A 55,505-nucleotide genomic window follows, 5' to 3' on the forward strand; every position below is an offset into this window, starting at 1 on the left:
GTTCACAGGGTGTCCTCCCGCAGAGGCAGGGACGCGAACGCGGCCCCACCCTCTCCCTCACCCGCGACGCGGGGCGCGGTTCCCGTCGCTTTTCTGTGCCGGTGCGCCGCTCCGCAGCGGCGACCTGCTCGCTGAGCCGCGCGAGGCGCCGCGCGGGCGCGCGAGAGCCGGGACCGCACGGTCCCGACGGGCACGCCGAGCGCCTCGGCGGCCTCCGCGTAGTCGAGCCCGGCCCAGACGCAGAGCAGCAGAACCCTCCCGCTCGGGCCGCCGCAACCGGTCGAGCGCCACATTGACGGCCGCGAGCCGCCGGGCGTCGTCGATCCGCCCCGCCGTCTCCTCCGCGAAGTCGGCGACGGGCTCAGGCGCCGACCGCTGGGCGAGGAATGTGCTCAGCCGTCTGCGTCCGCGCCGTATCCCGAGCGCCTTGTGTGTCGCGATGGTGAGCAGCCAGGGGCGCAACGAACCGCCCTCGGGCTCGACTTTTCCGCGGGCTCGCCACGCGGCGAGGAACGCCTCCGACAGCACTTCCTCAGCCGCCGCCCAGTCGCCCGTCAGCCGCAGCGCGTGCTGGTAGACCCCGCGCGCGTGCTGCTCGTAGAGCGCGGAGAAAGCTCCCCGGTCGCCTGCTCTTATCAGGGCCCGCTCGGAGCCCACGTCGTCGTCTTCGGTACGCCTCACACTTCATCCCTCACCGCGAGACCCCCACGGTTCCTGTGCCGCGCGTCACATCCGGGGAACACAGGCGCGGGCGGGCGTCACCGCCCATTCTCTGAGCGACCGGAGTACACCCGGCGCGGGGCCCCGCCCACACGCGCCACCGCCTCAGCCGCAGTGGCGAGCCCGCATGCGGGCCTTGACTTGGAGCGCTCTCCAAGTGGTGAAGTCATGCCCTCACCACGCCACTTGGAGGAACTCGTGAGCACGACAACCGAGAAGCCGGTCACCCTGATCACCGGGGGAAGTACGGGTATCGGTGCCGCGACGGCCCGACGGCTCCTGGACGCCGGGCACCGCGTCGCCCTCACCGGCCGCGACGAGGGACGCCTGGAGCAGCGCGTCACCGAGCTCGACGCCTCCGAGGACCTGTTGGCCCGTGTCGCCGACGCGGGCGACTGGGAGCAGACGCGGTCGACCGTCGAGGAGACGGTGAACAGGTTCGGCCGTCTCGACGCGGTCGTGGCCAACGCGGGATTCGCCAGTCCCGGCACCGTCGCAGACGGCGACCCGGCCGTCTGGCGCGAGATGGTGCTGACCAACGTCCTGGGCCCCGCACTGCTCATCCGCGCGGCGCTGCCCGCGCTCAAGGAGAGCCGTGGGCGCATCGTTCTGGTGGGCAGCGTGGCCGGACACGTCCACACACCCGGCAACCTCTACGGCGCCACCAAGTGGGCCGTCACAGGCCTGGCGGAGAACACTCGCCGGCTGGTCACCGCCGACGGAGTGGGGGTCACCCTGGTGGGCCCTGGGCGTGTCGAGACGCCGTTCTGGGCAGCGGCGGGCGGTGCCCCCGACAGCCCGCTGCTGAGCGCGGACGCCCTCGCGGACGCCCTCGTCTGGGCGCTGCGGCAGCCTGCGGGAGTCGACGTGAACACGTTGACAGTGCGGCCGATTGGACAGCCCGTGTGAGGCCGGGCCGGCCGCACGCCAGGGGGACTGTCGGTGGTGGGTGGCAGCATCTGGCTCATGACGGACACCACGACGTGCGCCTGGCGGCCTTTCCTCCTGCGGTGGAGCGGCGAGTGGGCGGACTGCCTGCCGGCCGACGAGACGAGGAGCGGGGAGGAGGAAGCCGCCCGGCATGCACGCTGGTTGGGCTTCCCACCCGCGCCAGAACATCGGATCGCCGCCATGGAGGAACGGCTCGGGAAACGGATGCCACCGTCGTACCGGGAGTTCCTCAAGGTCAGTGACGGGTGGCGGCACGCGGGCGGTTTCGTGTCGCTGCTGGCGGGGACCGCCGACGCGCGTTGGCACAACAACGAGTCGGAGCTCGCCGACGATTTCGAGGGATTTCCGGACGAGGACGCGGGCCCCCAGGAGCGCTGGGCGGCGGGAATCTGGCGGCGCGGGCTGCAACTCGACGTCAAATCCGACATCACCTACGTCTTCCTGGACCCCGAGGACGTCGATGAGAACGGTGAGTGGGCCGTCTACACGTGGGCGAGCTGGCGGGCCGCGCCACCGGACCGGTACGCGAACTTCTCGGCTTTCATGCGGGACATGCACCGGGAGTTCCACAGCCTGCACGCGAAAGCCCGCCACGGGGAGCCCCCGTTCGTCAACGACACGACGCGGAAGCTGGACGCGCAGCTGGAGGAGGCCCGGCTGGAGGCGCTGCGCGGTGGCTGGGAACGAGCCGGAGAGGCGCTGGACGAGGCGAAGGCGTACGGCAGACCGCGAGCCGCCGGGCTGCGCGACCAGATACGCCGGCTGCTCGGCGAGACCTACCTGGTGTCTTTCGAGCACCTGGTGACGGATCCGCGGTACGCGCCCGAACTGCTGCCACCGCTGCTCGCGGAGCATGCGGCGCACTCCTACCGCGACGATTCCACGCTGAAGTTCTCCTTGCGTGGCGCGGACGAGGACGTGACGTCACTGGCTTACACGACGCTGGAGCAGGTGAGGGACGGCACGTACCGGTACGCGCCGGGCGGAGCGTTCGGCGAGGCGGTCGAGCGGGCGCGGGAGCTGGCGCGCTGGGGAGACACGGACGGAGCCTGGCAGACGCTGAGGAACGCTCTGCCCCTGTGGGAGCCGCTCGGGCCTGACCATCTGGCGCCGCTCGCATGGGTGGCGGACCCCCTCCTCGCGCCGTTGCTGACACCCGAGCGGGGCCGGGAGCTGCTGTCCACTCCACGGGGTGGGCAGACGGGAGTGCCACCGAGGCCGACGGCCGGTCTCGACCCCGGCAACCTGGCGTGGCTCGCGGACCCGGGCCCGGGCAACGGCCCTGCGTCCTACCGGTTCGTCCTGGTCGAGGGCGCGGGGCCCGAGGAGCTGCCCGGACGCCTCGCGGACGGAGACGGTGGGGGGACCGGCGGCGGGGGCGGGGACGGCGCTGTGCTGAGCGAACCCATGACGTGGTGGGAGGCGCGCAGCAAGTCCCTGCGCGGCAAGAGGGAGTTCTCTTCCTACGACGACCGGCCTGTGATGGCGATCGGCCGGGCCGGCAACGGCTGGAGCTTCGCCTTCGACGCTGACCCCGCCCCGTTCGACCGGCGGCGGTTCTCCTCCCCCGCCGCGACCGCGAGCACGGGCACCCGCGCGGTGGTGGTGTGGAGCGGCCTGCGGGCGGACCACGAGAGAGCGCTCTTCCACCTTTCGGTGGCGCAGGACGGTGCCGAGCAGTACGCGTTCACCTGCGAGGGCGGAGAGATCCGGCGAAGCGGGCGGATACCACCCGCGTTGGACCCGGCGCGGTTCTTCGGTGACGCGGAGGACGGCGCCGAGACGGAGCGATCGCTGCTGGAGGCGGTGGCCGAGGAGTTCAGCGTTTCGCTGCCACGTCATGCGCTCGCCAACGGGCGACTGCACACATGCACCACCCGTTCCTGGACGCGACCGCCTGAAGAGGGAGAGACGTACACGGTGATCCGCGTGGGCCTGGGCACCGCGCCCCTCGCGGTCGGCGAGTGGAGCGCAGACGACGGGCGGAATGACGGGTAGGCACCGGCCGGAACGGAGCGCATCCGGGAGAACAGGCGTTCTTCGAGGCTACTGACGTCACCACCTGCCGGAGTTGGCGCCTGCGCATGCCCGGCCCGCGCGGGTCACGCGGGGTCCTCCACGGTGGGGCGGGGGTCACCGTCGTCGCGGGTGGACGGGGTCGAGGTACCGAGGAGGGCCTGCCGTGGCGGCTGTTCGCGCGCGTGGTGAGCCGCGGCATGCTGGAGGAGGGCGGCGTGCAGGGCGACCCGGTCGTCGAAGGGGCGCGAGCCGCGGGTGGAGGTCTGCTCCTGGTCGGCGCCGCGTCCGGCGACCACCAGCACGTCGCCGGGTCGGGCGGCGGACACGGCCAGGGAGAAGGCGTGTCGCCGGTCGGGTTCGACGTGGACCTCGGCCTGGCCGCTGCGTCGGGCCCCGTTCGCGACAGCGGTACGCAGCATGGCGGGGTCCTCACCGTGGGCGCTCTCGTCGGTGACGATCAGCAGATCGGCGTCCCGGGCGGCGGTGTCGCCGAGCGCGGCCCGCTTCGCCGGGTCGCGCTCGCCCGTCGCGCCCAGCACCACGATCACCCGGCCGCTGGTGAGCGAGCGGAGGAAGGGCAGGAGCCGGTGCTGCCCGCCGGTGTTGTGGGCGAAGTCCACGAACGCCAGGAATCCCTGTCCGACGTCGACGCGCTCCAGCCGCCCGGGAATCGACGCGAGGTGCTCCATGCCCCGCAGCGCCGCTGTCACGTCGGCACCGCCGGCCGCCAGCGCCGCGGCGGCGGCCACCATGTTGTCGGCTTGGTGCGGGCCGAGCAGCAGGAGCCGTACCTCCCGGTCGACGCCGGGTCCGCGCAGGCGGAAGCGGGTGCCGCCGACATCGGCGTGGATGTCGCAGGCGCTCCAGTCGGCCGGTTCAGGTCCCGACGTGAACGTGGTGAGGGGGCAGCGCGTCTCGGCGGCCAAGCGGCGCCCATGAGCGTCGCCGATGTTGACCACGGCGTGTGCACAGCGGTCCGGCGTGAAGAGGGAGGCCTTGGCTGCGTAGTAGTGCTCGAGATCGCCGTGCAGGTCGAGGTGGTCGGGGCTGAGGTTGGTGAAGACGGCGACGCGGAAGCGGGTGCCGTTCACCCGGCTGAGCGCCAGGGCGTGGCTGGAGACCTCCAGCACCGCGTCGGTGCCGCCTTCCTGCCGGGTTCCGGCGAGCAGCCGCTGGATGACCGGTGCCTCGGCCGTGGTGCGCACGGCGGGTCGGCGGGCTCGGCCCGGCACGCGCGTCTCCAAGCTGCCGGCCAGCCCTACGCGGCGACCGGCGGCCTCCAGTCCCGCGGCGAGCAGGTGCGCGGTGCTCGTCTTGCCGTTGGTCCCGGTGACGCCGTACACGGACAGGGCTCGGGACGGATCGCCGTACAGCCGGGAGGCGAGGAAGCCGAGCGCCCGGCGGGGTTGGTCGACGACCAGGGTGGGCAGGCAGCCCACGGTGCGGTCGCTGAGCAGGGCGACGGCGCCGGCCGCAGCGGCTTCTTCGGCGTGGTCGGCGCCGTGCCTGAGCGTGCCGGGCAGCCCGGCGAACAGGTCGCCGGGCTCCACGTCGCCGCTGTCCAGCGTGACCCCGTGCACACCTGTCCGGCCGCTTGCGGGCGGACCGATCAGCCGGGCCTCGGGGGCGAGAGCGCGCAACGCGTGCAGGATTGCGTCCAGCGACATGGGCACCGCACCAGGGCGGTCCGCACGGCGGGAGGTACTGGTCATCGCCCACCTCCACACTCCGGGACGAGCCGAGGGAGTCAAGGTCCGGTGGCCGGGGCCAGGACGCCGCCACCTCGAGCTGCCCGTCCGGTCTCGACGGGATGGCGGATGGCGAGCCACCGCGGCCATCCGCGCTCGCGTCCTCATCGGAACACCTGCGCACGCGGGCTGCCACGCGGCCGGGGCCGAACGAGTGCGCTGCCCGCGCGCACCCGCTCGGGGGCCGCACCAGCCCCTGATGGACGCCTCGAAGACCCTGCGCCACACCTCTCGCGTCTCTCCCCCACCCCGACGGGATCCCGTCTTCCAATACAGCGTGCTAGCACGCCGTGCTAGCGTTGCCGCCAGGGCACTAGCACAGCGTGCTAGTGCTGGATTCGGTCGAGAGCCGGGGAGGCTGCGACGTGTTCGGGAAAGGGCGGCGGCGTGCGGCGCGGCGCGTACAGCCGGGAGACGGGCGGCCACTCCAGCGCTTCAGGTGGTGGCACCTGCCGGGCCGCGCGCTGTTCCACCTTCCGCTGGCGCAGGACGACGGGCGCCGCACGGTGTACGCGATCGACGTCCGGCACTGGCAGAACCAGAGCTCGGGCAACGTCAAGGCCCGTCTCTACCTCGACGGCAGGCTCCACGCCGAGTCCAGGATCCCCGCCGCCTTCCCCGTGCCGAGCGGCACGATCGAGGTGGCGATGAGCGGGTTCGGGATCAAGCGCTGCCACTATGTGACCGCTGCGGGCGTGGAACGGCAACTCACCCCGCACCCCGCCTCCGCCGAGGGCCGCCGCGCCCGTCTCGACCGCGACCATCCGGCGCTGAGCCGCTGGATCGGCCTCTGCTCGCTGATCCTGCTGCTGATCGGCGCCGCCCTGCTCGTCCTGCAGATCGCCGAACCGCTCTGTGGGATACCTGCGATCGCCTCACGCCTCGGGAGCTTCGAGTCGCCCGTTCGCCTGCCGCTGTGGCTCAACATCGCCCTCGGGGCGGGGGCGGCGCTGGGCAGCATGGAGCGTGCGCTCCGACTGCGCTACAACTGGCTGCTCACCTCCATGGCGACCAGTGAAGGCCTTGTCACGGTGACAAGGTCAAACCACGGTGCCGAGCCCGCTGAACGAGCGGGGGGCGGCGACGCTCACACCGCGACCGGTGCCTTGATGGCCGGGTGGTGCCGGTAGTCGAGCACCGCCACGTCGTCGTAGGCGTAGGTGAAGAGCGAGTCGGCTTCGCGCAGACGCAAGCGGGGAAAGGCGAACGGGGTGCGCGAGAGCTGTTCGGTGACCTGCTCGAGGTGGTTGGCGTAGATGTGGCAGTCACCGCCGGTCCAGATGAAGTCGCCCGGCTCCAGGCCGGTCTGCTGCGCCACCATGTGCGTGAGCAGGGCGTAGCTCGCGATGTTGAACGGAACACCGAGGAACAGGTCAGCGCTGCGCTGGTACAGCTGGCAGGAGAGCTTCCCGTCGGCGACGTGGAACTGGAAGAAGGCGTGGCACGGTGCGAGTGCCATCTCGGGCAGATCCGCGACGTTCCACGCGGAGACGATCATCCGGCGCGAGTCCGGATCGCGGCGCAGCGTGTCCAGGACCTCGCTGATCTGGTCGACGTGCCGGCCATCGGGCGTGGGCCAGGAGCGCCACTGCGCGCCGTAGACCGGTCCGAGGTCACCGTTCTCGTCGGCCCACTCGTCCCAGATGGTGACGCCTGCCTCGCGCAGCCAGCCGACGTTCGAGTCGCCGCGCAGGAACCACAGCAGTTCGTACACGAGGGACTTGAGGTGCACCTTTTTGGTGGTGACCAGCGGGAATCCCTGCGTGAGGTCGTAGCGCAGTTGGTGCCCGAAGACGCTGCGGGTTCCGGTGCCCGTCCGGTCCGCCTTGGCCGCTCCGGTCGTGAGTGTCCGCCGCAACAGGTCTTCGTACTGGGTGTCCGCCACAGCCGTCGAGTCTACTGACCGGCCCGGGGCCGGGGCGTCGCCGTCCCCTCTGGGCGGCGACGGCACGCTACGAACCGGCACGTTCGGCATCGGGGGCGTCTCGGCGGCTCAGGACGCTCGGCCACCAGGCGGCGGGCCCGATGTCCCGGACGAGGGCGGGCACGAGGAGGGAGCGGACAACGAGGGTGTCGAGCAGGACGCCGAAGGCCACGATGAAGGCGATCTGCGTCATGAAGGCCAAGGGGATCACCCCCAGCGCGGCGAAGGTCGCCGCCAGGACCACTCCGGCAGAGGTGATGACTCCTCCGGTGGCGGTCAGTCCGCGCAGCACGCCCTGCCGTGTCCCGAGACTCTGTGCCTCTTCCCTGACGCGGGAGATGAGGAAGATGTTGTAGTCGACTCCGAGTGCGACGAGGAAGACGAAGCCGTACAGCGGTACGGACGCGTCGGTTCCCGTGAACCCGAGCAGGTGCTGGAAGACCAGCGCCGAGACCCCGAGGGTGGCGACGTAGCTGAGGGCCACGGTGGCCACCAGCAGCAGCGGCATGAGCAGGGAGCGCAGCAGACCGGTCAGGATGACGAGAATGATCGCCAGTACGACGGGCACGATGAGCGCGCGGTCGTTCTCGGCGGTCTGCTGGGTGTCGGCCTGCTGTGCGGTGTAACCACCGACGAGGGCGTCGGCGTCGGGTACGTCGTGCAGGGCCGTCCGCAGTCGGCCGACGGCCTGCTTGGCCTCGTCGCTGTCGGCCGCGTCCTTGAGGGTGACGTCGAGGCGGACTCGGCCGTCCACGACCAGAGGCTGCCCCTGCCCCGGGCGACCGGAGCGCGTCACCGGGGCTGCGGACGCGACGCCCGGGGTGCGGGAGGCCGCACGCCGCGACGCCGGGAGCGCTTCACGGTCGACGATGACGACGGCGGGGTTGCCGGAGCCACCGGGGAAGTGCTCGTTCAGCGTCTGCTGCGCCGCTACGGAGGACGCGTCACCCACGAAGGTCTCCTTTAACGGCACGCCCTGCGCGTTCAGGGTCGGCGCGAAGCCGCAGCAGACCAGCAGCACGGCCGCGGTGACGGTCCACAGCGTGCGAGGAGAGCTCTCGACCAGCGCGGCCACCCGCGCCCACACGCCACGCCCGCGCGCCCTTTGTGCGGCGGTCTTCGGTCTGGCCGGCCAGTAGGCGGCGCGCCCCAGCAGCAGCAGTGCGGCGGGGAGGAAGGTCAGCGCGCTCACGAGCGCGCACGCGATGCCGATGGCACCCACGGGCCCGAGGGCGCGGTTGTTCGTCAGGTCGCTCAGCAGCAGAGCGACCAGTCCCGCGACCACGGTGGCCGCGCTGGCCACCACCGGGCCGAACGACTGGCGCACGGCGGCGCGCATCGCGGCCGCGCGCTCCCCCTGGGCGGCCAGTTCCTCGCGGAAGCGCGCGGTGAGCAGCAGCGCGTAGTCGGTGGCGGCGCCGATCACCAGGATCGAGAGGATGCCCTGCACCTGGCCGTCGACCCGGACGACGTCGTGCCGGGCCAGGCCGTAGACGATCGCGCAGGCCAGAGCGAGCGCGAACACCGCTGAGACGATGATGACCAGGGGCAGCAACACGCTGCGGTAGACCAGCACCAGAATGAGCAGTACGGCGGCCAGTGCCACGGCCAGCAGCAGGCCGTCGATACCGGCGAAGGCGTCCGAGAGGTCGGCCTGGCTGGCGGCCGGGCCCGCGATCTGCGCGGTCAGCCCCGGCACGTCCTGTGCGGTCCGCTCGATGCGGTCCAGCACGTCGGGCAGTTGGTCACCCAGGCCGGGCCGGAGCTGGAGGACGCCCTGGAGCGCTCGACCGTCCTCGGAGGGGAGGGCGGGCGAGGGCTTGCCGACGACGCCGGTGCCCCGGCTGAGCTGGGCCAGCGCCCGGGTGGCCGCCTGTTCGTGCCGGTGCGACACCCGGTTGCCGTCGTCCTTGGCGGTCCACACGACGATCGCCGGAAGGGTCTCGTCCTGGTCGAACTTCTGCTGTGCGTCGATGACCTTGGTGGACTCGGCGCTGCGAGGCAGGAACGCGGCCTGGTCGTTGGTCGCCACCTCGCTCAGCTTGCCGGCGTACGGGCCCAGGGCGCCTCCGATGCCCAGCCAGGCGACCAGCAGGACGGCCGGCACGAGCCGGCGGACCCAACGGGTGGAGGTGACCATGCGTGCTCCCCTGCGGTTACTTCACTGAGTGACTATCTCAATTTTTGAAGTACAGCTCAGCCTAGGTGGTCCGCGACGCGTGACGGACACCGGTCCGCCGTTGGCCACCTGGTCAGGGGTTGTGCACGGGAAGAGCCTGCAGCTCAGAGCTGAGCAAGGTCAGAAAGCGCAGGGCCGCGCGCTGCTCGTCCTCGCTCAGCTGGGCGCGGGCGCGGTCCGTGGCCCGGGCCAGGGGCCCGAAGTGGGCGCGGGCCGCCGCTCGGGCGTTCTCCTCGTAATACAGGTGGACGACGCGCCGGTCGGCCGCGTCCCGGCAGCGGCGTACGTGACCGGCACGCTCCAGCCGGTCAAGACACGCGGTCACGGCTCCCGACGTCAGCCCGAGATGCTCCCTGAGCCGTCCGGGAGTCATGGGCGGATCGGCGTCGAGGATCGCGGCGAGTGCGGCGGCGTCGGTGCCGTGCAGTCCCTGCGCGTGAGCGAAGTCGTGCACCAGCCGTGTGAACTCGCCGTTCAGCCGGCGCAGGGCCACGGCGAACGACTGGAGGCCGGGCCCCGAGCCCGCGTCGGTGGAGTCCTCGTGCGACGGGACAGACGGCTGACTTCCGCTCATCTGTCCAGCCTATAAAGCCCGGCACCGGCTCCGCTCCGGGTCATCGACGGCCGGCGGGCGCCCCGGACGCGCCAGGACCGGCGCGGCGTGCGCCGACGATCCCTTCGACGATCCTCAGCAGGCGGTCCCCCGCCTGGTCGATGCTTCCGTTCTGCGTGCTGACCTGGGCGCCTTCGAGTACGAAGGTGATCTCGGCTGCCGCCTGCTCGGGGTCGGCCAGCCCGGCCGCGGTGCACATGCCGACCAGCCTGCGGGTCTGCCGGGCCTTGTGCTCCTCGATCACCTGCCGTGCGGGATGGGAGCGGTCGGGCAGTTCGGCGAGGGAGTTGATGAAGGGGCAGCCGCGGTGCGAGAGCCGCGGAAGCCCCTCGGCGATGAAGCGGGCCAGGCCCAGGATCTGCTCTCCGGGTGCGTCGGGATGTTCGGCCTCGACCCGGTCGAAGGCCGCCTGGTAGTCGGCGGCGACGATGCGCAGCCACTCGGCGACCAGGGCGTCCTTGGTGTCGAAGTGCCGGTAGATCGCCGTCTTGGTCGTCTCGGCTCTCTCGGCGATCGCCTGGACCCCCACCCGCCGGATCCCCTCGCTGTGGAAGAGCTCTTCCGCCGCGTCGAGGATGCGCTCACGAGGCGGCAGTTTCGCGACCCTGTTCGGCCTGCCGGCGGTCGTTGCCATGGCTGCTCCGTGACGCTCGGTCGGGTTCCTCTCCTGGCCACTACGGTACCAGGGCGTTCCGAACGGTACCGCTCGGTATCGTACGGTGCTCATCGGTATCGTTCCGACCGCAGGGAGAGACAAGTGAGAGTTTCCGAGTACGTGACCTTCGACGCGGTGGGGCTCGCGGAGTTGGTGGCTCGCGGTGAGGTGACCGCCGCCGAACTGGAGGCAGCCGCACACGAGGCCGCCCGGAGGGCCGATCCGCTGATCAACGCCGTCGTGGAGATGTGGCCGGCCGACGACGCGCCTCGCCCCGGCGGCACACCGCTGGCCGGAGTCCCCTTCCTGATCAAGGACATCGGAGTCTCCATGGCCGGGAAGCGCACGGAGTTGGGCAGCCGACTCGCGGCAGGCAACGTCGCGGAGGCCGACTCCTTCCTGATGGCGCGCTTCCGGCGCGCCGGTCTCGTGACGCTCGGGCGTACCGCGACCCCGGAGTTGGCCTACAGCATCACGACGGAACCCGTGCTGCACGGTCCGACGCGCAACCCGTGGGATCCGCGGCGCAGCGCGGGCGGATCCAGCGGAGGCGCGGGCGCGGCGGTCGCTGCCGGCGTGGTCCCGCTGGCACACGCCACCGACGCCGCGGGGTCGCTGCGCATACCCGCCGCGTACAACGGCCTCTTCGGGCTGAAGCCCACCCGCGGCCGGGTGTCCATGGGCCCGGGCGCCGACGAGGTCTTCAACGGCCTGGCCGCACACGGAAGCGTCAGCCGCACAGTGCGGGACAGCGCCGCCCTGCTCGACCTGATCCGCGGACCCGAGCCGGGCGACCCCTACTTCGCCCAGCAGCCGTCACGGCCGTACGCCGAAGAAGTCACCCGCCCCCCGGGCTCGCTGCGCATCGGCGTCCTCCCCCGAGCGTGGGGCGGACGCCGCGCCACCGCCCCCGTGGCCGACGCCCTTACGCGCACCGTGGCCCTGCTCGAAGACCTCGGCCACCGGGTGGCGGAGGCCGAGGTCGGGCTGGGCGCGGACTGGGGAGAGTTCGTGCTGGCCAGCGCCCGTTTGATGACGGCGAACCTCGCGGCGGATGTCGACGCCCTGGCTGCCGCCTTCGACCGGCCCGTCGACGCCTCGACGCTCGAACCGGCGACCCTCGCGGGACACCGCTACGGACAGCGCGTCACCGGTGTCCAGTTCGTCGCGGCTCTCGCGGTCCGCAACCGGGTCGCGCGGAGCCTGGCTCGGCACTTCGCCGCTTACGACGTCCTGCTCACACCGGCCGTGCCGGAGCTTCCCCCGCCCCTGGGCAGCTACGCGGAGGGCGGGGACGCGCTGGACGGCCACGGCTGGATCGACCGCCTCACCGACCGCTCACCCTTCAGCATGCCGTTCAACGTCGCGGGCACGCCCGCCATGTCCGTGCCCGTGACCTCCGACGAACGCACGGGGCTTCCGATCGGCATGCAGTTCGCCGCCGGCTACGGCCGCGAAGACCGCCTCTTCCGGCTGGCCGGGCAACTCGAACAGGCAAGCCCATGGCTCGGCCGCACGCCCGTCGTGTGGGCGGGGCAACACCCGCGCAGCTGAGGAGAGGCCGACGGGCGAACGGGACGGGAACCGCGGCGGCTTGCGTCGCGGCCCCCGAATCCGCGAGGACAGCGTCCCTCACGCGGGGCGGCGGGTGGCCTCCCAGGCCGCCTCGATCATCCGGAAGATCTCGTCCACCGCGGCGTCCGGATCGGCGGCTTCGCGGGCCAGCGCGTAGGCGTCGATCACGAACCGCGCGATGGTGCGGCAGACCGTCGCGGTCCGTGTCAGGTCGGGCGCGGCGGCGATGGCGGCGGCCAGCGACTCCGCGTGGCGCAGCCGCATCGACTCCTCGTACTCCCGCAGAGCCCGCGACTCCTCGATCATGTGCCAGACCGGGGCGGCGCCCTCCGCCGTGCAGTGACGCACCAGGGCCAGGACCTCGCGGCGCAGCGCCGGGATGAGCGGCTCGTGCGGCGCCCGGTCGGTGACCGCCTGCGTGAGGCGCTGCTCGAAGCCCTCGTCCTGCGCGAACACCAGGGCCTCTTTCGAGGCGAAGTGGGAGAAGAGCGTGGTGACGGCCACGTCGGCCTCGGCGGCGACGTCGCGGATACCGACCGCGTCGTATCCGCGGTCCAGGAAGAGCCGCAGGGCGACATCGGCGATCTTCTTGCGGGTCGCCGCCTTCTTGCGCTCGCGTCGTCCGGTCGGCACGGTCATGCACTCACGCTAGCAGGTACGAACCCGTACTCGTTCCAAAAAGCTAACCGTTAGTGCTACGGTCTCGCCATGAAGAAAGTGAGCTTCGCCGAATTCGGCGGCCCCGACGTGCTGCGACTCATCGACAGCGAAGAGCCCCACGCGGGCCCTGGCCGGATACGCATTGCCGTGCGGGCGGCAGGCGTGAACCCCGTCGACTGGAGGGTCCGCGAAGGGCAGGTCCTCAACGCTCATCCGACCGAACTGCCGGCCGGAGTCGGACTGGACGCGTCCGGGGTGGTGGACGAGGTCGGCGAGGGCGTCGAGGGGATCGAGGTCGGAGACCACGTCTTCGGCGAGGGTTCGAGTACCTACGCCGAGTTCGCCGTCCTGTCGGCCTGGGCCCGGATGCCCGAGGGGCTGACGTTCGAGGAAGCGGCCGGATACCCCTCCGTGACGGAGACGGCTCTGCGCGTCATCCGCGAGGTCGGCGTGCGGCCCGGGCAGACGCTGCTGGTCAGCGGCGCGTCCGGAGGTGTCGGATCCGCGGTGCTCCAGGTCGCCCGCGACCGCGGCATCACGGTGATCGGCACGGCCGGTGTCGCGAACCAGGACTACCTGCGCGGCCTGGGCGCCCTCGCCACGACGTACGGCGAGGGCTGGGTCGAGCGGGTGCGGGAACTCGGCCGGGTCGACGCGGCTCTCGATCTGGCGGGCTCCGGCGTGATCCGCGAACTCGTCGACCTGACCGGGGATCCGCACAAGGTGCTCACCATCGCCGATCTGGCCGCGCCGGAGCTCGGCGTCCGCTTCTCAGGCGTGGCCGGGAGCGTGCCGGACGCGCTCGCCGAGGCCGCCGACCTGATTGCGCGGGGGAAGCTCCACATCCCGGTCGAGAAGTCGTACACGCTCGCCGAGGCCGCGGCGGCGCACACCGACAGCCAGGCCGGCCACACGCGCGGACGCCGGGTCGTGCTCGTCTGAGCCGACTTCCGGTCCGGCACGCCGCCTTCCTATTCCGGCGCGGCGGTGACTGCCCGTGTGGCGACCGCCGACGCCGGTGACTTCCGAGCCTGGGCGGCGCCTTCGGCGGCGGTGGACGTGCTCGTGCTCCCCCGCCGCCGGGGCGGCCTGCGACGGGGAAGGCCACGGAGGACGCCCGGGGCCCGGCGGGAAAAACCGCACACGAGCCGATCCCGGTTTGCGCAGCGAGCATATGCTGCTGCTCATGACGCAAGACGACGACATCGGCCTGGAGAGCCTCGTCCGCAAGCGGATCCGTGCGCTGCGCGTCGCGCAGGGCTGGTCCCTGGAAGAGCTGGCCCGCCGCGCCAACCTCAGCCAGTCCTCGCTGAGCCGCATCGAGAACGGCCGGCGCCGGCTCGCACTGGACCAGCTCGTGACCCTCGCCCGCGCTCTGGACACCACGCTCGACCAGCTCGTCGAGACCGCCGCCGACGACGTCGTCACCAGCCCGATGATCGACAGCGCACACGACCGGATGCGCTGGTCCGTCAAGAGCGACCCCGGCATGAGTGTCCTGCTCCAGCGCATGACCGACCCGCCGCCCGACGACCCCTCGCGTATGCGCGCCCACCCCGGCCACGAGTGGATGGTCGTGCTGTCCGGCACCGCGATCCTCATGCTCGGCCACCACCGCTTCCGCGTCGAAACCCACCAGGCTGCCGAGTTCCCCACGATGATGCCGCACGCGATCGGCGCCGCCGAGAGCGGACCGTGCGAGATCCTCGGCATCTTCGACCGCGACGCCCGCCGCGGCCACCAACCGGACGGCGGCGGCGGCGACACCGGCAGCCACGCGTGAGAGCGCGAGCCGCGGGCGACGGCCCACACCCCTGAGGGGTGGCCTCTTGCCCGACAGGCAGCACACACGGTCTTCGCCTTGCCATATACGCAAGAGAGTCTGCCCCAGACGCATGACCGGCCTACTGTGGCGGTATGACTTCCCAGCACCCGCACACCCCTCACCACGGCGCCCAGCACGGCCCGCACCAGGAACACGAGTCCGACGACCAGGCCGAACTCCTCGATCTGGACGCCGAGGTTCTCGCCGAACACACGGCCTCCATCACCGCATGGCTCCCGCTGAAGACGAGCCCGTCCCGGATCGTGGATCTGGGCTGCGGCACGGGGGCGGGCACCTTCGCCCTGCTCGACCGCTTCCCCGAGGCACACGTCACCGCCGTCGACACATCCGCCGCCCACCTCGAGCAGCTGCGCGACAAAGCGTGCGCACGCGGCGTGGAGGAGCGCGTGCGCACCGTCCAGGCAGATCTCGACGACTCCGACTGGCCCGACCTCGGCTCACCCGACCTGGTGTGGGCGTCCGCCTCGATGCACCACATGGCCCACCCCGACCGTGCCCTGAGCAACGTCCACGGCATGCTCACGCCCGGCGGTCTGTTCGCCGTCGTCGAGCTCGCCGGATTTCCCCGCTTCCTGCCCGAGGACGCCCCCGAGGACCGGCCAGGTCTGGAAGAGCGGTGCCACACCGCGAGCGACCGCTTCCACACCGAGCATGTGCCCCACCGCGGCGCCGACTGGGGGCCGATGCTGACCGCCGCCGGATTCACGGTCGAGGGCGAACGCACCGTGTCCGTGCACGTCGAGGGCGCCCGCAGCGAAGCGGTCGGCCGGTACGCGCTCGGCAGTCTGCAACGCATGCGCGGCACCGCCGCCGAGTCGCTCTCCAGCGAGGACCTCGCCGCACTCGACCGACTCCTCGACCCCGAGAGCCCGCACAGCATCGTGCACCGCGACGACCTCGCAGTACGCACCGAACGCGCCGTCTGGGCCGCGCGCCGCGCCTGAACCCGTGCCGCCGGCCCCTGCGCGGGTGCACACTCGTGCCATGACGCGGATGCGGGCGTTCCGGGACGCGGTCGGTGACTGGGCGCGTGGCGGACCCGGCGGGCCGGCAAGTGACGGGGCTGTGCGGCTCGGTGTGCGTACGGCGGTGTTGCTGGAAGGGCTGAGCGATCTCGCGGCCGTCGAGACACTGGCCGCACGGCAGGGCCGGGACCTGTCCGCCGAGGGCGTGTGCGTCGTGCCGATGGGCGGGGCGATGAGTGTCGGCCGCTACGCCGAGCTGCTCGGGCCGCCCGGTCTCGGCCTACGCCTGGCGGGACTGTGCGACGAGCGCGAGCGGGGCTTCTTCGACCGCGGCTTCGCGCGGGCGCGGGCACCGCACGGGGACGTCTTCGTGTGCGCGGCGGATCTGGAGGACGAGCTCATCCGCGCGGTGGGAACGGCGCGGGTCGAGGAGATCGTCCGGGACGAGGACGACCTCAGGGCCTGGCAGACCTTCCTGCACCAACCCGCGCACCGCGACCGCCCCCGGGAGCAGCAGTTGCGGCGGTTCCTCGGCACCAGGAAGGGCCGCAAGATCCGCTACGGCCACCTCCTCGTCGAGGCGCTCGGCCCGGAGCAGGTACCCGCTCCCCTGCGCGGCCTGCTCGACAGTCTGTAGACCCGCCCGAAGAGCGCTGCCGTGACCGCGCGAGCAGTCACGGCAGCGCTCGTCGTCAGGCGACGAGTGAGTCCGTGGTGCCTGTGTGCCAGTCGGTTCCGGCGGCGATGGCGGCTCGCCACCGGCGGAGTGCCTTCGGGGGCATGCCCACGGCGAGCGCTCCGGTGAGAGTGCGACCGGTCCGGTAGAGGACAAGGAAGCGGCCGTCGGCCGGATCGCCCTCCACCACCCGCGCCTCGTCGTGGCCGCGCAGGTGGCCGTAGGCCTGGATCTTCCTGCCGTGCTGGTCCGACCAGAAGTACGGGATCGGGACGAACGGCGTCGCCTGCTCGGGGCGCAGCAGGTTGCGTGCCGCGGCCATGCCCTGTTCGGCGGCGTTGGTGCGGTGCTCGACGCGCACGGAGGTGTCGAACAGCTGGTGATGCCAGCGGGCCACGTCACCTGCCGCGTACACCCCGGGGGCGGCGGCGTTGTACGCGTCGCACACCACCCCGTCGGACAGCCGCAGTCCGCTCCCCCGCAGCCATGCGGTGTTGGGTTCGGACCCGACGGCGACGAGCACGTCGTCGGCCGGGAGCAGTGTCCCGTCCGTCAGGCGGACCCCGGTGACCCGGCCGGTCCCGGCAGCGATGCCGGCCACCTGCGTACCCAGACGCAGGCCGACCCCGTGGTTCCGGTGCAACCGGGCCAGATGGGCGCCGACTTGGTGCCCGACGGCGTGTGCGAGGGGGACGGCAGCGGGTTCGACGAGGGTCACGTCCACATCGAGGGAGCGGGCGGCCGAGGCGACCTCCGCGCCGAGGAACCCGGCGCCGACCACGACCAACCGCCGCCCTGCGGCCAGCCGTTGCCGCAGGGCGAGGGCGTCCCGTAGGTCGCGGAGCACGTGCACGCCCGGAGTGCCGCACCACGGCAGCCGCCGCGGGCTGACCCCTGTGGCGATGATCAGCGCGTCGTAGCGGAGGTCCGTGCCGTCGGCCAGGGTGACCGTCCGGGCAGTGGGCGAGAGAGCGGCCGCGGCCGTGCCCAGCCGCAGGTCGATGTCGAGGGCTTTGAGGTCCTCCGCGGTGCGCAGTGCCGTGCGTTCAGCGGGCCAGATTCCGGTCAGCACCTGTTTGGACAGCGGCGGCCGGTCGTAGGGGAGGTGCCGCTCCTGGCCGACGAGGGTGACCGTGCCGGCGAAGCCCTCTCGGCGCAGGGTCTCGGCGGCGGACAGACCGGCCGCCGAGGCCCCTGCTATGACGACGCGTCGCAGCGGCGGCGAGGGCGTCACTTCTCCACCAGGCTGATGACGGCGGCCGGGCAGAGCGCCGCCGCTTCCCGCACGTCGTCGTGCAGGCCGGTGTCCGGACGGTCGTTCAAGGTCACGACGATGCCGTCGTCGTCCTGGTCGAAGACGTCGGGGGCCGCCAGGACGCACTGCCCGGACGCGACGCACTTGGGCTGATCGACTTCCACGCGCATGGGTTTCTCGCTTCTTTCGTCGAGGCCGGCGAAGGGTTACCAGGTGACGGGGAGCTTGTAGACGCCGTAGACGAGGCCGTCGTGCTTGAACTCGAGCTGTTCGAACGGGGTGTCCAGCGCCAGGGTGGGGATGCGGCGGTACAGCGTGCTGTAGACCACCTGGAGCTCGACGCGGGCAAGCGGTTGGCCGAGGCACTGGTGCACGCCGTAGCCGAAGGCGACGTGGCGGCGGGCGTCCCGGCCGAGGTCGAGCCGGTCGGGCCCGGGAAAGGCGTCCGGGTCCCGGTTGGCGATGTCGTTGGCGAAGATGAGGCCTTCACCGGCGCGGATGGTCTCGCCACCGATCTCGATGTCCTCCAGCGCCACCCGGCGGCGCCCGGAGTGGGTGATGTTCAGGTAGCGGAGGAGTTCCTCGACCGCGCCCGCGACGGCCTTCGGGTCCTCGGTCTCCCGTAGCCCGGCGAGTTGGTCCGGATTCCGCAGTAGCGCGACGGTGCCCAGAGCGATCATGTTCGCGGTGGTCTCGTGGCCCGCGGCGAGCAGGAGGTTGCCCATGCGGGCTGCTTCGCGCCGCGTCATTTCGCCGGTGGCGACGCGCTCGGTGGCCAGGGTGGACAAGAGGTCGTCGGCGGGGTGGGCGAGCTTGTCACCGAGGAGGTCGTCCATGTAGTCGACGAGCGCCGTGTTCGCCGCCGCCACCTCCTCGGGGCTGGAGGTGCGGCGGACGATGACCCTGGTGTTGCGCTGGAAGAAGTCGTGCTTCTCGTACGGCACGCCGAGCAGCGCGCAGATGACGAGGCTGGGGACGGGCAGCGCGAACGCCTCGACGAGGTCGACCGGCCGGGGGCCCGCGAGCATGGCGTCGATCAGATCGTCGACGATCTTTTGGATGGACGGCCGCAGGGCCTCCATCTTCCTGATGGCGAAGGGGGACGTGACCATCCGGCGCAGCCGGGCGTGCTCCGGATCGTCCATGCTCAAGAAGGTCTGGGTGGCGGGGTCGCTGCCCTGCATCGAGGCGGACCTGTGCGGATAGCCGTCGCGGGTGGAGTCGGCGCTGACCCGTGGGTCGTTCAGCAGTGTGCGCAGGTCTTCGTGACGAGTGATCAGCCACGGCTGCGTGCCGTCCCAGATCCGCACGCGGGAGACGGGTCGGTCGGCGTGTGGGGGGCGAAGGGCCGGCGGCGGGTCGAAGGGGCACCCGGCCGCCCTGGGTGAAGGATATCCGGGCAGTCCGGCTGCGGTGTCCGCCACTGTCTCCGTCATGCATGCCTCCACGGCAGAGGAATCGCGTCCCTCCTTTGCTAACACCGTTAGGTGCCTCGGGCAACCACTTGGCTCGAAGTGATCGCCGGCGTGCATGTCATCTGGTCAGCGCCAAGTCGAGGAGGTCGTCGGCCATTTCCTCCAGCGCCTGCCGGTCCACCTGGAAGGGCGTGGACATGGCCATCGCCACCACACCGTGCAGGGAGAACCACAGCAACTTGGCCACCCTCCTGTCGCCGGACTCCTCGGCCGCCCCGGGCCGGCAGGCCGCGACGGCGTCGTGCCACGCCTCGGCCACCAACCACAGCGGGTGAGAGGCCAACTCCTCGCGGGGAACCTCGATCCGCTCGATGCCGAACATCAGCCGGTAGAACTTCGGATTGTCGAGAGCCAACGCGCAGTACCGCCGGGTCATGGCACGCAGCCCCGCCCGCGGTCCGTCGACGGCCCCGCGCTCCCTGGCCGCACGCAGGTCGCCGACCAGCCGTTCGTACGCCCGGCGCGTGAGCGTGGACACCAGTTCCGCGCGGTCCTCGAAGTGCAGATAGATACTGGGAGCCGAGATCCCGACCTCACGGGCGACCGCGCGGAGGGAGAGGTCGCCTTCCCGGCCGGACTCCGCCAACAGCCGCGCGGCCGCCGCGAGGATCTCCTCACGCAGCGCGCCGCCCTCCCCCCACCGGCTCGGCGTGCGGCGCTTGAATCCGTCAGTCACCTCGTCCCCTCCCGACCGTGGAAAGCACCACTCATTGTGGCCTGAACCCATCGATCCGCTGCGTCGGCGATCCAGCATCACCGGCCCGCCGGGTGGCGGGAGCAGGGGTGCGGCGATGGGGTCCGGGAGTGACTCAGGGGCCCGGGGGCGATCCGCCCATCCGTAGGATGATCAGCACAATGGGTTCCTCGCCCGTCCGATCGGCCACTGTCACCCCGTACGACCCGAAAGGCGCAGCACCACGATGGAGCGCGACACCGCCGTACTCGACGACCCGGTGGGTGCCTCGCTCCGCGGTCACCACGCGCACCTCGCACGCCGTCTCGGCCGGGCTGTCTGCTTCCTGCCCGATGTCGCGACCTTCTCCTCTGTGGGTGCCGACCCGGGACCCCGGCAGTGGGCGGAGCTGGCCAGGCTGCTGGGTCGAGGACAGCTCGCCGACCTGTTCAGCTGCCCGGCGACGCCGCCGCGCGACTGGGACCCCGTCTTCGTCCTGGAAGGCCGCCAGATGGTGTGGTCCGGCAGCGACCGCTTCGCCCCGCCATGTACGGACGCCGCGACAGTGGTCGAACTGGGGGCGGGGAGCGTGCCCGAGATGCTCGATCTCGTCGACCGGACGAGCCCAGGCCCTTTTCTCCCGCGCACGCACGAACTCGGCACCTACCTCGGCGTCCGCGAGAGAGGCACCCTGATGGCGATGGCGGGCGAACGACTGCGGCCACCGGGTTGGGCCGAGATCAGCGCGGTGTGCACTGCTCCCGAAGCGCGCGGACGAGGATACGCGGCCCGCCTGCTGGGTGCGCTCGTGGCGCGTATCACGGCCCGTGGTGAAACGCCCTTCCTGCACGCGGCCGAGGGGAACACCGGCGCGATCGCCCTCTACGAGAAGCTCGGCTTCCAGCTCAGGAGACAGGTGACCTTTCGGGGCTTCCGCACGCCGTGACCGCGTCGTCCGACGGTGACCTCGGCGCGTACCGGGCCGCGCACGCCGAACAGCGGGCAGCGGGCAGCGGGCAGCGGGCAGCGGGCAGCGGGCAGCGGGCAGCGGCACGAGCCTGCGCCGGGCGCCGGGGTGCCGCCCGGCCGGCACGGTGTGGTGGCGCGCGAGAGGGTGTTAATCCGTGCGTCTCCCGCGCGCCCCGCGGCTCGGGGCCGGGGCAGGGGCGATGCTGCGGCTATGACTGACCTTCTCGCGGGTGTGCTCTCCGAGTGCGCCCATGCCCCCTACCTGCGCGCCGTCACACGCGCCTTCGGGGCCCGTGCCGGCGCGACCAGCCTGGAGCCGCCCACACCCGACGCCTCGGCTCTGCTGGAGATCTCGGTGGAGTGCGACGGCCGGTGGGCACTGTTCTGGGGCCAGGACGACGGCTGGTGGTACGACACCGTGGACCCGGACGGTGAGCTGAGCGGCCGTCGCCGTCACCTGGTCGCCGACGCGCTGGTGCCCGCACCCGACACTGTCCTCCGGGCCGCCGAGCTTCTCGACGAGAGAGCCGGGGAGCTGCCCCTGCGAGCAGCCGAGACCGCTGTAGGAGACGACGTCCGACTCGCCCCGCCACAGGCGCGAGCCGTCGCACACGGCGACCTGACCGAGCCGGTCGCGCGCCGTCTGGCGGTCTACGCGGAAGGCGAGGAAGCCGGGGAAGTACCGGTCCAGCCGGCGCCGTGAACCCCGCCCGAAGGGGGTCTGGCCGCGCGGCGGCCCGACCCCCTTCGTCGTGCCGCTGCCGCTCGTGTGGCGAACGGAGCGGTCCTCACCAAGCGGCGCACCCCGCGAGGCTCCTCACACAGCGGCCAACCCGGCGACGAGTTGTTCGGCCTGTGCGATCTCTTCCGTCAGGGGGTGATCCTCGGCGACCATCGGCAGGGACGCCGCAGCGATGCGGAACGCCTCCGCCACCGGGGCGTGCGGCAGTTCCTCGGACCTGAGCCGCAGCGCCCTTACGGCGGCCAGCAGTTCGCACGCGAGCACGGTGCGGTAGGCGCCGATCGCGGCGGAGGTGCTGCGCGCCGCCTGGGTGGAGAAGCTGGCGTGGTCTTCCAGGCCGCGGGAGATGACGGCCGTCCCCAGGGTGACCGGTGCGGCCGCGTGCCGCAACTGGCTGAGGGCGTCGTGGGCGACGTATTCGAGGATCATGATGCCGGAGCTGCCGGACGGCCCGGCGGCGAGGAACGGGGACAGCCCCGTCAGCTCCGGTTCGACCAGGTCGCCGAGGCGAGCGGCCGACAGCTCCGCGACGTGGTGGAGCGCGGCCCTCAGGTGGTCGAGTGACAGCGCGAGGTAGGCCGTGGAGAAGTGTCCGTGGTGGTAGGCGTTCTCCGTCTCGATGTCGATGAAGGGGTTCTCCGCTGCCGCGTTGAGGTCGGTGCTCAGCACGCTCTCCAGGGAGTCGACGGCGTCCAGCGCCGGCCCCTGCACCTGGGGGAACGCGCGCAGCCCGAAGGGGTCCTGCAGCCTGCGGCCGGGGCGGGGCTCCTCGTCGCCCCAGAGGATGCGGCGCATCTCGGCGGCGCTGCGCACGGACCCCGGGTGCGGGCGCTGCGCGTGGACGCGTGCGCTGAACGCTTCGGGTGAGCCGCCGAGCGCGCAGTAGGACAGCCCCGCGACGAGGTGGCTGGAGTGGAGCAGCTCGCGCAGGTCGTGCCATGCCAGTACGGACTCCGCGAGGGTGGCGGCGTTGCTCGAGATGAACGCCAGGGCGTCGCCGGGGCTGATCGGCACCGGAGGGAGGGAGCCCACGGCCCAGGGGCGCCTCCCGGCGAGGGTCAGGGCGATCTCGGCGAGCGCGCTGAGGTCGCCGGTGCCGATGGCGCCGAGGGAGTGCACCCGCGGGAGGGCTCCGACGCGCAGCGCGCCGGACAGGGCTTCCAGGAGGCGGGGGTGGACCCCGCTGCCGGCCGCGGCGAGCTGGTTGAGCCGGATCAGCAGGGTCGAGCGGACGAGGGGGTCGGCGGCAAGCTCACCCGTTCCGCCCGCGTGGCTGCTGAGGAGGCGCAGGCCGTGCTGGTCGGCGGAGTCGGGGTCGACGACGTCGTGCCGGTTGGCTCCCACGCCGGTCGTCCGCCCGTAGACGGCCCTCTTGGCGCCGATGTCCCGCGCCACCACGTACGCTTCCCGGGCCCTGCCGAGCGCTGCGTCGTCGAGCTTCGCCCATGCGCTCCGGCGCGCCACGCGGACGACGTCGGCACAGCGCAGGTGCCGACCGTCGATGCGGACAGTGCTGTTGTCGGTCATCACCCACCCCTTGACATAGATCTATTCACCTCTGAGGCTGCATGAAATCCTCCATTCATGGTGCTTGGCAAGTCTGAGGAGAAAGCCGTGGAACACGTCCCCGAGGCCACCCGCACCCCCGAGCCGCCGAACGCCCCCCGCCCGCCGGACGACGCGGCGGCCTCCTCGCAGTCGCCCCCGACCCTCGACGACGCGCCCCTGAACCGCTTCCACATCAAGATCACCGCGCTCACCTTCGGCGCGAATTTCTCCGACGGCTACCACCTGGGCATCATCGGCATCGCCCTGACCCTGATCACCCCGCAGATGGGCCTCGGCGCTGCCTGGCAGGGCCTGCTGGGAGCCTCGGCGCTCATCGGCATCTTCGCGGGAAGCATCGTGCTCGGGTGGGCCGCCGACCGCTACGGAAGACAGCGGATCTACATGCTGGACTTCCTGCTCATCACGGTCGCCTCCGTGGCCCAGTTCTTCGTCACCGGGCCCACCGAACTGTTCGTGCTGCGCCTCCTGATCGGCTTCGGCATCGGCGCCGACTACGCCCTCGGCCCGACGCTGGTGGCCGAGTTCTGCCCGCGCCGCTACCGCGGCGGCCTCCTCGCCTCGCTCACCGCGATGTGGACGGTCGGCTACATCGCCGCCTACTTCCTCGGCAACTACCTGGTCGGTTTCGGCGGAGACAGCTGGCGGTGGCTGCTGGCCAGCAGCGCCCTCCCCGCCGTCTTCGTCCTGCTGATGCGCATCGGCACCCCCGAGTCCCCGCGCTGGCTCATCAGCAGAGGGCGCGTCGCGGAGGCCAAGGCGGTGGTCGCCAAGCACATCGGCTCCGGAATCGACATCTCCCCGCTGCTCACACGGGCGCAGCCCGAGGAAACGCACGACTACCGCGAGCTCTTCCGCCGACGCCACCGCAAGAACACCCTCTTCGGCGTCCTCTACTACAACTGCCAGGTCATCCCGTACTTCGCCATCTACACGTTCCTGCCGACGGTCATGGCGCGCCTGGGGCTCGCGGACGAGGAGTTCCTCAGCAACGGGCTGCTCAACGTCTTCCTGCTGCTGGGCGGCATCGGCGGGCTCTGGTTCGTGGCCAGATTCACCCGCCGCGGGTTCCTCATCTCCTCGTTCGTCGTCATGTCCCTCGCGCTCGGAGTGATCGGCGTGTGGCCGAGCGCGCCGACGCTGCTGCTGTTCCCGCTCTTCCTGGTCTTCACGTTCACCATGTCGGCCTCCTCCAACCTCGACCAGGTCTATCCTCCGGAGCTGTTCCCCACCGGGGTGCGCAGTTCGGGCGTGGGTCTGCTGAACGGGCTGAGCCGGATCGGCTCCGCCATGGGCACGTTCCTGCTGCCCGTCAGCCTCTCGACGTTCGGGTTCTCCACCTCGATGGTCGCGCTGACGGGCTTCCTCGTTCTCGGAGCGGTGGTGTCGGTGGCCTGGGCGCCGGAGACCAGCGGGATGGAACTGGATTGAATCACTGCGCGACCGGCCCGGCACCCAACGGGAGGAAGCGGGCACGAGGGCCCAACGCGTGTTCGTACTACAGTCGGTCCGCATGGACGCACGCCTCCCCTCCAGGCGCCGGCTGCTGAGCGTGGCGGCCCTCGCCGGAGCCACCGCGCTGACCGGCTGCTCGACGCACGGTTCCCACGGGTCGAACGGCCGTGGAAAGGGGAAGCCCTCGCCCAGCCCCTCCACCACCGACCTGGCCCGCCTCGACGACGGCCCGCCCGCCGACGCGGCAGCCTCCGCCCGGTCGGGTTCCGGCGCCTGGCGCTACACACATCTCGCGGACACCCTGGACGGCTCCTACAAGGCACTCGCCGCCACCTCGCGCGACGACGTGTGGGCGTTCGGCGTCCGCGGTGGGGTGAAGGACGGCAAGGGGCCCAAGGCCCTCTTCCTGGACCACTGGGACGGCGACAGGTGGCGCAGCCATCCGCTGCCGGACGGGCTCAGCCCGAAGTCCGCCGCCTGGGCGCTCGCCGCGAGCGGCCCGGACGAGGTGTGGCTGGCGAGTCGCCCGTCGGGCGACGATCCCTCCGTACACCACTGGGACGGCCACACATGGCGGACCCTGCCCGCACCGCCGGCGGCCGACGGACAGAGGTTCGGGGGCGGTGAGCTGGACGGGGCCTGGTGCGCCGCCGTCGGCCCGCGCCTGTGGCTCTGCGTCGGCGGGAAGACACTCCACTGGGACGGCGACGCCTGGCACGCGCCCGAACTGCCCTTCCACGCCTCGGCGATCACCGCGGCCCGCGCAGAGGACCCGCAGACCGCTCCGCGGGTCTGGGTCGTGGGGAGGGTGGACACCGACTGCGGGTCGGGCGAGTGCTATCCGCAGCCGGCGAGCGCCCGCTGGGCCCACGACGGCTGGCAGAAGCTGGACACTCCGGCCTTCCGCTTCCCCGATCCCGTGCCGCCCGAGGCGAGCGCGTCCCTCGACACCGTGGTCCACGACCCGGAGCGCGACCGCCTGTGGTCTCTCGGGCGCAACGACTTCAACCACGGCGAGGTCGAAGAGGAACCCGATTCGGAGACCATCCTGCTGACGGGCGACGGCAGCGGCTGGACCAAACGCCGGCTGCCGCGCATGAACCGTGCCCTCTCCACCGCCACCACCGTCCCCGACGGGACCGGAAGCCTGCTGCTCGATTCGGACAACCGGCTCACGAAAGACGGGAAGGTGCGCCGCCTGCACAGCCCGGGAAGGCTGCCGGACCCGCCGAAATACGCCTCCGCCCCACCGGAGAAGTACGACTTCGGGCAGCCGATGGAGTGCGCCGTCCTGTGCCTGGTTCCCGGCACCCGTACCGTGCTCGCCGCCGGCGCGGTGCGCTACCTCCCGCCCGGCACCAACGAGCAGCCCCTCCGCCCCATGCTCGCCCGCTACGACGCGGACGGGAAGGACTGAGCGGGGGCCGGCCCCCGAGGTGGCGGCTCTCCGTGGCGACTTCGCGTCCAGCGCCGTTCACCGTCCGGTGCCGGAGCATCTCGATCCGTCGATAACCTGTGCCCATGAAACGTACGTGGACAGTGCCGGTGTTGTACGTGCTCTGCGGCGCATTCGTCGCGGCCTGGCAGGTCTTCCAGGGCAGTTCCGGCACTGCCGCGGTTCTCCTGGTGCTGTTCGTCCTGCTCGCCGCCGCACACTCGACCGTCATCTTCCCCAGGTCCGTCGGCGCGCTGGAGGCGCAGCGCCGCAGCGCGGCCGACGGCCGACCGGTCGTCTTCTGGCGTCCTGGCTGCGCGTACTGCCTGCGCATGCGCATCAAGCTGGGCCGCAGCGCCCGCCGAGCGCACTGGGTCGACATCTGGCGCGACCCGGCCGGAGCGACGGCGGTACGAGCGGCCAACGACGGCAACGAGACCGTGCCGACCGTCTTGCTGGCGGGGCGGGCCCACACGAATCCCGACCCCGCCTGGGTGCGCGAACACCTCTCGCCTTCCGCCTGATCGAGCGCTGCGCCGGACCGGGCGCGGCACCGGGCCGGGCGCGGCACCGGACCGCAGCGCAGCGAGCGCGAGACCTCGTCGCCCCCGAGGGCTTCAGCCTGCGCCCGGGTGCGGACCGTTCACGGCGCCGCGCCGGGATCGCGTCGCCGGGCGGCACGCAGTACGTCGTCCAGGTCGCCGAGGCGGTCGAGTTGCTTGACGGCTCGGGCGGTGCGGTAGTTGTGCGAGAGCCGGTCGCGGTGGCGGTGGATGAACTCCCAGTAGCCGGCCGTGTAGGGGCAGGCGCGCTCGCCGGTGCGTTCGGTGGGCCGGTAGGCGCAGGGCCCGCACAGGTCGCTCATGGTGTTGATGTAGGAGCCTCCGGCCGCGTACGGCTTGGTGGTGATGCGCCCGCCGTCGGCGTACTGGGACATGCCGATGACGTTGGTGAGCATCACCCAGTCGTACCCGTCCACGAAACAGCGGTGGAACCAGTCGGTCACCGCCGCCGGGTCCCAGCCGCGCTGGAGCGCGTGGTTGCCCAGAACCATCAGCCGGGGGATGTGGTGGACCCAGCCGTGGTCGCGCACCTGTGCCAGGGTGGTGGACATGCAGCGGGCCTCGACCGCGTCGGCGTCCAGGCGGGAGAACCAGTCCGGCAGTGGCGCGTGGTGGCCCAGCGCGTTGGCCTCCCGGTAGCGCGGACCGAAGTACCAGTACAGGTTCCACATGTACTCGCGCCACCCGGCGACCTGCCGGACGTAGCCTTCCACGGAGTTGAGCGGCGCCTCGCCCGCGCGGTAGGCCTTCTCGGCGGCCTCGACGCACTCCGCCGGATCGAGCAGCCCCAGGTTGAGCGCGGCGGACAGCATGCTGTGGCTCATGGCCCAGTCCCCCGCGAGCATGGCGTCCTCCCACCGGCCGAAGGTGGGCAGGCGCTTGTCGACGAAGGCGCGCAGCGCACGCCGGGCCTCCGCGCGGCCGGCCGGAAACCGCCGCGGCCCGTCCCGGCCGACGAAGGAGACCTCCCCCTTCCGCTCCCAGCGGTCCAGATCGGCCCTGACCTCCTCGTCGATGGCGTCCTCGCGCGGCCGGTAGGGAGCCGGCACCGGCAACGTGTCCCGCTCCTTGGGCGGGGGCTCGCGGTTGTCGGTGTCCAGGTTCCACGTGCCGCCGGCGGGCTGGTCGCCGTCCATCAGCAGCGCGTGGTCCTGGCGCACGTGCCGGTAGAAGTCCTCCATCCGCAGGTGCCCGCCGCGGACGGACTCCGCCCACCGGCCGAACGCGTCAGGCTCGACGAGGAACCCGCGCGGGGGCAGTACCCGCACCTGTGCGTGCTCGCGCACGAAGCGCGCGGCGGCGTGGGAGGTGGGGTGGTGGACCGTCACGGACGCGTTGCCCACGGCCCGGGCCAGGCCGTCGCGGTAGGTCTCCGCCCGGACGTAGCGCACCCGGTCCCCGAGTTCGGCCGCACGGTGCCGCATGGCGGACAGCAGCAGGTGCGCCTTGGCGCGGTGGAAGCGCCGCCGGCGGAGGACCGACCGGGACTCGATCATGACGACGGTGCTGTCAGGACGCAGGAAGTGCGGTCCCAACTGGTCTCCGAACAGCCAGTGGAAGGGTGCCTCGGAGCGCTCGTCTGCCATCTCGTGGATCCTTCCCTGGCTGCCTGACCCGGCCACCGCCAGTGTGATCCACGTTGCGCCGCAGACGGAGGCGGCACGCTAGAGCCCGACCGGCCGTGTACGCCGGCGTGCTCGGCGGGAGCGCCGGCGTACACGACGGAAACGCCGCTCCTCAGCGGAGCCTGGCGCCGTACACGTGGTCGACCGCCATCGTCATCAGCACGCGCCGGTCGGAGACCATCGTGGAGCGGTACTCGTCCCAGTCAGGGTGCTCCCCCGCGGCGTGCCGGTAGTAGCGCACCAGCGCCTCGACCTCCGGGCCTTGGGGATCCGTTCCGGGACCGGTGAGCGTCACCGCGCCCTCGGCGGTGGCCCACCCCCAGCCGTCGGCGCTGGTGACCTCCAGGGCGGCGCGGGGGTCGCGCCGCAGGTTGGCCGTCTTGGCGCGTCCTTCGGTCATCGACACGTACAGGCGGTCGGCCTCCCGGTCGTAGAACGGCTGCACGGGTGAGAGCTGAGGCCTACCGTCCGACTTGAGGGTGGCCAGGACGCCGAGTCGGCTCTCGGACAGCAGGGTGCGCGGGTCGAATGCGGTGGTCGTCATGGTGGAGACCAATCCACAGGCGCGTGCGCGTATTCCCGAAGCCTCGGTGCGGCGCTGGATTTTCACCGGATTCCCGCACACGGGGACCCGCCTGGCGGTCGGCCGGACGGTGCCCCGCTGCTGTGCGGTGCCGTGGGCGCCGCACCACAGGGACGGCCTCATTCCGCGCGGCTCCACGTCGCCTTGTTGTCCCAGTAGCCGCGGATCTCCTCCAGGGAGCGGCCCTTGGTCTCGGGCGCCATGCGGTAGAGGAAGACCAGGGCGAGCGCGGAGAGGACGGCGAACGCGCCGAACGCGGTCGACCCGCCGAACGCCGCGAGGACGTTGGGGAAGGCGAAGGTGGCGATCAGGTTGGCCGCGAAGTCGGACAGGAGCAGCGCGCCGGCTCCCACACTGCGCAGGCGGGCCGGGAACGCCTCGCCGGTGTAGACCCAGATCAGGGAGCCGATGCCGAAGTAGAAGCCCAGGTAGAACAGTCCGATGGCGGCGGTGGCCACGTACCCGGTGCCGGTGGAGATGCGGTCCTGCGCGAAGACGAAGGCCATCACCGTGTGCCCCACCACCATGGCGGCCGTCCCCAGGATCAGCGGCGGGCGCCTGCCCCACCGGTCCACCACCGCCATCGACAGCACCACCCCCACGGCGGCGACGACCTGCACCAGCGTGGAGGCCAGAATGCTGTCGGCGCCGTCGCCGAAGCCGGCCTTGGCGAAGATGGTCGGGCTGAAGTAGAGGATGGTGTTGTTGCCGGTGATCTGTACGGCGAACCCGAAGGCGATGACGAAGAAGGTGGGTCGCGCGTACCGCTTGGCGAAGATTTCCCGGAAGCGGCCGTGTTCGCTCTCCGCCAGGTCCGCCTCGATGGCGGTCAGCCGGGCCGGGGCGTCCGCGTCGGGATCGAGCCGCCGCAGGGTCTCCAGGGCGCGCTCCCGCATACCCCGCATGGCGTACCACCGGGGGCTGTCGGGAAAGCGCAGCAGTGCGAGGAAGACCACCCCGGCAGGGGCCGCGGCCAGGCCGAGAACGGCCTCCCAGGACTCGCTGCCGGAGAGCGCCCAGGCCGTCAGCAGGGAGATAATCACGCCCGCGCAGGTGAAGAACTGGAAGGCGGTGCCCAGGCGGCCGCGGTTCTCCTCGGAGGCGAACTCGGAGATGAAGACGGGGGCGACGACGGTGGCCAGCCCCACGGTCACGCCGAGCAGGAGCCGCACCACGGTCAGCCACCACAGCCCGAGCGGGACGGCGCTCAGTCCGGCGAAGGCCATGAAGCCGAAGGCCACGGCGAGCATCGCGCGGCGCCTGCCCAGTTCGTTGGCGACCCGGGGGCCGACCGCGGCGCCCACGAGGCTGCCGACCACGACGATCGAGGTGATCACCGAGGTCCACAGGGTCGTCAGGTGGTAGTCGCTCTCCAGGAAGACGAGCGCGCCCGAGATGGACCCGGTGTCGTATCCGTAGATGAGACCGATGGCCGAGGCGACGACGGCGACCTTCGTGCCGAGGCTTCGCCGCTCGGGCGCCCGCGCCGGGGCCGTGTGCTGTGCGTCCGGGGGCTGGTGCGTCGCCTGCCGCGTCTCCCCTTCCCGCCCCACGTCTTCCCGCCCCACGTCGCCGCGTTCCTCGCCGATGATGGCGCCCGCGCCGGAACCGGTCCCGGTGACCGGTCCCTCTTCCCCTGCGCCGCCCGCCGATCTGGTGCCCGCCATGTTCCGCTCCTCCCTGTCCCGAGTGGGTGCCGTCCTGTTCAGGCGGCGTGCGCGCCCGGCCGTACGGTGGCGCCTGTCGCCAGCGACTCGTGCACGGCGAGGACCACGTCGGTGACCGCCCGGCCGGCCCGCAGACCGGGGCCGACGGGGCGGCCCTCGTTCAGGCAGGAGACGAAGTGCTGCACCATCCACGTGGGCGGCCCCTGCAGCCTTCCGTCGATCTCGTCCCCGAGCAGGCCGGGGAAGCGGAGGCCGTCGGGGCCGCGTGCCGCACGCTCTGCTCGTGCAGGTCCACGTGGACGGCGGAGCGGTCGCCGACGGCCTGCAACCGGAAGTCGACGATGGAGGGCATGCTGTCGGGCAGCACCCAGGTGGACGTCAGGTTGGCCGTGGTGCCGTCGTCGAAGGTGAGCAGGGCGTGCACGACGTCCCAGGTGTCCACTCCCCGGGCCGCGAGCTGCCCGCGGGAGCCGCGTGCGTCCACCGAGGTGACCGTGCGGCCGTTCACCCACGTCGCCACATCGACGGTGTGACTCATCAGGAACCACGCGGGTGAGGAGCGCGCGGCCCAGGAGAGCATCTCGGTGGGGACGTACCAGGTGTTGCTGAGCAGGATGTTCTGGGTCAGGACCTGGCCCAGCTCTCCGGCGGCGGCGACCTCCCGGATCCGGCGGACGGCCGGGTTCCAGCGGTTCTCGAAGCCCACCATGCACTCCACCCCCGCTTTCCGTACGGCGGCTTCGATGGCGGCGGCGTCCTCGGCGGTCGTCGCGAGAGGCTTCTCGATCAGCAGGTGGAGGCCGCGTTCCGCCGCGTCCACCGCCGGGTCCCGGTGGGCGAAGTCGGGCGTCGCCACGATGACGGCGTCGAGGTCGGCCTCCTGGAGCATGTGCCGGTGGTCGGTGTAGGCGGCGAGGCCGAAGGCGTCGGCCGTCTTCTCCGCGGTGGCCTGCGACAGGTCGCTCACCGCCCGGACGTCGGCACCGGGAAAGTGCTGGAGCGACTTCGCGTACATGTGGCCGCGTATGCCGCCGCCGATGATGCCGATCTTCTGCATGGGGACCTCGCCGTCAACGTGGGGCCGTGGCCTGCCGCTCGCCAGAGGGCGGCGGCTGCCGGCCCGGCCGATCAAGTAAGTTCACACTGCGTACTAACCTCGCCGAGCGTCAAGGGGTGCGGAGGATCGAATTCCTCCCGCATACCGCGTCGCCACAGCGACTCAGCACAGGGCCTCCCGGCACACGCCGCTTCTGTGGCAGAGTGAGTGAGCTGACGTCGAGCGCCGGGGTTGGTACGGGAAAAACCGGGGTTAGTACGTGATACGTCGAAACCCGACAGTGAGGATCGCCGCTCCGCAGGCGTTGCGGTCCTCGGGAAAGGCAGGCCGTGAACCGGGTCCGGATACTCCAGTCGCTCTACGACTTCGGGCCGCTCTCCCGCGCCGAACTGGCCCGGGTCACCGGCCTGTCCCGCAGCGCCCTGACAGTCATCGTCGAGGACCTCGTCCGTCAGGGTCTGCTCACGCAGGAGGCGGCGCGGCCCAGTAGTCCCGCCGGCGGCAAACCTGCCAGGCCGCTGTGGTTCGCACCCGACTCACCGCCGCTGGTCGGGGTCCACCTGCTGCCGGGGCGCGTGGAGACGGCGCTGGTCAGCGCCGGTGGGAAGGTGCTCACCAAGGCCGAACGCGTCTTCAGCACGGAGCCGGACGCGCAGGCGGCCATCGAGGCACTCGTGAGCGCGACGGCGGAAGTGGCCGACGCCGCCTCGACCACCCCGCTGGGCGTCGGTGTCGCGGTGGGCGGAATGGTGGACTCGGACACCGGAACGGTGGTCAAGGTCGCCCTCGCACCCGAACTCGACGGCCTGCCCGTCGGGCGCACCCTCCAAGGCCGGCTGGGCCTGCACCTCGTGTGCGTCGACATGCACCCGCGCGCCCAGGCGTTGGGCGACCGGTGGTTCGGGCAGGGCCGCGGACGAAGCCACTTCGCCTCCGTCTACACCGGAGAGGCACTCGGCGTCGGCCTCGTCGTCGGCGGTGACGTGCACCGGGGCCCGGCCGGCGCGGGCGGTGAGGTGGGGCACAGCATCGTCCAGGTCGACGGCGAGCTGTGCCACTGCGGTCAGCGGGGCTGCTGGGAGACTCTCGCCAGCCACTCCTGGCTCCGCGCCCAGGCGGCGAGCCGGGGCCTGCCAGGGGCCACGACGCTGGGCGCCGGTGCGCTCTCCCGCCTCGCCGCCGCGCGCGTACCGCACGCGGCGGAACTGCTGGACGAGTGGGCGGGCAACCTCGCCGTCGGCCTGGTGAACCTCCATCAGGTCTTCGCGCCCGGGCTGTTCATCCTCCACGGAGACACCGTCGCCGGTGGCGAGGAACTGCGGAGCCGTATCGAACGCGCCCTGCACTCCCGCATCCCGCCCCACCCCGGCGGGCCGCCGCAGGTGGCGTTCACCGCGCTGGAAGACCACGCCACGCTGCTGGGCGCGGCGGGACTCGTCCTCTCCCACCACTTCAACGCGCCCGGACCGCCTCCCCCGCGGGACGCCACGCCCTCGGAGCGGCCGCGGCACGCCACGCCTTCTGAGCGCCCGCCTGCCTGACCCGGGAGTGCCCGCACTCCACACCTGCGGGAGGGGGCGCACGATGACATCGGCCCCGGCCCGGAGGCGGCATAAAACGGGTGCGCCTGCCGGGGTCCGTCCTGCATGCTGGAGGTTCATGAAGAACACTCCGCGAGACAGACCGCGCGACGCGCGCCACGTACGCGTCTCGAAATACCTGGCCCGCCATCTGCGCCACGACCCCCAGCGGATCGGGCTCGTGCTGGACGCGGGCGGATGGGCCCGCACCGACGAACTCCTCGCCGCGGCCGCCGCGCACGGTTTTCCCCTCACACGGGCCGAGCTGGAAGCCACGGTCGCCGACAACGACAAGCAACGCTATGCGTTCTCCGCCGACGGTACGCGCATCCGCGCGAACCAGGGGCACACGATCGCCGTGGAGTTGGGCCTGCCCGAGTCGGCGCCCCCTCCCGCGCTGTTCCACGGAACCACCCCGCGGTTCCTCGCCGCCATCCGCGACGAGGGACTGCGCCCGATGGCCCGGCACGCGGTGCATCTGTCGCCCGACCGGGAGACCGCGACCCGCGTGGGGGCCCGCCGCGGCAGGGCCGTCGTACTGACAGTAGCCGCCGGCCTCATGCACGAGCGGGGTCACACCTTCCAGCGCAGCGCGAACGGCGTGTGGCTCACCGGCTCCGTTCCGGCACGCTACCTCACCTTCCCCGACCAGCATCGTGTACGGCACCTGTGACGGTCCCCGTCCGGCTTCGGCCTCGCCCGAGGGCCCGCCGGTACGGAGGGCTCCGGGCACATCCTCCGTCACAGGACGCAGGACCGCCGGGTCCGAGGCTCCGGCCCGGGCAGCGGGTCACACGAGGTTTCTGGCGACGACGAGCCGCTGGATCTGGTTGGTGCCTTCGTAGATCTGCGTGATCTTCGCGTCACGCATCATCCGCTCCGCGGGGAAGTCCTTGGTGTACCCGTAGCCGCCGAGGAGTTGCACCGCGTCGGTCGTCACCGCCATGGCCACGTCCGAGGCGAGGCACTTGGCCGCCGCCCCGAAGTATGTGAGGTCACGCGCACGCGCGGTGCTGCGGGCCGCGGCGGCGTAGACCATCTGGCGGGCCGACTCCACCCGCATCGCCATGTCGGCGAGCATGAACTGCACGCCCTGGAAGTCGGCGAGCGCCTGCCCGAACTGGCGTCGCTCCCGCACATAGGACACGGCGGTGTCCAGGGCTCCCTGGGCGATTCCGAGTGCCTGGGCGCCGACCGAGACCCTGGTGTGGTCCAGCGTCCCCAGTGCCAGGTGCAGTCCCCTGCCCCGCTGCCCGAGCAGCCGGTCGGCGGGGATACGGCAGTCGTCGAAGTAGACCTCACGTGTGACCGAGCCCTTGAGACCCATCTTGCGTTCCGGCTCGCCGTAGCCCAGGCCCGGGTCGTCGGCGTGGACGACGAACGCCGAGATGGAGCGGGAGCCTGCTCCGGGGTCGGTGACGGCGAAGACGATCAGGTAGCGGGCGACGCCGGCTGAGGTGATCCAGGTCTTGACCCCCTCCAAGGACCATCCGCCCTCCTCGGTCGCCGTCGCGCGGCAGCGCATCGCCGCGATATCGCTGCCCGCCTCCCGCTCGCTGAGGGCGTAGGCCATCAGGGCGTCGCCCGCGGCCACTTCGGCCAGGTAACGGCGCCGCTGCGGCTCCGTGCCGGCCAGCAGCAACGGTGTCACCCCCAGCTTGTTGGAGGTCTGGATGGTGGAGGTGGACGCGCACACCCGGGCGACCTCCTCCACGGCGATGGCCGCGGCGAGCGCGTCGGCACCGTCGCCCCCGTACTCCTCCGGGACCCCTGGCGCGTGCAGGCCGGCGGCGACGAGTGTCTCGTGGTTGTCGTGCGGAAACTCCCCCCTTGCGTCGACCTGCGCGGCCCGGGGACCGAGCTTCTTCTCCGCGACGGTACGGGCCGCGGCCCGGAACTCCTCGTACACCTCGGGCAGCAGGTACGGCGTCGACGTCTGGAACGGGTCCTGTGTCATGGCGGGCTCCTTCGCGGCCGGTTGCGGACAACGCGTGTGCCAGCTCATTGGGGCGCACCACAGGGGCCGGGGCCAATGTGCGTGTGCACGAGGACCGGCCGCGTCTTCGTGCAGGCGCACGTCGACGCAGCGCCCGGCGCCTCCGTACGTTCCCTCTGCCGCCGCGTCGCGGCCCCTCACCGCCCCTCACCTGACCGAAAGGCCCACGCGATGAACGTCTTCACCGGACTGCGTGTCCTCGACCTCAGCCGGGTTTTGGCCGGCCCGTACTGCACAGCCCTGCTGGCCGACCTGGGCGCCGACGTGGTGAAGGTCGAGCCACCAGGCGGTGACGACGCCCGCCACCTGGGCCCGTTCCTGGACGGGGAGAGCGTGTACTTCGCCCAGCTCAACCGCGGGAAGCGCAGTATCGTCCTCGACCTGAAGAACGCCGACGACCATGCCGCGCTGCTGCGGCTGGCGGCGCGGGCCGATGTCCTGGTGGAGAACTTCCGCCCCGGTGTCACCCGGCGACTCGGCATCGACCACGCCGCGCTGCGCACCGCCAATCCGCGGCTGGTCTACGCGAGCATCTCCGGTTTCGGCCAGACGGGCCCGATGCGGGAGTACCCCGCCTACGACCTGATCGTGCAGGCGATGTCCGGGCTCATGGCGGCGACCGGCGCACCAGGCGGACCGCCCACGAGGGTGGGTGAGTCGGTCGGGGACCTCATGGCCGGGCTGTTCGCCTCCTGGGCGGTCAGTGCCGCCCTGTTCGACCGCGAACGCACCGGCCGAGGCCGGTACGTCGATGTCGCCATGCTCGACTCGCTGGTGTCCTTGCAGGTGACCGCGATGAGCCTGCTCACCGCGACCGGCCGGCTGCCAGGACGCGTCGGCAACCGGCACCCCGTCTCCGCGCCGTTCGACACCTACCGCACCGCCGACGGACTCGTCGCCGTCGCCGTGGCCAGTGACACGGTCTTCGCGCGCTTCGCCCACCTGGTGGGACGACCCGAGCTGCCCGGGGACCCGCGGTTCAGCGACGACACGGCCAGGGCCCGGCACCTCGGAGAGATACGGGAGATCACCGAGAGCTGGTCCGCCACGCTGACCACAAACGACGCGGTGAAGCAGGCGCTGGACGCGGGCGTCCCGGCAGCCGCCATCCGCGACCTCGCGCAGGCGGTGGACAGCGAACAGATACGGGACCGCGGCCTGATCGGCGCTTTCGACCATCCCGTGCTGGGCCGCACCCCTTTCCTGCGCCAGCCGGTCCATTTCGGGGAGGTCGCCGCGACCGCCGAGGAGAGGGCGTCTTCGAGCCCGGGTCTCGACGAACACGCGGCACAGGTCATGCGCCAGTGGCTCGCGGAAGACCGGTCTTCGTGAACACGCCCGCGGTCGCGCGTCCGGTCCGGGGCGAGCACCCGCCCCGGGCTGCCGCGCGGCGCGGGTGGCACCGCGTGCGGCCTCCGTCTCACGGCCCGGAGACCGCGCCCGCGCCTCCCTCTCCCCCGGCCTCCAGTGCGCTCAGCGCGAGCCACAGTTCCATGCGGTTCGCGAGACGGCCGAGGTCACGCCCTGTGAGCTGTTCGACCAACCGCAGCCGGTAGCGCAGGCTGTTGCGGTGGAGGGTGAGGGCCTCCGCGGTGGCGGCGGGCGCGCAGTCGTGTGCGAGGTACGTGCGAAGGGTCGCGGTCAGTTCGGCGTGGTGCTCCTCGTCGTAACGGAGCAGGGGAGCAAGGACGGCCCGGCCGAGATCGTGCAGCGGCAGCTCCAGGTTGCCCATCAGAAGTCCGGTGATGCTCAGCGGGGAAGCCCGGTGCACGCCGGGCCCCGCCTGCGCCCCCTGGCGCGCCTCGAAGTACCCCGTCCGCAACCCCGGCACACCACGGCGCGCCTCACTCACGCCGACGTGCACGTGCCGGTCCACCATCGCCAGGTGCCTCGCGACCATGTGTGCACTCGCCTCGGCGTCGGCGCCCTCGGGCACGAGCACCGTCACGGTGTCGTCGATCAGGGCGGTGGGCAACCGGTCCCCCTCCCGCTCCAGCAGCGGACGCAGCGTCCACGGCAGAGTGCGCAACCGATCGGGGTCGCCGACGATCCGCGCCACCACGACCGCGTGGTGCGCCTCGGTGGAGATGCCGTACGACGACAGGCGACGGCGGGCCTCGCCCTCGGACACGGTGCGGTGCACGACGTCTTCGAGCAGCTGCCCCAGCAGCTCCCGCCTGCCGGTGAGTACGGCCTGGTGGCGGGCGACCTCCAGGCCGAGGATGCTGGTGGCGAACGACAGCAGCTCACGCTGCTCGGCGGGTCGTCGGGTGCACAACCACGCCACCGGCACATCGGCCACACTGACCGGCACCGCCGTCCCCGCCTCGTCCACCAGGCGGCCTTGGGTGGCATCCGGCCAGGCGGACGAGGCGGGAAACCGGGAGAGGACGAGGCCCGCGGGGTCGACGACGGCGAGCGCCCCCGCCCCCAGCTGCCGGTGGAGCCGGCGCAGCAGACCGCGGAAGCCGTGCCCCGAGGTCAGCTCGCGCACGAGCTCGTCCTGGAGCGTGACCGCGGCGCGTACCGCGTCGTACCGCTCGGCGAAGATCCGCTCGGCCACCCAGTGGCTGATCTGGACGAACGGCACCTCGACCGGTGAGCTGACCAGCGCGAGACCCGCTTCCTCCGCGGCCTCGACCACGGCATGCGGCACACTGCGGTGCACGAGACCGGTACCGAAGCAGAGCGCGGCCACGGGGAGTTCGGCGAGCCGATGGGCGAGCCGGTGCCATTCCGCGTCCTTTCGCTCCAGCATGCCCGTGGACAGGACGAGCTCACCGCCGCGCAGGAACGGGAGCGGATCGGGCAGCTCCGTCGTCGAGACCCAGCTGATCGACCGGTCACCGGTCCGGCAGTGACGGGTGAGGGCGCGCAGCCCCAGAGCGGACTCGTCCAGGAGATCGGAAACGGTGACAGACACCTCGCGATTGTGCACCAGCCCCGGGCGCCGGGACGAACCGCTCGACGACACGCGCAGTGAGGCGTAGGCCCTGGCTGACCTGGGCGGGAGCGATCTGCCGCGGCCGAAAGTCGCCGCGTGGTGGCTGCTTGGACGGGGGAGCTTCCCGGGGTGATACGCCGTTGCCTCTGGGGGGTTCGGATGGGCTGGAAGGAAGACGTCAAGGTGCTGCGCGAGGCAATCGATGAGCTCGGGAAAGGGGTGGGGTCGGGGCTCACGGAGTTGCGGGAGCAGAACCAGGAGATGCGTGGCTTGCTGGGTCAAGCCCATGCTGATCTGGTCACTGTGAGGCGGGAGGTGGAGCAGTCACGCGACGCGGTGGCAGCGCTGCGCGCCGAACTGGCGGAACGGCCCCGGCCGGATCGGACCACGGTGGCCCGGGGCCAGGGTGAGGAAGCAGGTGAGCAGGACCGCGAGGAGTTGCTGGGGCTGGCTGCGGGTGTCGCCCGCGCCGAGTTGGTGTGCCACCGGGACACGTGGGCTTTCGTCGTGGAGCGGGCGTCCCGCGGTGAGCACTTCAGGTTGCCGACGGACATCTCCGAGCAGCCGGACGGCACGGTGGAGGTGGACGTGTCGGGGCGGTCGCTGCTCGCGGCGGTGGACGAGTTGTGGGCGGTGCGGCGCGAGCCCGGCGCGTCAGTGGGCACGCAACGGATGGCGGCTTTGGCGTACCAGCGGATCGGGGAGGCCCTGCGTGAGACGGGTCAGGCTGCGGATGCCGGCGCGGACGAGCGGCAGGTGACGCGCATCGTGATCGACGACCGGCCGTCAGGAGGCGAGGCGTAGGCGAGGGGCGAAGCGAGGGCTCTCGTCGCGCGACGCGGTGAGAGCCCTCGACGCCTGCCTGCTCACGGGATGCGCTGGTCGCCGCGTGCCGGCGGCGAAGCCGACGTCACGCCTCAGAGCGTGTCTTTGATCCCGCAGCAGGCCCTGGGCAGGGTTCGGCACGGGAAAGGGGCAGTCGAGGCTGGAGGTAGTTGTCGAAAAAATCGGTGGTATGTCGCCCTCGGGCCGTGCACACTCACCAGTCATGTCGACGACGCCTCCGGCCGGCCCGCTGTGTACGCGTGATTCACTCGCCTCCGAGCTGCGCGACATTGGCCTCCAACCTGGTGAGACCCTCCTGGTGCACTCCTCCCTCAGCTCGCTCGGCTGGGTGTGCGGGGGCCCCGGCGCCGTCGTCATGGCACTGCTCGACGCCCTCGGCGACCGCGGCACCCTGGTGGTGCCGACGCATTCTGGCGACAACTCGGACCCAGCGAACTGGAGCAATCCGCCCGTGCCCGAGACGTGGTGGGCGGACATCCGCGCATCGATGCCGGCTTACGACCCGCGCACCACACCCACCCGCGGTGTAGGTGCGATCCCGGAGGCCTTCCGCAACTGGCCTGGAGCCGCCCGTAGCGCGCACCCGCAGACCTCATTCGCGGCCATAGGCCCGCGCGCCTCCACGATCGTGGACAGCCACGCGCTGGACTGCCAGCTTGGTGAACGCAGCCCACTCGCCCGGCTGGAAGAAGCCAGGGCGCGGATCCTTCTGCTGGGCGCGGGCTTCGAATCCTGCACAGCGTTCCACCTGGCCGAGTACCGGATTCCCGCTCCGCAGGTCGACAGCTCCTTCGCAGTCATGACCCCGCAGGGCCGCCGCTGGAGCACCGTGCGCGATACCTCGATCACCGATGACCGCTTCGATGATCTGGGCGCGGCTTTCGAGAAAGAACGCCCAGTGGTACGGGGCACGGTGGGTGCGGCCGAGGCTCGGCTGTTCTCCCTGGCTGACGCCGTCGCATACGCCCAGGTCTGGCTCGCCGAGCACCGTCCACGCGCGTCCTCGACCCAAACGCCCTCCCGAGAGCAGAGGGGAGAGAAGGGCGGTTAGGTCTCGGCCGACACTGGTTTTCTCGGCCAGCTGGGGGTGGCGCCTTTGCGGGAGAGGCGCCTGGTCATGAGAGTGATGGCGGCCCAGGTGATCAGGCTTTCTGAGTGCTGGGGAAGTCTTTCGTAGTCTCTGGCGTGTCGGCGGGCGTGCATCATCCAGGCCAGGCTCCTCTCGACGACCCAGCGGCGGGGCAGGACGACGAAGCCGGAGGCGTCCCGGGGGCGGCTGACCGTCTTGATCATCAGGTTCGAGTGCTGCTTGTGGCGACCGCCCGAGGCCCTTTCCCCCTCTCGCGGCGGATGGGCGTGGCATGACGCAGGCCGGGTCGGGCAGCAGCGGTTCGATCAGGGCTCACTCGGCATCGGTGGTGTCCGAGGGGTAGCGACGCCGGCGCATGAGGCAGGCGCCGGCGATGAGGTCGAGGGTGGATTCGATCAGCCGTCGGCCCTGGTCCAGATCAGCGGTGGCCAGCTCCAACGCGACGCGCGCCCAGCCCGAGAATGCGGCGCCGCGTCTACGCGCGCACACAAAACCCGGCTCGCAGGGCCGCGGGGCACCACCGCGCGGGTTGACCTCTCCCCGCGAGGCAACTACTTTCCTGTCAGGAAAGTGATTCCGCCAGGGAAAGTTTGGGAGGCTCCCGATGACAGACCGTCCTACCCCCGCCGAGGCCGCCCGCGCGCTACAGGAGGCCGAGCACCGAAGGGACCAGGTCTTCGCCTCGGTACAGGAATCCCGGTGGGTCGCGGTGGTGTGCGGGACCGTGCTGTTCGTGTGCCTCGCGGCGCCGGACTTCTTCGGCTCCGAGGCGACGCGGTGGACCTCCCCCCTCCTCGCGGTGCTGTCGGTGACCTACGCGGTCATGCTCAACACGCGCCGCGGCTCGGCCCTGCTGGGCCGGCCCACGCGGCTGCGCAGGAAGGAGATCGCACCGAGGTTCGCCACCCTCGCGCGCGTGATCCTGCTGCTGGTCATGGCGGCCGGCCTCGCGGCCGCCTTCATTCCGCACCCGGGCATACCTCTCCCCTACTGGCGGACGGTCGCAGGCGTGCTGCTCGGCGGCTTCGTGATCGTGTTCGGCCGCCGGTCCGAGCAGGCACTGCTCGCCGTCGCCCGTCGGGACAGGACCGAGGGGAAGGATCTGGGTTGGGCTCATGGCGGCCGCTGACTTCGACCCTGTGCTCCTGGACCCGACACGGCTGTCGATCGTGTCGCTGCTGTCCGGTGTCCAGTGGGCCGAGTTCGCCTGGGTGCGGGAATCGGTGGGCCTGTCCGCCTCGGCCCTGTCCAAGCAGATCACCACGCTCGGCAACCAGGGCTACGTCGACATCGACAAGGGCTACGTCGGTAAGCGCCCCCGCACCTGGCTGAACCTGAGCGAGGAGGGACGCACCGCGCTGGAGGCCCATCTCGCGGCGCTCCAGCGGGTCGTGGAGGACTCCCGGCGGGCTGCGGACACCTATCGGGCGACGAACGAGAGGCCCTCGCACGGCTGAGGGGCCGCCGTCACCGGCGGTCGGTGAAGACGTCGGGGTGCTGCCTCGCCCACGCGAGGTACTCGCCGGCCTGCTGCGCGAGGGTGGCGGGTTTCCACGACAACTCGTCCCGGGCGCGGTCGGCCGCGTAGAGACCGTTCTTGCCGTACTCGGCGTCGGGATCCATGTCGGCGTCGGCCTGCTCGGCGGGGACCGTGCGGGCCTCGACGCCGAAGTGCGCCAGGAGGTCGGTGACGGTGGTGCGGATGCCGCTGGAGATGTTGTACGTCCGGCTGCCTTCGCCCTCTCCCCCGGCGAGCCGGCTCAGGGCCCGGGCGGCGTCGGTCGCGCTGAGCCAGTCCCCGCCCGCCTGAAGCGTGCGTTCCGTCAGTCCGACCTCCCGCCCGCGTACCGCTGCCGCCGCGAGGTGATACGGCAGGGACATGACCGCGCGGCCACTGCTCGGCCGCTCCATGGGCCCGAACATCTTGGTCAGGCGTGCGATGGGCACCTGGAGCCCGTACAGCTCGCTGAACCGTTGCGCGACGAGCTCGCCTGTCACCTTGGTGACGCCGTACATCTCGTCGGGCGCGGGCGGCGTCTCCTCGGTGAGCAGTCGGTGCGGGGAGTTCCCGTAGACGGCACCACTGCTGACGAGGAGCACGCGCCGCACGCTGCCGGTGCGCCGCGCGGCGTCGAGGACGTGCGTCGTACCCGTGACGTTCACGCGGACGAAGCGCGCGGGGTCGCGGCGCTCGGTCAGCGCGTCGTGCGTGACCGTGGCGCCGTGGACGATCACGTCGGGCGCGCCGGCCGCGACCGCGTCCGTCACCGCCGCGCTGTCGGCGACGTCGGTGCGCAGGTAGCGGACGCGTTCCCCGTGTTCGCCGAGGTACCGGGTGAGGACCTCGTCGGGCTCGTGCAGGTCCAGTGCGGTGACGAAGGCGTCGGGATCGGCTGTGAGCAGTTCCCTCACCAGGACGCTCATGACGAAGCCCCGGGCTCCGGTGACCAGATAGCGCATGTTCACTCGACCTCGCCGATCGGGGAGACAGTGGTGCGGGACGTGGGCAGCAGGGCGTCGCGCATGGAGCGGACCGCCTGGTCGACCGTGAGGGCGCCGGGCAGACCGATCTCGGCCGCGAGTACGGCGGCCTGCGGTGGCCGGATGTTGGTCTCCTGGAGCACCTCGCGCTGGGAGAAGACCTGAGCGGGTGTCCCGTCGGCGAGAACGTGCCCCCGGCGCATCGCGATGACGCGGGTGGCGTACTCGGCGACCAGCGCCATGTCGTGGGAGATGATGACGACCGTGCGGCCCTGGGCGTGGTGGTGGGCGAGCGAGTCGAGGATCTTGCGTGACTCGGCCCGGTCCTGGCCTGTGGTGGGTTCGTCGACGACGACGACGTCACACCCCATGACCAGGGTCGAAGCGATGGCCAGGCGTTGGCGTTCGCCCCGCGAGAGGTGGATCGGGTTGGCTTCCGCGCGCCCCTCCAGCCCGACCAGCTCCAGGGTCGCGGACACCTGGTGTGCGAGCGCGGCGGGGTCGGCGCCGAGGTTGCGCGGGCCGTACTCGAGTTCTTCGCGGCAGGTGTCGTGGAAGATCTGCCGGTCGGGGTTTTGGAAGACATATCCGACGGTGGCGGCGAGGTGGTGCAGCCGCGAGCCGCGCGTGTCGATGGTCCTGCCGCCCCCCGTGTGCAGGCGGACGGCACCGCCGGCGTTGGTCGGGCGGAGCAGGCCGTTGAAGTGTTTGGCCAAGGTGGTCTTGCCTGAGCCGTTCTTGCCGATGATCGCGACGAACTCACCGCGGCCGATGGTCAGGTCCACCCCCGCCAGGGCCTTGGTGTCGCCTTTGTAGGTGTGCTCGACGTCGACGACCTCGATGACGGCGTCCGGGTGGCTCATGTGCGGTTCCTGTCACTGTGCGGAGTGTTCGTCATCGCTTCCCAGGCGGTTACGGCCGCGGGGACGGACAGGGGCAGCTCGGATTCCCAGTGCCCCAGCTCCCTCAGCCGCAGCGCGATGTCCAGCACCTGGGGCCGGTCGGGGGCGGCGGAGCCCATGAGGACCTCGCGCGGGGTGCCCGTCGCCTCGATCCTGCCCTGACGCATGGCGATGAGGCGGTCGGCGTACACGGCGAGTTCCTCGACCTTGTGCTCGACGACGAGGACGGTGACACCCTCGTCGGCGAGCACGCGGATGGCGTTCATGACGCCTTCGGTGCCGGCGGGGTCGAGCTCCGAGGTGGGTTCGTCCAGCAGCATGATCCGCGGGCTGAGGCAGAAGACCGAGGCGACGACGACGCGCTGCTTCTCCCCGCCGGAGAGCGCGTGCGTGAACCTGTCGAGGAGGTCGCCGATGCCGAAGAGTTCGGCGGCCCGACTCAGGCGGCGTTCGATCTCCGGTACCGGGACGCCCCGGTTCTCCATGCCCCAGACCAGCTCTTCCCGCACCACGGTGTTGACCAGCTGCACCTCCGGGTCCTGCAGGACGAGGCCGATGGTCTCCGTGATGTCGGACAGGCCCGCGAAGTCGCTCAGCGGACGGCCGAAGAGTGCGATGTCGCCCCGCATGGCGGCGCCATCCTCGTGCCGGGGAATGACGCCGGAGAGGCACTGCAGAAGAGTGGACTTCCCCGCGCCGGTCGGGCCGAGGATACCCACGATCTGCCCGGGTGCCACCTCGAAGGCCACCTCGTCGAGCGCGCGCCGCTCGGCGCCCTCGTAGCGGACGGACAGGCCGGAGACGGCCAGGGCCGGTGTGCTCATTGCTCATGCCCCTTCGGTGAACGGTGCGGGCAGCTGCCACTGCATGGCCAGCAGCGCGGCGGCCAGGACGAGGACGCCGGCGACCAGCGCCGCGTCGCTGCCCCTGAAGGCGGCCGACCGGTAGAACGTCCGCGGCCCCGGCAGGCTGTAGCCGCGCAGCTCCATGGACAGGGCGATCTCGCTGCTGCGTTTCATCGAGCCGGCCAGCATGGGGAACAGCATGCGGACGATGGCGCGTCCGCGGCGGAGCGGGTGGCGCGAGCTGCTCTCGGCCGATCCGCGCACCGCCATGGCGGTCAGCAGGGTCTTCGCCTCGTCCTGCAGCAGGGGCAGGAACCGGAAGGCGAAGCTGGTCAGGTAGGCGAACTTGTAGGGCACGCCGACCTTGTGGAGGGCCAGCGCGATGTCGGACGGGCTGGTGGTCACCGAGAACCCGTAGAAGCAGATCCCCATGGCGAACAGCCGCATCCCGATACCCAGTCCGAGCAGGACGCCCGACCGGGACAGCGAGACCCCTGCGACCGTGGCGATCGCCGGACCCCCTTGGACCAGGGCCTGCAGGAGGGTGAGGAGGAGCACGAGCGGGATGATGAGGAGCAGGGCCTTGGCGTACGAGGCCGGGGTGATCCGTGCGAGCACGGCGAGGCCGAGCACCACGACCGCGGTCAGCGCGACGAGCACGTCGACGCGGGTCGTCGTCAGCGCGAGGGCGAGGACGACGAGGATGGCGACGATCTTCGCGCGCGCGTCGGCGCGGTGCAGAACCGTCTTTCCTGGCTGGTAGAGCATCGTTCCGCTCATTGCGGGCTTCTCCTGGTTCGTGCGAGCCGGTCAGATCGCATCGGCGATCGCTTGGGCATCGCGTTCCTTCTGGACCAGCCCGGTGTTGACCAGCCGGCGCATGATCCCGTAGGTGATGAAGGATCCTGCGAGGTAGCACGGCTGGACGACCAGGATCTGGCCTGCGATGAAGTCCCAGGGCAGATGCAGGATGAGGCGGTTGCCCACGCCGAACATCAGCGCGTCGCCCAGCCCGGCGATCTGCCCGATGAGGACGAGCTGCCACAGCTTGAGGCCCTTGCCGCGGGTCTTCATCAGCCACACCAGCAGCGCCACGGGAATCGTGTGCGCGGCGTTGGTGAGGAACAGGAAGGGGGCCATCGGCTGGGAGGCCGTGAGGTTGGAGATGATCGGGTTGATCCACGCGGTGATCAGCGCCCCGGTGAGGCCGTAGAACGCCGCGGAGGGCACCCAGATCGCGCAGACGACGATCGCGGAGACGAGCGGAACGCTGCCGCCGGTGAGAGCCAGATCGAGGCGCTCGGTGATCTGGAGGACCACCGCCATGGTCAGCCCGAGGAACACGCACGTGATGATCGTGCGGGTGTCCCGGGGCAGCAACCGGAATCTCCAGTTGGGAAGCGTCGTCCAGCGCTTCTCCGAGACGGGTGTCGCCATAGCCATGCGTCTTTCCTTCACTGGTGGGTGCGGGCGCGGGTGTCGACGCGGGCGCCCTGCGAGGTGGCCGGAGCGGCCGCCGTGGATGCCGGTCAGCCGGCGGCGGCCGTACCGGCCGGTGCCGGGGTGTCGCCACCGGGCTCGGGCAGTGCGAGGGCGCGGTTGACGAGCAGGCGGGCAGCGGAGTCCGCGCTGTCCATCCGGCCGGCCAGGACGTCCTCCTCGGTGAACCGGGCGAGGCAGACGCCCCGGTCGCCGAAGCGGTCGTGGTCGTACACGACATGGATGCGGCCGTCGGGGCCGACGGCCGCGTCGGGGTAGGAGACGTCCTCGCGGTCGTCGAGGAGGAGCCGGTGCGGCCAGGTGTCACCGTCGTCGTCGCTGAGGAACGCGGTGAGGTTGGTGCGGCCCTTCCACTCCTTGACGTTGCCCTGCAGTTCGATCTCCTCGCGGGACCGCCGGTCGCCGAAGTCCGCGTGGTTGATCATGAGCAGGCGGCCCGAGGGCAGCCGCCGGATGTGGAAGCGGGAACAGGGGCCGTCGATGTGGCTCCTGCGGCCGGGTGACCATGTCCTGCCGCCGTCGTCGGAGAAGCTCTCCCCCACGCCGTCGAAGCACCGGACGAGCATCCACAGCCTGCCGTCGCGCCTCTCGACGATCATGTGCTCGTCGAAGCTGCGGTTCGGTATGTCCGCACCGCCGAGGTAGGAGAGCGTCTCCCCCTCGTCGGTCGAGACGTACGCGTTGGAGAACCGCTCCGCCTGCAGCGGGTGCTGCTCGGTGGGCGTGTGGCAGGCCCAGATGGCCGCGGGGAACAGCCAGGTGCCGTCGGAGAGCACGGTGGGCTTGTTCATCATGATGCCGTTGGCGATCCGGCGCGGCGCGCTCCAGACGGGCTCCTCGTCGTCCGGGTTGTCGCTGGTGGCGACCCAGACACCGATCCGTCCGTCGAAGAAGTCGCGGCTCTGGTTCCACGTCATCCACAGCCGGTCGTGGGGGTCACGCCACAGGCAGGGGTCGTACACGCGCACCTCGGGGTCGTCGTGTTCGACGACGAAACGGGGGCCGTCCCAGCTGGTTCCGTCGTCGTCGCTGGTCGTGACGACGACGAAGTTCCCGCCGGTCTCCGTCTCCTTCCCCGAGTACCAGTTGACGTACAGCCGGCCGCCTCGGGTCCGCTCGATAGACGGGATGCCCTGCCACTTGCGGTGTGCGTCCTGGTAGCGGGCACCGGTGGGGCGTGAGTGGATTCGTGCGGGGGACATGGTGCCTGCCTGCGGCATGCCTTCTCCTGTCATCGGTGGTGCTGCGCCATCGGTACGTGCGACGGTGCACGACAGTGTTGAGGAGGCATCGGCGTCTGTCAATAGTGACGAACGCTGCTCACGGCTCAGTCATTCGCAGGCACCCACTCCAGCAGTCGCTGGACGAGCACTTCGTTCCCACCGACGATCGAGGTCTCCACCGCGGCGATCATCGCCTCGAAGTGCGCCCGCATGGCCTCCTCGGCACCGACCGGGTCCCGCCGGGCGATCCGGTCGGCGACCGCCTGGTGCTCGGCGACGACCTTCTCCTCGTCGCGCCGCGTGGCCAACACCGTGTCCAGCACCGCCTCCACCCGGTCCAACTGCGGCGCGAGCATCATCTCGGCGGCGACTCCGAGGATCTTGTTCGTCGACATCTCGACGACGGCCCGGTGGAACTGCAGCCCCGGCTGCTCGATCATCGGGGCACTGCCGACGACGCGGGCGTGCTGGTCGCACAGCCCCCGCAACCGCTCCAACTGCCCCTCCTGGGGCGCCCTCGCGGCGTCGCCCGCGACCGCGCTCTCCACGGCGAGACGCGCCCTGAGCAGGTCGAGCAGGTCCTTGGTGTCGCGCACCGCGTTGTGCAACGAGTCCTTCGCGCGGTGGGTCAAAACCGCCTCGGCCGCACGGCGCCTCCCCTCGACGGCCAGCGTCCGCCCCTTGGTGCCCACCGGCTCGGTCCAGCCCCGGGCGTCCATCTCCCGCAGCAGCCGGGAAACGGACGACTCGCTGAGCTCCCTGCCGCGTCGCGCCAACTCCCGCTGGGCGTTGCGCGTGCCCAGCGGATCGCTCGACCCCGACATCAGTTGCAGGAGCGCGAGCATGGCTCCTTCGCGGTCGTGCATCGTCGTCCTCTCACTCGTGCCGCCGGACGCCTCGTTCGCCGGCCGGTCCATCCTCACCCGCCGTGTGCCACAGGTCCGCAGAAGCGGGCACTTGACTCGGCTTCCCTCGCCGAGCATGGTTAGTCAAAAGTGACCAGGGCTTGTCAGCAGAGGATATCGCGCTTGTTCGCCCAGCGGCATGCCCTTTCGTGACCGAGGCAAGGAATTGCGATGACACGCGTCTCCTCACCCAGTGACTACCCCCGTGACATGGCCGGCTACGGCGGGCGGCTCCCCCACGCGCAGTGGCCCGGCGGAGCGAAGGTGGTCGTGCAGTTCGTCCTCAACGTCGAGGAGGGCGGCGAGAACAACGTCCTGCACGGTGACGAGGCCTCGGAGGCGTTCCTCACCGAGGAGCCGACCACCGCGCTGCGGGGCCGCCGCAACCTCAACGTCGAGTCCCAGTACGAGTACGGCACCCGCGCGGGCTTCTGGCGGCTGCACCGGCTCTTCGAAGAACGCGGCCTGCCTGTGACGGTCTTCGGCATCACGGAGTCGTTGCGCCGCAACCCGCAACTCGTGGCGGCCGCACAGGCCTCCGAGTGGGAGATCGCCTCGCACTCGCTGCGGTGGATCAACTACGCGCAACTCGCCCCCGAGGTCGAACGCGAGCACATCGAGCAGGCCGTGCGCCTGCACACCGAGGTGTGCGGCCGGCCGCCCCTCGGCTGGTACACGGGGCGCAACAGCGAGAACACCCGCCGCCTGGTCGTCGAGCACGGAGGTTTCCTCTACGACTCGGACTCCTTCAGCGACGACCTGCCGTACTGGGTCGACGTCGACGGCACCGCGCAGCTCGTCGTCCCCTACACCCTCGACAACAACGACGGCCGGTACGTCAACACCTACGGCTTCCAGTCCGAGTCCTTCTCCGCGTACCTCACACGCGCTCTCGAACTCCTCTTGGAGGAAGGCGCGGAGCGCCCCCGCATGATGAGTGTCGGGCTGCACCTGAGGATCAGCGGGCGGCCAGGCCGCGCAGCCGATCTGCGGCGGTTCCTGGATCTCGTGGCTCAGCACCCGGACGTGTGGGTCACACGCCGTGTGGACATCGCCCGCCACTGGCGCACCGTCCACCCCGCCTCCCGGTGGCTGCCGCAGTCCGCGGATCCGCTGGCGGAGGACGCCCGTGCGAAGGACCGGCCCTGACGGTCACCACGCCCGTTACCCGCACGGGGGCGGGTGACCGCGCCCGCCCGTCGGCGACCGGATGCCGGGGCCGGCGCGCGTCAGGCGGCGCGGCCGGCCGCCTCGATGAGCGCGGGCAGTCCGGCCACCGAGTCGAGCACCTGGTCGGCGCCCGCGGCGCGCAGGGACCGCGCGTCGTGTCCGCCCGTCAGCACACCCGCCACCAGCCCGGCTCCGGCGGCGCGGCCCGCTCGCATGTCGTGCGGGGTGTCTCCGACGACCGCGACGGAGTCGACCGAGGGCGCTCCCGTGCGCAGCAGCGCCGTCAGCACCATGTCGGGGTAGGGCCTGCCACGACCCGCGTCGGCGGGGGACAGCACCGCGTCGGCCAGTGCGCTCCAGCCGAGCGAGGCGAGCAGGTCGTCACGGGTGCGGGGTGAGAAGCCGGTGTTGAGGACGACGGCGCAGCCGTGTGCTCTGAGCGACTCGATGGTCTGCCGCGCACCCGGCAGCGCGGAACAGCGGCCCGACGCGACCATCTGCGCGTACGCTTCCTCGAAGGCGGTGTTGGCCCGTTGGGCGGTGTCCTCGTCGCCGTCGAAGAGATGCCGGAAGACGGAGACCTTGGACTCTCCCATGGTGTCGCGGATGTGGCGCATCATGGCGTCGTGGCGGGCGCTGCCCGGGCGTACGCCTTCGCGGGAGAGCGCGTGGAGGAAGGCGTCTTCGACGATTCCGTCGTCCGCCACTGTCGTACCCGCGAGGTCGAGCACGGCGAGGCTGAGGGTGGTCATGGTGTCTCCTGCGCGGTGGTGAGGGCCTGCACGCCGCCGGCGAGGGCCAGGGCGGCGATGTCCGATCCGGTGCACCCGCGCGAGAGGTCGTGCAGGGGTGCGGCGAGCCCTTGGAGGAACGGGCCGATCGCGGCGCAGCCGCCGACGCGCTGGGCGACCTTGTAGCCGATGTTGCCCGCTTCGAGGGAGGGGAAGACGAAGGTGTTCGCGCGCCCTGCGACGGGCGAGCCGGGCGCTTTGGCCGCGCCGATGTCGGGGTCGGCGGCCGCGTCGTACTGGAGGTCGCCGTCGACGGGCAGCCCAGGGGCGGCCGTGCGCAGCACCGACAGGGCTTCCCGCACCACGTCGACGCGCGGGTGTGCCGCGCTGCCACGTGTGGAGAAGGAGAGCAGCGCGACCCTCGCCTCGTCTCCGGTGAGGGCGTGGTGCGTGGCGGCCGCGGCGCGGGCGATGTCGGCGAGCTGCCCGGCGTCCGGGTCCACGACGACGGCGCAGTCGGCGTAGGTGAGCGCACCGCCGTCGGGCCGCAGCATCAGGAAGCTGCTGGAGAGGGTGCGGATGCCGGGCGCCAGGCCGACGACGCGCAGCCCGGCGCGCAGCACGTCGGCTGTGGGACGGTTGCTGCCCGCCACGCACACGTCCACGTCGTGGCGGCGCAGAGCGGCGGCGGTGAGGAAGAGCGGGTCGTCGAGGACCTGGGCGGCCAGGCGCGGCCGTTCCCCGAGCAGCGCCGCGAGGGTTTCGGTGTAGCGGGAGGGCCGCAGGATCTCCAGCAGCGAGGGGTCCTCGGGCAGCTTCAGGCCGAGGTCGGCGGCGCGGTCCCGGACGGCGGCCGGCTCTTCCGCGACGAGGACGGGTGTGACGGCCTGCTCCTGAGCGAGCCGGGCCGCCGCCCACAGGACTCGCGGGTCCGTTCCCTCGACGAGGGCCACGCGGGGTCTGCGCGCGGCCCCTTCGAGCTGCGTCGCCCACCGTTGTGTCAGCCGCCTGACGGCGGGCCCGGCAGCGCCGGGGAACGGGAGGGGATCGTGCGGTTCGACGAGCATGAGCGCTCCCGGTGGGTGGTGACGAGCATCGGTGCTCCGGGGAGGGGAGGTGCCGGGGCGGGGAGGGCCCGGTGAGGGGTGGTGCCCTCCCCGCTCCGGCGGACCCGCCCGTCCCCGGCGGGACGGGCGGGCACCGGCCGGGGGCCTCGGGCCCCGGCCGGATACGTGCCGGCTTCCACACGTGGTCCGCTACGGACCGGCGCCTACACGTAGTCCTGGTACTTCTCCAGGAAGCGGACGGGCTTTTGCAGCGCGTCACGGCGGAAGGGGTCGCCCAGCTCCCGGGTGCACATGATCTCCAGGACCGTCGTCCTGCCCTCGTTCATCTGCCGGTCCACGGCGCGCCGCAGCGCGGGGCCGACGTCCTCCAGCTTGTCGACGACGATGCCGTCGGCGCCCATGGCCCGGCCGATGCCCGCGAAGCTCTCGCTCTCCAGCTCGCCGGCGACGAAGCGCCGGTCGTAGAAGTCGACCTGGTTCTTCTTCTCCGCGCCCCACTGGCGGTTGTGGAAGACGACGGCGGTGACGGGGATGTCGTGGCGGACTGCCGTCATGATCTCGCCCATGCTCATGCCCCAGGCGCCGTCACCTGCGTAGGCGATCGCGGGCCTGTCCATGGCCGCGGCCTTGGCGCCGATGATGGTGGGCAGCGCGTACCCGCAGTTGCCGAAGCTCATCGGGGCGAAGAAGCTGCGGGGCTCCTCGAACCGCAGGTAGCTGTGGGCGACCGAGTTGATGTTGCCGATGTCCGTGGAGACCATGACCCGCTCGGGCATGGCCTTCTCCAGTTCGCGGAGGACCTGCCTGGGGTGCAGCCAGTTGCCCTCCTCCGCGTCCTGTTCGGCGATCATGTCGAGGCTGTAGGGGTCGCGTTCGTGGGTCCACTCGCTCAGCTCGGTCTCCCAGGCCGCCTTCTCCTCGGCCGTCTCGGCGGCGCGGCGCTCGCGTGTGGCGTCGCAGGCGAGGGTCTTGTCCGCCAGGCGCCGCGTCAGGGCCTCGGCGGCGTCGGCGGCGTCGCCGCAGATGCCCACGGTGATCTTCTTGACCAGGCCGAGCATCGTGTGGTCGGCGTCGATCTGGATGATCTTCGCGTTCTTGGGCCAGTAGTCCATGCCGTGCTGCGGCAGGGTGCCGAAGGGGCCGAGCCGGGTGCCGAGGGCCACCACGACGTCGGCCCGGGAGATGAGCTTCATCGCGGCCTTGGAGCCCTGGTAGCCGAGCGGGCCGCACCACTGGGGGTGGCTCGCGGGGAAGGAGTCGTTGTGCTGGTAGCTGTTGACGACGGGGGCGCCCAGCCGCTCGGCGAGTGCCTTGCACTGCTCGACGCCGTCGGCCATCACGACACCGCCGCCGGAGATGACGACGGGGAACTCGGCGGTGGCCAGGAGTTCGGCGGCCTCGTTCAGGCTGCGCTCGCCGCCCGCACCCCGGTCGACGCGCATCGGCTCGGGGATCTCGGTCTCGATCTCGCCGTAGAAGTGGTCGCGGGGGATGTTGAGCTGGGTGGGGCCGATCTCGGACATGGCGCGGTCGAAGGCGCGTGCGGTGAACTCGGCCATCCGGCGCGGGTTGTTGACGTGCGCCTGGTACTTGGTGAACTCCTGGAACATGGGCAGCTGGTGAGCCTCCTGGAAGCCGCCCAGGCCCATGCCCATGGTGCCTGCTTCCGGCGTGATCATCACGACGGGGCTGTGTGCCCAGTAGGCCGCCGCCACGGCCGTGACGCAGTTGCTGATCCCGGGGCCGTTCTGGCCGATGACGACGCCGTGCCGGCCGCTGACGCGGGCGTATCCGTCGGCCATGTGCGCGGCGCCCTGCTCGTGGACGACGGGGACCAGGCGTATGCCGGCGGGCGCGAAGATGTCCATCGCGTCCATGAACGCCGAGCCCATGATGCCGAAGATGTCGGTCACGCCGTTGGCGGCCAGTGTCTCGACGAAGGCTTCGGAGGGTGTCATCTTCTGTTGCTCGCTCATGGTCCAGCTCCTTCACTTCCAGTGCGGCACGCGTCAGCGGTCCGGCGGCACGCGTCAGCGCTCCGGGCGGTCCGCTCGTGGGGCCGGAGGGTCGGGCCCCGGGAGAACACGGCAACTCGCCGCGACAGTCGAGAAATCGGTACGTTGCGTTCCTGAATCCGGGATTGCACTGGACGATAAGGAGCCGTCCTCGGATGCGTCAACCAGTCGTTCCGTAATTCGGTACCTGCTAGCTTGTTTTCCGGAACCGATGGTCGAACATGGGAGCCGTCGCAGAACCCGCCCGGAGGCGCACACACATGGACACACTCAACGGCGAGACGCCCACCATCCGGCTGTTCGCCCTGCTGGAGCTGATAGCCGCCAAGGACCGGCTCGTCACCCTCCAGGACCTGGTGGACGAGACGGGCATGCCGAAGCCGACGCTGCACCGCATGCTGCAACAGCTGGAGGGCGCGGGCCTCCTCGTGCGGCAGAGCGACGGGCGGCACTACGGCACGGGCGCACGGCTGCGCAGACTGGCGGAGAACCTGCTGCTCAACGCCACGCACCACGGCGCACGCCACGCGGTGCTGCGCCACCTGGTGGAGGAGATCGGGGAGAGCTGCAACGTCACCGCGCTGTCCGGCAACGAGGTCGTCTACCTCGACCGCGTCGAGACCCCCGAGCCGCTGCGCTTCTATCTGCGCCCCGGCTCCCGCGTCCCGGCGCACTGCTCGGCGAGCGGCAAGATGATCCTCTCCCAGATGAGCCCGGGCCAGCGCGCGAAGCTCCTCTCGCACGCGCCGCTGAGGCAGTACACGCCGCACACCGTGACCGAGCCGGGGCCGCTGGAGGAGGAGTTCGCCCGCGTGCGGCGGGACGGTTTCGCGGTGGACGACGAGGAGTTCCTGCCCGGTCTCGTCTGTGTGGCCGTGCTGGTCCCCTCCCCCGCCGGGCGCTCCAACCAGTGCGTCGCCGTCCAGGCACCCGTCATGCGGCTCACCGCGGACAAGGCGCTGCACCTGCTGCCCGCGCTGCAACGCGCGGCCGAGGCCATCGCCCGCGTCGAGCACGAAGGAGGACAGGAATGAACGAGACGACGCCTGCGGGGACCGACGCGCGCGAGGTGACGGGCCCCGACACCCGGGTGAGCGCGCGGGAGGTCTTCGGGCTCCCCATTGACGCGAAGGTCCCCGCGTTCAGCGAGCCCTCCGCGCACGTACCGGAGCGCGACGACGCCTACCGCTTCGACCCGGACGTCACCCGTGCGCTCCTCGCCGGTTTCACGCACAACCGCCGCGTGCTGCTCCAGGGCCCGCACGGAACGGGGAAGTCGACCCATGTCGAGCAGGTCGCGGCGCGGCTCAACTGGCCGTGCGTCCGTGTCAACCTGGACGGGCACCTCAGCCGCCTCGACCTCGTGGGCAAGGACACGGTCACGCTGCGGGACGGCAAGCAGGTCACCGCGTTCCAGGAAGGGGTCATCCCCTGGGCACTGCAGCGGCCCGTCGCCCTGGTCCTGGACGAGTACGACGCGGGGCGGCCCGAGGTGATGTTCGTGATCCAGCGGCTGCTGGAGCGCGACGGCAAGTTCACCCTCCTCGACCAGAACCGGGTGCTGGAGCCGCACCCGTCCTTCCGCCTGTTCGCCACCGCCAACACGGTAGGGCTCGGCGACCCGTACGGCCTCTACCGCGGTGCGCAGCGGCTCAACCACGCGCAGCTGGACCGCTGGAACATCGTCGCGGCCCTCGACCACCTGCCCCCGCCCGAAGAGGCCGCCATCGTGCGGGCCCGGGTGCCCGGGCTCGGGCACCCGGCGCTCGTGGAGGCGATGGTCGCGGTCGCGGGACTGACACGCTCCGGCTTCCGCGCGGGCGACCTGTCGACCCTGATGTCGCCCCGGACGGTCATCAGCTGGGCCGAGAACACCGAGCTGTTCGGCGATGTGGCGCTCGCGTTCCGGCTCTCGTTCCTGAACAAGTGCGACGAGGAGGAACGCCCGCTCGTCGCCGAGCTCTTCCAGCGCTGCTTCGACCGCGAGCTGGAGGCGGCGTGAGCGAACCCGCCGCGCAGGACACGCCGGGGTCCGCCGCGGAGCACACCTCCCGGTCCGCCGCCGAGAACGCATCGCGGTACGCCGCCGAGGACGCATCGCGGTACGCCGCCGCCGGCACGGCCGAGCCCAGCGCCGAGGAGCTGTGCGCGGCGGCTCTGCGGGCGCTGAGCGGCACACCGCGGCTGACGTTCCGAGGCCACCGGCTGCACCACGGCCGCACACCGGTCCCCGCACACGCCCCGCACCTGCGTCCCTCCCCTGCGGACGGCCCCGCGGCGCTGCGGGGCGTGGCGGACGGACTCGCCCTGCGGCTGATCCGTTCCGACGCCGCGCTGCACACCGGGCTGCGGCCAGAGGACCCGGTGGAGCGGCTGCTGTTCGAGACGCTGGAGCAGTACCGCGCCGAGTCCCTCGTTCCTGACCGGTTTCCCGGCATGGTGGGCAATCTGCGCCGGCGCCACACCGAGTGGGCGCGCGCCTTCCACCGCTCGGGACTGACGGCGACCGCGCGCGGCCTGCTGCTCCACACGACGCTGGAGGTCTGCCGCTCCCGGGTGCTGGGGGTGCCGGTGCTCGCGGAGACCGAGGACCTGATCGAGGCGACACGCGCGG

General features: G+C 71.6%; 54 protein-coding genes and 1 pseudogene (1 of these 55 running past the window's edge). 24 read left to right on the top strand and 31 right to left on the bottom strand.

Annotated features, from left to right (window positions below; all coding sequences use genetic code 11):
- Positions 1–2: 2 nt before the first annotated feature.
- Positions 3–657, bottom strand: a pseudogene (locus MMF93_RS33620) (RNA polymerase sigma factor).
- A gap of 261 nt (positions 658–918) precedes the next feature.
- On the opposite strand from MMF93_RS33620, the gene MMF93_RS00930 reads away from it, so the two are divergent.
- Together MMF93_RS00930 and MMF93_RS00935 are read left to right on the top strand one after the other, a co-directional pair.
- Positions 919–1,629: an SDR family oxidoreductase gene (locus MMF93_RS00930; RefSeq protein WP_242748590.1), complete on the top strand. Its 711-nt coding sequence runs from the start codon at positions 919–921 to the stop codon at positions 1,627–1,629.
- Between the two features lie 57 nt (positions 1,630–1,686).
- On the top strand, positions 1,687–3,669 hold the full coding sequence (locus MMF93_RS00935) for an SMI1/KNR4 family protein (protein WP_242748591.1): 1,983 nt from the start codon (positions 1,687–1,689) through the stop codon (positions 3,667–3,669).
- A gap of 104 nt (positions 3,670–3,773) precedes the next feature.
- On the opposite strand, the gene MMF93_RS00940 is transcribed toward MMF93_RS00935, so the two are convergent.
- Complete coding sequence (locus tag MMF93_RS00940) at positions 3,774–5,402, bottom strand: Mur ligase family protein (protein ID WP_242748592.1); 1,629 nt, start codon at positions 5,400–5,402, stop codon at positions 3,774–3,776.
- A gap of 401 nt (positions 5,403–5,803) precedes the next feature.
- Between MMF93_RS00940 and MMF93_RS00945 the strand changes: the two genes are divergently transcribed.
- The gene (locus MMF93_RS00945) at positions 5,804–6,568 is read left to right on the top strand and encodes a hypothetical protein (protein WP_341483218.1); all 765 of its coding nucleotides are present in this window, start codon (positions 5,804–5,806) and stop codon (positions 6,566–6,568) included.
- Here the strand turns inward: MMF93_RS00945 and MMF93_RS00950 are convergent.
- The 4 genes from MMF93_RS00950 to MMF93_RS00965 all read right to left on the bottom strand — a co-directional run bounded on the left by MMF93_RS00950 (position 6,526) and on the right by MMF93_RS00965 (position 10,788).
- Entirely contained in the window at positions 6,526–7,323 is a 798-nt protein-coding gene (locus tag MMF93_RS00950) for a thymidylate synthase (protein ID WP_242748593.1), read from the bottom strand. The two genes, MMF93_RS00945 and MMF93_RS00950, sit on opposite strands and share 43 nt — an antisense overlap.
- 67 nt (positions 7,324–7,390) lie before the next feature.
- Positions 7,391–9,502, bottom strand: coding sequence for an MMPL family transporter (locus MMF93_RS00955; protein ID WP_242748594.1), 2,112 nt, complete (start codon positions 9,500–9,502; stop codon positions 7,391–7,393).
- A 112-nt stretch (positions 9,503–9,614) separates the two neighbouring features.
- Positions 9,615–10,115 carry a MarR family winged helix-turn-helix transcriptional regulator gene (locus MMF93_RS00960; RefSeq protein WP_242748595.1) on the bottom strand — a complete coding sequence of 167 codons (501 nt, stop codon included), beginning with the start codon at positions 10,113–10,115 and terminating at the stop codon, positions 9,615–9,617.
- 40 nt (positions 10,116–10,155) lie between these two features.
- Positions 10,156–10,788: a TetR/AcrR family transcriptional regulator gene (locus MMF93_RS00965; protein WP_242748596.1), complete on the bottom strand. Its 633-nt coding sequence runs from the start codon at positions 10,786–10,788 to the stop codon at positions 10,156–10,158.
- A gap of 123 nt (positions 10,789–10,911) precedes the next feature.
- Between MMF93_RS00965 and MMF93_RS00970 the strand changes: the two genes are divergently transcribed.
- The gene (locus tag MMF93_RS00970; RefSeq protein ID WP_242748598.1) at positions 10,912–12,363 is read left to right on the top strand and encodes an amidase; all 1,452 of its coding nucleotides are present in this window, start codon (positions 10,912–10,914) and stop codon (positions 12,361–12,363) included.
- Positions 12,364–12,441: 78 nt separating this feature from the next.
- Here MMF93_RS00970 and MMF93_RS00975 read toward each other — a convergent pair whose 3' ends face one another.
- A complete protein-coding gene (locus tag MMF93_RS00975; RefSeq protein ID WP_242748600.1) occupies positions 12,442–13,023 on the bottom strand; it encodes a TetR/AcrR family transcriptional regulator in 582 nt (193 codons plus the stop codon).
- A gap of 69 nt (positions 13,024–13,092) precedes the next feature.
- Here MMF93_RS00975 and MMF93_RS00980 point away from each other — a divergent pair, with 69 nt between their 5' ends.
- The 4 genes from MMF93_RS00980 to MMF93_RS00995 all read left to right on the top strand — a co-directional run bounded on the left by MMF93_RS00980 (position 13,093) and on the right by MMF93_RS00995 (position 16,492).
- Entirely contained in the window at positions 13,093–13,986 is an 894-nt protein-coding gene (locus MMF93_RS00980; RefSeq protein WP_242748602.1) for an NADP-dependent oxidoreductase, read from the top strand.
- Between the two features lie 244 nt (positions 13,987–14,230).
- Positions 14,231–14,827, top strand: coding sequence for a helix-turn-helix domain-containing protein (locus tag MMF93_RS00985; RefSeq protein WP_242748604.1), 597 nt, complete (start codon positions 14,231–14,233; stop codon positions 14,825–14,827).
- A gap of 134 nt (positions 14,828–14,961) precedes the next feature.
- Positions 14,962–15,834: a class I SAM-dependent methyltransferase gene (locus tag MMF93_RS00990; protein WP_242748606.1), complete on the top strand. Its 873-nt coding sequence runs from the start codon at positions 14,962–14,964 to the stop codon at positions 15,832–15,834.
- A gap of 40 nt (positions 15,835–15,874) precedes the next feature.
- Positions 15,875–16,492, top strand: coding sequence for a TOPRIM nucleotidyl transferase/hydrolase domain-containing protein (locus tag MMF93_RS00995; RefSeq protein ID WP_242748608.1), 618 nt, complete (start codon positions 15,875–15,877; stop codon positions 16,490–16,492).
- A 55-nt stretch (positions 16,493–16,547) separates the two neighbouring features.
- Here MMF93_RS00995 and MMF93_RS01000 read toward each other — a convergent pair whose 3' ends face one another.
- From MMF93_RS01000 to MMF93_RS01015, 4 genes are all read right to left on the bottom strand, one after another.
- A complete protein-coding gene (locus MMF93_RS01000; protein ID WP_242748610.1) occupies positions 16,548–17,765 on the bottom strand; it encodes an NAD(P)/FAD-dependent oxidoreductase in 1,218 nt (405 codons plus the stop codon).
- Positions 17,762–17,956: a ferredoxin gene (locus MMF93_RS01005; RefSeq protein ID WP_114025165.1), complete on the bottom strand. Its 195-nt coding sequence runs from the start codon at positions 17,954–17,956 to the stop codon at positions 17,762–17,764. Before MMF93_RS01005 ends, MMF93_RS01000 begins: the two co-directional genes overlap by 4 nt.
- A 36-nt stretch (positions 17,957–17,992) precedes the next feature.
- A complete protein-coding gene (locus MMF93_RS01010; protein ID WP_242748611.1) occupies positions 17,993–19,222 on the bottom strand; it encodes a cytochrome P450 in 1,230 nt (409 codons plus the stop codon).
- Positions 19,223–19,319: 97 nt separating this feature from the next.
- Complete coding sequence (locus MMF93_RS01015) at positions 19,320–19,937, bottom strand: TetR/AcrR family transcriptional regulator (protein ID WP_242748612.1); 618 nt, start codon at positions 19,935–19,937, stop codon at positions 19,320–19,322.
- 244 nt (positions 19,938–20,181) lie between these two features.
- On the opposite strand from MMF93_RS01015, the gene MMF93_RS01020 reads away from it, so the two are divergent.
- Complete coding sequence (locus MMF93_RS01020) at positions 20,182–20,880, top strand: GNAT family N-acetyltransferase (RefSeq protein WP_242748613.1); 699 nt, start codon at positions 20,182–20,184, stop codon at positions 20,878–20,880.
- Between the two features lie 234 nt (positions 20,881–21,114).
- Positions 21,115–21,606 (top strand): DUF6292 family protein, encoded by a 492-nt coding sequence (locus tag MMF93_RS01025; RefSeq protein ID WP_242748614.1) that lies wholly within the window; start codon positions 21,115–21,117, stop codon positions 21,604–21,606.
- 114 nt (positions 21,607–21,720) lie between these two features.
- On the opposite strand, the gene MMF93_RS01030 is transcribed toward MMF93_RS01025, so the two are convergent.
- A complete protein-coding gene (locus MMF93_RS01030; RefSeq protein WP_242748615.1) occupies positions 21,721–23,172 on the bottom strand; it encodes an aromatic amino acid ammonia-lyase in 1,452 nt (483 codons plus the stop codon).
- 87 nt (positions 23,173–23,259) lie between these two features.
- On the opposite strand from MMF93_RS01030, the gene MMF93_RS01035 reads away from it, so the two are divergent.
- From MMF93_RS01035 to MMF93_RS01045, 3 genes are all read left to right on the top strand, one after another.
- Positions 23,260–24,642: an MFS transporter gene (locus tag MMF93_RS01035; RefSeq protein WP_242748616.1), complete on the top strand. Its 1,383-nt coding sequence runs from the start codon at positions 23,260–23,262 to the stop codon at positions 24,640–24,642.
- Positions 24,643–24,724: 82 nt separating this feature from the next.
- Positions 24,725–26,083 (top strand): hypothetical protein, encoded by a 1,359-nt coding sequence (locus MMF93_RS01040; RefSeq protein ID WP_242748618.1) that lies wholly within the window; start codon positions 24,725–24,727, stop codon positions 26,081–26,083.
- Positions 26,084–26,187: 104 nt separating this feature from the next.
- Positions 26,188–26,625, top strand: a complete 438-nt coding sequence (locus MMF93_RS01045) for a glutaredoxin domain-containing protein (protein WP_242748620.1) — start codon at positions 26,188–26,190, stop codon at positions 26,623–26,625.
- A 119-nt stretch (positions 26,626–26,744) separates the two neighbouring features.
- On the opposite strand, the gene MMF93_RS01050 is transcribed toward MMF93_RS01045, so the two are convergent.
- From MMF93_RS01050 to MMF93_RS01070, 5 genes are all read right to left on the bottom strand, one after another.
- Complete coding sequence (locus tag MMF93_RS01050; protein ID WP_242748622.1) at positions 26,745–28,250, bottom strand: cryptochrome/photolyase family protein; 1,506 nt, start codon at positions 28,248–28,250, stop codon at positions 26,745–26,747.
- Between the two features lie 151 nt (positions 28,251–28,401).
- Positions 28,402–28,833 (bottom strand): PPOX class F420-dependent oxidoreductase, encoded by a 432-nt coding sequence (locus MMF93_RS01055; RefSeq protein WP_242748624.1) that lies wholly within the window; start codon positions 28,831–28,833, stop codon positions 28,402–28,404.
- A gap of 158 nt (positions 28,834–28,991) precedes the next feature.
- On the bottom strand, positions 28,992–30,539 hold the full coding sequence (locus MMF93_RS01060; RefSeq protein ID WP_242748626.1) for a sugar porter family MFS transporter: 1,548 nt from the start codon (positions 30,537–30,539) through the stop codon (positions 28,992–28,994).
- 38 nt (positions 30,540–30,577) lie between these two features.
- Positions 30,578–30,727, bottom strand: coding sequence for a hypothetical protein (locus MMF93_RS01065; RefSeq protein WP_242748628.1), 150 nt, complete (start codon positions 30,725–30,727; stop codon positions 30,578–30,580).
- Positions 30,700–31,596, bottom strand: coding sequence for a Gfo/Idh/MocA family protein (locus MMF93_RS01070; RefSeq protein ID WP_242748630.1), 897 nt, complete (start codon positions 31,594–31,596; stop codon positions 30,700–30,702). The genes MMF93_RS01065 and MMF93_RS01070 overlap by 28 nt, the downstream gene beginning before the upstream one ends.
- A 329-nt stretch (positions 31,597–31,925) precedes the next feature.
- On the opposite strand from MMF93_RS01070, the gene MMF93_RS01075 reads away from it, so the two are divergent.
- Together MMF93_RS01075 and MMF93_RS01080 are read left to right on the top strand one after the other, a co-directional pair.
- Positions 31,926–33,137, top strand: coding sequence for an ROK family transcriptional regulator (locus MMF93_RS01075; protein ID WP_242748632.1), 1,212 nt, complete (start codon positions 31,926–31,928; stop codon positions 33,135–33,137).
- 118 nt (positions 33,138–33,255) lie between these two features.
- A complete protein-coding gene (locus MMF93_RS01080) occupies positions 33,256–33,849 on the top strand; it encodes an RNA 2'-phosphotransferase (RefSeq protein ID WP_242748634.1) in 594 nt (197 codons plus the stop codon).
- A gap of 117 nt (positions 33,850–33,966) precedes the next feature.
- Here the strand turns inward: MMF93_RS01080 and MMF93_RS01085 are convergent, their stop codons facing one another.
- A complete protein-coding gene (locus MMF93_RS01085) occupies positions 33,967–35,133 on the bottom strand; it encodes an acyl-CoA dehydrogenase family protein (protein ID WP_242748636.1) in 1,167 nt (388 codons plus the stop codon).
- A 210-nt stretch (positions 35,134–35,343) separates the two neighbouring features.
- Here MMF93_RS01085 and MMF93_RS01090 point away from each other — a divergent pair, with 210 nt between their 5' ends.
- A complete protein-coding gene (locus MMF93_RS01090) occupies positions 35,344–36,504 on the top strand; it encodes a CaiB/BaiF CoA transferase family protein (RefSeq protein ID WP_242748638.1) in 1,161 nt (386 codons plus the stop codon).
- Positions 36,505–36,592: 88 nt separating this feature from the next.
- On the opposite strand, the gene MMF93_RS01095 is transcribed toward MMF93_RS01090, so the two are convergent.
- A complete protein-coding gene (locus tag MMF93_RS01095; RefSeq protein ID WP_242748640.1) occupies positions 36,593–38,095 on the bottom strand; it encodes a PucR family transcriptional regulator in 1,503 nt (500 codons plus the stop codon).
- Positions 38,096–38,275: 180 nt separating this feature from the next.
- Between MMF93_RS01095 and MMF93_RS01100 the strand changes: the two genes are divergently transcribed.
- Together MMF93_RS01100 and MMF93_RS01105 are read left to right on the top strand one after the other, a co-directional pair.
- A complete protein-coding gene (locus tag MMF93_RS01100) occupies positions 38,276–38,920 on the top strand; it encodes a hypothetical protein (RefSeq protein WP_242748642.1) in 645 nt (214 codons plus the stop codon).
- A gap of 244 nt (positions 38,921–39,164) precedes the next feature.
- The gene (locus tag MMF93_RS01105) at positions 39,165–40,013 is read left to right on the top strand and encodes an AAC(3) family N-acetyltransferase (RefSeq protein ID WP_242748644.1); all 849 of its coding nucleotides are present in this window, start codon (positions 39,165–39,167) and stop codon (positions 40,011–40,013) included.
- Here the strand turns inward: MMF93_RS01105 and MMF93_RS01110 are convergent.
- Together MMF93_RS01110 and MMF93_RS01115 are read right to left on the bottom strand one after the other, a co-directional pair.
- On the bottom strand, positions 40,010–40,255 hold the full coding sequence (locus MMF93_RS01110) for a transposase (protein WP_423835332.1): 246 nt from the start codon (positions 40,253–40,255) through the stop codon (positions 40,010–40,012). The genes MMF93_RS01105 and MMF93_RS01110 overlap by 4 nt on opposite strands.
- 109 nt (positions 40,256–40,364) lie before the next feature.
- Positions 40,365–40,541 (bottom strand): hypothetical protein, encoded by a 177-nt coding sequence (locus MMF93_RS01115; protein WP_242748646.1) that lies wholly within the window; start codon positions 40,539–40,541, stop codon positions 40,365–40,367.
- Positions 40,542–40,656: 115 nt separating this feature from the next.
- Here MMF93_RS01115 and MMF93_RS01120 point away from each other — a divergent pair, with 115 nt between their 5' ends.
- Entirely contained in the window at positions 40,657–41,181 is a 525-nt protein-coding gene (locus MMF93_RS01120; protein WP_242748648.1) for a hypothetical protein, read from the top strand.
- Positions 41,168–41,509 (top strand): winged helix-turn-helix domain-containing protein, encoded by a 342-nt coding sequence (locus tag MMF93_RS01125; RefSeq protein ID WP_242748650.1) that lies wholly within the window; start codon positions 41,168–41,170, stop codon positions 41,507–41,509. Before MMF93_RS01120 ends, MMF93_RS01125 begins: the two co-directional genes overlap by 14 nt.
- 10 nt (positions 41,510–41,519) lie before the next feature.
- Here MMF93_RS01125 and MMF93_RS01130 read toward each other — a convergent pair whose 3' ends face one another.
- The 7 genes from MMF93_RS01130 to MMF93_RS01160 all read right to left on the bottom strand — a co-directional run bounded on the left by MMF93_RS01130 (position 41,520) and on the right by MMF93_RS01160 (position 47,869).
- Complete coding sequence (locus MMF93_RS01130) at positions 41,520–42,512, bottom strand: NAD-dependent epimerase/dehydratase family protein (protein ID WP_242748652.1); 993 nt, start codon at positions 42,510–42,512, stop codon at positions 41,520–41,522.
- A gap of 2 nt (positions 42,513–42,514) precedes the next feature.
- Positions 42,515–43,396, bottom strand: a complete 882-nt coding sequence (locus MMF93_RS01135) for an energy-coupling factor ABC transporter ATP-binding protein (RefSeq protein ID WP_242748653.1) — start codon at positions 43,394–43,396, stop codon at positions 42,515–42,517.
- Positions 43,393–44,259: an energy-coupling factor ABC transporter ATP-binding protein gene (locus MMF93_RS01140; protein WP_242748655.1), complete on the bottom strand. Its 867-nt coding sequence runs from the start codon at positions 44,257–44,259 to the stop codon at positions 43,393–43,395. The genes MMF93_RS01135 and MMF93_RS01140 overlap by 4 nt, the downstream gene beginning before the upstream one ends.
- Before the next feature lie 3 nt (positions 44,260–44,262).
- The gene (locus MMF93_RS01145; protein WP_242748657.1) at positions 44,263–45,060 is read right to left on the bottom strand and encodes an energy-coupling factor transporter transmembrane component T family protein; all 798 of its coding nucleotides are present in this window, start codon (positions 45,058–45,060) and stop codon (positions 44,263–44,265) included.
- A gap of 30 nt (positions 45,061–45,090) precedes the next feature.
- Positions 45,091–45,723, bottom strand: coding sequence for a hypothetical protein (locus MMF93_RS01150; RefSeq protein WP_242748659.1), 633 nt, complete (start codon positions 45,721–45,723; stop codon positions 45,091–45,093).
- Positions 45,724–45,809: 86 nt separating this feature from the next.
- Positions 45,810–47,000 carry a sialidase family protein gene (locus MMF93_RS01155; protein ID WP_242748661.1) on the bottom strand — a complete coding sequence of 397 codons (1,191 nt, stop codon included), beginning with the start codon at positions 46,998–47,000 and terminating at the stop codon, positions 45,810–45,812.
- A gap of 107 nt (positions 47,001–47,107) precedes the next feature.
- Positions 47,108–47,869, bottom strand: a complete 762-nt coding sequence (locus MMF93_RS01160; protein ID WP_242748663.1) for an FCD domain-containing protein — start codon at positions 47,867–47,869, stop codon at positions 47,108–47,110.
- Between the two features lie 210 nt (positions 47,870–48,079).
- Here MMF93_RS01160 and puuE point away from each other — a divergent pair, with 210 nt between their 5' ends.
- On the top strand, positions 48,080–49,057 hold the full coding sequence (gene puuE, locus MMF93_RS01165) for an allantoinase PuuE (protein WP_242748665.1): 978 nt from the start codon (positions 48,080–48,082) through the stop codon (positions 49,055–49,057).
- An 80-nt stretch (positions 49,058–49,137) separates the two neighbouring features.
- Here the strand turns inward: puuE and MMF93_RS01170 are convergent, their stop codons facing one another.
- The 3 genes from MMF93_RS01170 to xsc all read right to left on the bottom strand — a co-directional run bounded on the left by MMF93_RS01170 (position 49,138) and on the right by xsc (position 52,852).
- Positions 49,138–49,830 (bottom strand): phosphonatase-like hydrolase, encoded by a 693-nt coding sequence (locus tag MMF93_RS01170; protein WP_242748667.1) that lies wholly within the window; start codon positions 49,828–49,830, stop codon positions 49,138–49,140.
- A complete protein-coding gene (locus tag MMF93_RS01175) occupies positions 49,827–50,876 on the bottom strand; it encodes a phosphate acyltransferase (RefSeq protein ID WP_242748669.1) in 1,050 nt (349 codons plus the stop codon). Before MMF93_RS01175 ends, MMF93_RS01170 begins: the two co-directional genes overlap by 4 nt.
- A 203-nt stretch (positions 50,877–51,079) precedes the next feature.
- Positions 51,080–52,852 carry a sulfoacetaldehyde acetyltransferase gene (gene xsc, locus MMF93_RS01180; RefSeq protein ID WP_242748671.1) on the bottom strand — a complete coding sequence of 591 codons (1,773 nt, stop codon included), beginning with the start codon at positions 52,850–52,852 and terminating at the stop codon, positions 51,080–51,082.
- Between the two features lie 299 nt (positions 52,853–53,151).
- Between xsc and MMF93_RS01185 the strand changes: the two genes are divergently transcribed.
- The 3 genes in view from MMF93_RS01185 to MMF93_RS01195 are tightly spaced (each overlapping or abutting the next) and all read left to right on the top strand, a layout consistent with a single transcriptional unit that may run on beyond the window.
- Entirely contained in the window at positions 53,152–53,925 is a 774-nt protein-coding gene (locus tag MMF93_RS01185) for an IclR family transcriptional regulator (RefSeq protein ID WP_242748673.1), read from the top strand.
- On the top strand, positions 53,922–54,893 hold the full coding sequence (locus MMF93_RS01190) for an AAA family ATPase (RefSeq protein WP_242748675.1): 972 nt from the start codon (positions 53,922–53,924) through the stop codon (positions 54,891–54,893). The genes MMF93_RS01185 and MMF93_RS01190 overlap by 4 nt, the downstream gene beginning before the upstream one ends.
- Positions 54,890–55,505, top strand: the beginning of a protein-coding gene (locus MMF93_RS01195; RefSeq protein ID WP_242748676.1) for a cobaltochelatase CobT-related protein. Its footprint extends 1,175 nt past the window's final position; only the first 616 of its 1,791 coding nucleotides appear in the window; its start codon is at positions 54,890–54,892; the stop codon falls past the right edge of the window. Before MMF93_RS01190 ends, MMF93_RS01195 begins: the two co-directional genes overlap by 4 nt.

The sequence above is a fragment of the Streptomyces tubbatahanensis genome (assembly GCF_022699385.1).
Lineage (GTDB): Bacteria > Actinomycetota > Actinomycetes > Streptomycetales > Streptomycetaceae > Streptomyces > Streptomyces diacarni.

Coding starts and splice junctions, on each gene's coding strand:
- MMF93_RS00935 (WP_242748591.1), top strand. CDS start 1,687: ATGACGGACACCACGACGTGCGCCTGGCGGCCTTTCCTCCTGCGGTGG.
- MMF93_RS00940 (WP_242748592.1), bottom strand. CDS start 5,402: ATGACCAGTACCTCCCGCCGTGCGGACCGCCCTGGTGCGGTGCCCATG.
- MMF93_RS00955 (WP_242748594.1), bottom strand. CDS start 9,502: ATGGTCACCTCCACCCGTTGGGTCCGCCGGCTCGTGCCGGCCGTCCTG.
- MMF93_RS00960 (WP_242748595.1), bottom strand. CDS start 10,115: ATGAGCGGAAGTCAGCCGTCTGTCCCGTCGCACGAGGACTCCACCGAC.
- MMF93_RS00965 (WP_242748596.1), bottom strand. CDS start 10,788: ATGGCAACGACCGCCGGCAGGCCGAACAGGGTCGCGAAACTGCCGCCT.
- MMF93_RS00975 (WP_242748600.1), bottom strand. CDS start 13,023: ATGACCGTGCCGACCGGACGACGCGAGCGCAAGAAGGCGGCGACCCGC.
- MMF93_RS00980 (WP_242748602.1), top strand. CDS start 13,093: ATGAAGAAAGTGAGCTTCGCCGAATTCGGCGGCCCCGACGTGCTGCGA.
- MMF93_RS00985 (WP_242748604.1), top strand. CDS start 14,231: ATGACGCAAGACGACGACATCGGCCTGGAGAGCCTCGTCCGCAAGCGG.
- MMF93_RS00990 (WP_242748606.1), top strand. CDS start 14,962: ATGACTTCCCAGCACCCGCACACCCCTCACCACGGCGCCCAGCACGGC.
- MMF93_RS00995 (WP_242748608.1), top strand. CDS start 15,875: ATGACGCGGATGCGGGCGTTCCGGGACGCGGTCGGTGACTGGGCGCGT.
- MMF93_RS01005 (WP_114025165.1), bottom strand. CDS start 17,956: ATGCGCGTGGAAGTCGATCAGCCCAAGTGCGTCGCGTCCGGGCAGTGC.
- MMF93_RS01010 (WP_242748611.1), bottom strand. CDS start 19,222: ATGACGGAGACAGTGGCGGACACCGCAGCCGGACTGCCCGGATATCCT.
- MMF93_RS01020 (WP_242748613.1), top strand. CDS start 20,182: ATGGAGCGCGACACCGCCGTACTCGACGACCCGGTGGGTGCCTCGCTC.
- MMF93_RS01025 (WP_242748614.1), top strand. CDS start 21,115: ATGACTGACCTTCTCGCGGGTGTGCTCTCCGAGTGCGCCCATGCCCCC.
- MMF93_RS01030 (WP_242748615.1), bottom strand. CDS start 23,172: ATGACCGACAACAGCACTGTCCGCATCGACGGTCGGCACCTGCGCTGT.
- MMF93_RS01040 (WP_242748618.1), top strand. CDS start 24,725: ATGGACGCACGCCTCCCCTCCAGGCGCCGGCTGCTGAGCGTGGCGGCC.
- MMF93_RS01045 (WP_242748620.1), top strand. CDS start 26,188: ATGAAACGTACGTGGACAGTGCCGGTGTTGTACGTGCTCTGCGGCGCA.
- MMF93_RS01050 (WP_242748622.1), bottom strand. CDS start 28,250: ATGGCAGACGAGCGCTCCGAGGCACCCTTCCACTGGCTGTTCGGAGAC.
- MMF93_RS01055 (WP_242748624.1), bottom strand. CDS start 28,833: ATGACGACCACCGCATTCGACCCGCGCACCCTGCTGTCCGAGAGCCGA.
- MMF93_RS01060 (WP_242748626.1), bottom strand. CDS start 30,539: ATGGCGGGCACCAGATCGGCGGGCGGCGCAGGGGAAGAGGGACCGGTC.
- MMF93_RS01065 (WP_242748628.1), bottom strand. CDS start 30,727: ATGGTGCAGCACTTCGTCTCCTGCCTGAACGAGGGCCGCCCCGTCGGC.
- MMF93_RS01070 (WP_242748630.1), bottom strand. CDS start 31,596: ATGCAGAAGATCGGCATCATCGGCGGCGGCATACGCGGCCACATGTAC.
- MMF93_RS01080 (WP_242748634.1), top strand. CDS start 33,256: ATGAAGAACACTCCGCGAGACAGACCGCGCGACGCGCGCCACGTACGC.
- MMF93_RS01085 (WP_242748636.1), bottom strand. CDS start 35,133: ATGACACAGGACCCGTTCCAGACGTCGACGCCGTACCTGCTGCCCGAG.
- MMF93_RS01090 (WP_242748638.1), top strand. CDS start 35,344: ATGAACGTCTTCACCGGACTGCGTGTCCTCGACCTCAGCCGGGTTTTG.
- MMF93_RS01100 (WP_242748642.1), top strand. CDS start 38,276: ATGGGCTGGAAGGAAGACGTCAAGGTGCTGCGCGAGGCAATCGATGAG.
- MMF93_RS01105 (WP_242748644.1), top strand. CDS start 39,165: ATGTCGACGACGCCTCCGGCCGGCCCGCTGTGTACGCGTGATTCACTC.
- MMF93_RS01110 (WP_423835332.1), bottom strand. CDS start 40,255: ATGATCAAGACGGTCAGCCGCCCCCGGGACGCCTCCGGCTTCGTCGTC.
- MMF93_RS01120 (WP_242748648.1), top strand. CDS start 40,657: ATGACAGACCGTCCTACCCCCGCCGAGGCCGCCCGCGCGCTACAGGAG.
- MMF93_RS01125 (WP_242748650.1), top strand. CDS start 41,168: ATGGCGGCCGCTGACTTCGACCCTGTGCTCCTGGACCCGACACGGCTG.
- MMF93_RS01130 (WP_242748652.1), bottom strand. CDS start 42,512: ATGCGCTATCTGGTCACCGGAGCCCGGGGCTTCGTCATGAGCGTCCTG.
- MMF93_RS01135 (WP_242748653.1), bottom strand. CDS start 43,396: ATGAGCCACCCGGACGCCGTCATCGAGGTCGTCGACGTCGAGCACACC.
- MMF93_RS01140 (WP_242748655.1), bottom strand. CDS start 44,259: ATGAGCACACCGGCCCTGGCCGTCTCCGGCCTGTCCGTCCGCTACGAG.
- MMF93_RS01145 (WP_242748657.1), bottom strand. CDS start 45,060: ATGAGCGGAACGATGCTCTACCAGCCAGGAAAGACGGTTCTGCACCGC.
- MMF93_RS01150 (WP_242748659.1), bottom strand. CDS start 45,723: ATGGCTATGGCGACACCCGTCTCGGAGAAGCGCTGGACGACGCTTCCC.
- MMF93_RS01155 (WP_242748661.1), bottom strand. CDS start 47,000: ATGCCGCAGGCAGGCACCATGTCCCCCGCACGAATCCACTCACGCCCC.
- MMF93_RS01160 (WP_242748663.1), bottom strand. CDS start 47,869: ATGCACGACCGCGAAGGAGCCATGCTCGCGCTCCTGCAACTGATGTCG.
- puuE (WP_242748665.1), top strand. CDS start 48,080: ATGACACGCGTCTCCTCACCCAGTGACTACCCCCGTGACATGGCCGGC.
- MMF93_RS01170 (WP_242748667.1), bottom strand. CDS start 49,830: ATGACCACCCTCAGCCTCGCCGTGCTCGACCTCGCGGGTACGACAGTG.
- MMF93_RS01175 (WP_242748669.1), bottom strand. CDS start 50,876: ATGCTCGTCGAACCGCACGATCCCCTCCCGTTCCCCGGCGCTGCCGGG.
- xsc (WP_242748671.1), bottom strand. CDS start 52,852: ATGAGCGAGCAACAGAAGATGACACCCTCCGAAGCCTTCGTCGAGACA.
- MMF93_RS01185 (WP_242748673.1), top strand. CDS start 53,152: ATGGACACACTCAACGGCGAGACGCCCACCATCCGGCTGTTCGCCCTG.
- MMF93_RS01190 (WP_242748675.1), top strand. CDS start 53,922: ATGAACGAGACGACGCCTGCGGGGACCGACGCGCGCGAGGTGACGGGC.